This window comes from Thioclava sp. PTB-PU3-1 (genome assembly GCF_055666785.1).
Map to the genome: position 1 here is coordinate 217,946 of NZ_JBVNVL010000002.1, position 55,585 is coordinate 273,530.

51 protein-coding genes and 2 tRNA genes (2 of these 53 cut by a window edge) are annotated in these 55,585 nt (G+C 64.6%); 30 read left to right on the forward strand and 23 right to left on the reverse strand.

All coding sequences use genetic code 11. The features are described from left to right. On the forward strand, positions 1–744 hold the 3' portion of the coding sequence (locus tag ACZ7GB_RS06560) for a lysine--tRNA ligase (RefSeq protein ID WP_078600417.1). It extends 903 nt beyond the left edge of the window; only the last 744 of its 1,647 coding nucleotides appear in the window; the start codon falls outside the window, past its left edge; it ends in the stop codon at positions 742–744. Here the strand turns inward: ACZ7GB_RS06560 and ACZ7GB_RS06565 are convergent. Next, positions 741–1,595 (reverse strand): CHAD domain-containing protein, encoded by an 855-nt coding sequence (locus tag ACZ7GB_RS06565; protein WP_078548737.1) that lies wholly within the window; start codon positions 1,593–1,595, stop codon positions 741–743. The genes ACZ7GB_RS06560 and ACZ7GB_RS06565 overlap by 4 nt on opposite strands. Before the next feature lie 251 nt (positions 1,596–1,846). On the opposite strand from ACZ7GB_RS06565, the gene ACZ7GB_RS06570 reads away from it, so the two are divergent. Next, positions 1,847–4,138, forward strand: a complete 2,292-nt coding sequence (locus tag ACZ7GB_RS06570; protein WP_472158027.1) for a glycosyl hydrolase family 28-related protein — start codon at positions 1,847–1,849, stop codon at positions 4,136–4,138. An 84-nt stretch (positions 4,139–4,222) separates the two neighbouring features. On the opposite strand, the gene ACZ7GB_RS06575 is transcribed toward ACZ7GB_RS06570, so the two are convergent. Next, entirely contained in the window at positions 4,223–4,720 is a 498-nt protein-coding gene (locus ACZ7GB_RS06575; protein ID WP_472158028.1) for a HugZ family pyridoxamine 5'-phosphate oxidase, read from the reverse strand. Between the two features lie 423 nt (positions 4,721–5,143). Here ACZ7GB_RS06575 and acs point away from each other — a divergent pair, with 423 nt between their 5' ends. From acs to ACZ7GB_RS06615, 8 genes are all read left to right on the forward strand, one after another. Next, positions 5,144–7,111: an acetate--CoA ligase gene (gene acs / locus ACZ7GB_RS06580; protein ID WP_078569896.1), complete on the forward strand. Its 1,968-nt coding sequence runs from the start codon at positions 5,144–5,146 to the stop codon at positions 7,109–7,111. Further along, positions 7,111–7,803, forward strand: a complete 693-nt coding sequence (locus tag ACZ7GB_RS06585; RefSeq protein ID WP_472158029.1) for an adenylate kinase — start codon at positions 7,111–7,113, stop codon at positions 7,801–7,803. Before acs ends, ACZ7GB_RS06585 begins: the two co-directional genes overlap by 1 nt. A gap of 64 nt (positions 7,804–7,867) precedes the next feature. Continuing rightward, entirely contained in the window at positions 7,868–8,125 is a 258-nt protein-coding gene (locus ACZ7GB_RS06590; RefSeq protein WP_078548726.1) for a DUF4212 domain-containing protein, read from the forward strand. Between the two features lie 21 nt (positions 8,126–8,146). After that, positions 8,147–9,886: a sodium:solute symporter family protein gene (locus ACZ7GB_RS06595; protein ID WP_078548724.1), complete on the forward strand. Its 1,740-nt coding sequence runs from the start codon at positions 8,147–8,149 to the stop codon at positions 9,884–9,886. Positions 9,887–9,979: 93 nt separating this feature from the next. Further along, the gene (locus tag ACZ7GB_RS06600) at positions 9,980–11,809 is read left to right on the forward strand and encodes a DUF294 nucleotidyltransferase-like domain-containing protein (protein WP_078600409.1); all 1,830 of its coding nucleotides are present in this window, start codon (positions 9,980–9,982) and stop codon (positions 11,807–11,809) included. A 9-nt stretch (positions 11,810–11,818) separates the two neighbouring features. Continuing rightward, positions 11,819–12,355: a hypothetical protein gene (locus ACZ7GB_RS06605; protein ID WP_472158030.1), complete on the forward strand. Its 537-nt coding sequence runs from the start codon at positions 11,819–11,821 to the stop codon at positions 12,353–12,355. A gap of 4 nt (positions 12,356–12,359) precedes the next feature. Next, positions 12,360–12,749 (forward strand): response regulator transcription factor, encoded by a 390-nt coding sequence (locus ACZ7GB_RS06610; protein WP_078548717.1) that lies wholly within the window; start codon positions 12,360–12,362, stop codon positions 12,747–12,749. Next, entirely contained in the window at positions 12,749–14,845 is a 2,097-nt protein-coding gene (locus ACZ7GB_RS06615) for a 3'-5' exonuclease (RefSeq protein ID WP_078604750.1), read from the forward strand. The genes ACZ7GB_RS06610 and ACZ7GB_RS06615 overlap by 1 nt, the downstream gene beginning before the upstream one ends. 187 nt (positions 14,846–15,032) lie before the next feature. Here ACZ7GB_RS06615 and arsC read toward each other — a convergent pair whose 3' ends face one another. From arsC to ACZ7GB_RS06630, 3 genes are read right to left on the reverse strand one after another with little or no spacing between them, the layout of a single operon-like run. Continuing rightward, complete coding sequence (gene arsC, locus ACZ7GB_RS06620; protein ID WP_347431882.1) at positions 15,033–15,362, reverse strand: arsenate reductase (glutaredoxin); 330 nt, start codon at positions 15,360–15,362, stop codon at positions 15,033–15,035. Next, on the reverse strand, positions 15,353–16,405 hold the full coding sequence (locus ACZ7GB_RS06625) for a quinone-dependent dihydroorotate dehydrogenase (RefSeq protein WP_472158463.1): 1,053 nt from the start codon (positions 16,403–16,405) through the stop codon (positions 15,353–15,355). Before ACZ7GB_RS06625 ends, arsC begins: the two co-directional genes overlap by 10 nt. Positions 16,406–16,410: 5 nt before the next feature. Then, complete coding sequence (locus ACZ7GB_RS06630) at positions 16,411–16,749, reverse strand: DUF952 domain-containing protein (RefSeq protein ID WP_472158031.1); 339 nt, start codon at positions 16,747–16,749, stop codon at positions 16,411–16,413. A gap of 79 nt (positions 16,750–16,828) precedes the next feature. Here ACZ7GB_RS06630 and ACZ7GB_RS06635 point away from each other — a divergent pair, with 79 nt between their 5' ends. Both ACZ7GB_RS06635 and ACZ7GB_RS06640 read left to right on the forward strand, forming a co-directional pair. Next, positions 16,829–17,497: an SOS response-associated peptidase gene (locus ACZ7GB_RS06635; RefSeq protein ID WP_472158032.1), complete on the forward strand. Its 669-nt coding sequence runs from the start codon at positions 16,829–16,831 to the stop codon at positions 17,495–17,497. A gap of 36 nt (positions 17,498–17,533) precedes the next feature. Next, a tRNA-Gly gene (locus tag ACZ7GB_RS06640) sits at positions 17,534–17,607 on the forward strand. 107 nt (positions 17,608–17,714) lie between these two features. On the opposite strand, the gene hemP is transcribed toward ACZ7GB_RS06640, so the two are convergent. The 3 genes from hemP to ACZ7GB_RS06655 form a co-directional block, all read right to left on the reverse strand. Then, positions 17,715–17,864, reverse strand: a complete 150-nt coding sequence (gene hemP, locus ACZ7GB_RS06645; RefSeq protein ID WP_075774069.1) for a hemin uptake protein HemP — start codon at positions 17,862–17,864, stop codon at positions 17,715–17,717. After that, on the reverse strand, positions 17,861–18,028 hold the full coding sequence (locus ACZ7GB_RS06650) for a hypothetical protein (RefSeq protein WP_158522126.1): 168 nt from the start codon (positions 18,026–18,028) through the stop codon (positions 17,861–17,863). The genes hemP and ACZ7GB_RS06650 overlap by 4 nt, the downstream gene beginning before the upstream one ends. Before the next feature lie 175 nt (positions 18,029–18,203). Further along, a complete protein-coding gene (locus ACZ7GB_RS06655; RefSeq protein WP_472158033.1) occupies positions 18,204–19,088 on the reverse strand; it encodes a glycosyltransferase family 2 protein in 885 nt (294 codons plus the stop codon). Positions 19,089–19,239: 151 nt separating this feature from the next. On the opposite strand from ACZ7GB_RS06655, the gene miaB reads away from it, so the two are divergent. Then, positions 19,240–20,562 carry a tRNA (N6-isopentenyl adenosine(37)-C2)-methylthiotransferase MiaB gene (gene miaB / locus ACZ7GB_RS06660; protein ID WP_472158034.1) on the forward strand — a complete coding sequence of 441 codons (1,323 nt, stop codon included), beginning with the start codon at positions 19,240–19,242 and terminating at the stop codon, positions 20,560–20,562. Positions 20,563–20,639: 77 nt separating this feature from the next. On the opposite strand, the gene ACZ7GB_RS06665 is transcribed toward miaB, so the two are convergent. Next, a complete protein-coding gene (locus ACZ7GB_RS06665) occupies positions 20,640–21,008 on the reverse strand; it encodes a hypothetical protein (protein WP_078542121.1) in 369 nt (122 codons plus the stop codon). A gap of 511 nt (positions 21,009–21,519) precedes the next feature. Here ACZ7GB_RS06665 and ACZ7GB_RS06670 point away from each other — a divergent pair. Further along, positions 21,520–22,530, forward strand: a complete 1,011-nt coding sequence (locus ACZ7GB_RS06670) for a PhoH family protein (protein ID WP_078548700.1) — start codon at positions 21,520–21,522, stop codon at positions 22,528–22,530. 304 nt (positions 22,531–22,834) lie between these two features. Here ACZ7GB_RS06670 and ACZ7GB_RS06675 read toward each other — a convergent pair whose 3' ends face one another. Continuing rightward, the gene (locus ACZ7GB_RS06675) at positions 22,835–23,083 is read right to left on the reverse strand and encodes an accessory factor UbiK family protein (RefSeq protein ID WP_078520603.1); all 249 of its coding nucleotides are present in this window, start codon (positions 23,081–23,083) and stop codon (positions 22,835–22,837) included. A gap of 126 nt (positions 23,084–23,209) precedes the next feature. On the opposite strand from ACZ7GB_RS06675, the gene lgt reads away from it, so the two are divergent. The 4 genes from lgt to ACZ7GB_RS06695 all read left to right on the forward strand — a co-directional run bounded on the left by lgt (position 23,210) and on the right by ACZ7GB_RS06695 (position 27,420). Then, positions 23,210–24,112 (forward strand): prolipoprotein diacylglyceryl transferase, encoded by a 903-nt coding sequence (lgt, locus tag ACZ7GB_RS06680; RefSeq protein ID WP_472158464.1) that lies wholly within the window; start codon positions 23,210–23,212, stop codon positions 24,110–24,112. After that, complete coding sequence (locus tag ACZ7GB_RS06685) at positions 24,109–25,191, forward strand: class I SAM-dependent methyltransferase (protein ID WP_472158035.1); 1,083 nt, start codon at positions 24,109–24,111, stop codon at positions 25,189–25,191. The genes lgt and ACZ7GB_RS06685 overlap by 4 nt, the downstream gene beginning before the upstream one ends. A 25-nt stretch (positions 25,192–25,216) precedes the next feature. Continuing rightward, positions 25,217–25,969: a peptidoglycan editing factor PgeF gene (gene pgeF / locus ACZ7GB_RS06690; protein WP_078520602.1), complete on the forward strand. Its 753-nt coding sequence runs from the start codon at positions 25,217–25,219 to the stop codon at positions 25,967–25,969. Positions 25,970–26,625: 656 nt separating this feature from the next. Next, entirely contained in the window at positions 26,626–27,420 is a 795-nt protein-coding gene (locus ACZ7GB_RS06695) for a Hint domain-containing protein (RefSeq protein ID WP_472158036.1), read from the forward strand. Between the two features lie 125 nt (positions 27,421–27,545). On the opposite strand, the gene ACZ7GB_RS06700 is transcribed toward ACZ7GB_RS06695, so the two are convergent. After that, complete coding sequence (locus tag ACZ7GB_RS06700; RefSeq protein WP_472158037.1) at positions 27,546–29,363, reverse strand: M3 family oligoendopeptidase; 1,818 nt, start codon at positions 29,361–29,363, stop codon at positions 27,546–27,548. 218 nt (positions 29,364–29,581) lie between these two features. Between ACZ7GB_RS06700 and ACZ7GB_RS06705 the strand changes: the two genes are divergently transcribed. Genes ACZ7GB_RS06705 through ACZ7GB_RS06720 form a run of 4 tightly spaced genes read left to right on the forward strand, consistent with a single transcriptional unit; the run spans position 29,582 to position 33,528 of the window. Next, entirely contained in the window at positions 29,582–30,994 is a 1,413-nt protein-coding gene (locus tag ACZ7GB_RS06705; RefSeq protein WP_472158038.1) for a circularly permuted type 2 ATP-grasp protein, read from the forward strand. A gap of 4 nt (positions 30,995–30,998) precedes the next feature. Beyond that, positions 30,999–31,961 (forward strand): alpha-E domain-containing protein, encoded by a 963-nt coding sequence (locus ACZ7GB_RS06710; RefSeq protein ID WP_078520529.1) that lies wholly within the window; start codon positions 30,999–31,001, stop codon positions 31,959–31,961. Beyond that, a complete protein-coding gene (locus ACZ7GB_RS06715; protein ID WP_078542114.1) occupies positions 31,958–32,770 on the forward strand; it encodes a transglutaminase family protein in 813 nt (270 codons plus the stop codon). The genes ACZ7GB_RS06710 and ACZ7GB_RS06715 overlap by 4 nt, the downstream gene beginning before the upstream one ends. A gap of 32 nt (positions 32,771–32,802) precedes the next feature. After that, positions 32,803–33,528, forward strand: coding sequence for a proteasome-type protease (locus ACZ7GB_RS06720; RefSeq protein ID WP_078548680.1), 726 nt, complete (start codon positions 32,803–32,805; stop codon positions 33,526–33,528). On the opposite strand, the gene ACZ7GB_RS06725 is transcribed toward ACZ7GB_RS06720, so the two are convergent. Both ACZ7GB_RS06725 and ACZ7GB_RS06730 read right to left on the reverse strand, forming a co-directional pair. Beyond that, a complete protein-coding gene (locus tag ACZ7GB_RS06725; RefSeq protein ID WP_472158039.1) occupies positions 33,509–34,492 on the reverse strand; it encodes an alpha/beta fold hydrolase in 984 nt (327 codons plus the stop codon). The genes ACZ7GB_RS06720 and ACZ7GB_RS06725 overlap by 20 nt on opposite strands. Continuing rightward, positions 34,492–34,779 carry an SCP2 sterol-binding domain-containing protein gene (locus tag ACZ7GB_RS06730; protein WP_078542112.1) on the reverse strand — a complete coding sequence of 96 codons (288 nt, stop codon included), beginning with the start codon at positions 34,777–34,779 and terminating at the stop codon, positions 34,492–34,494. Before ACZ7GB_RS06730 ends, ACZ7GB_RS06725 begins: the two co-directional genes overlap by 1 nt. Positions 34,780–34,913: 134 nt before the next feature. Between ACZ7GB_RS06730 and ACZ7GB_RS06735 the strand changes: the two genes are divergently transcribed. The 5 genes from ACZ7GB_RS06735 to ACZ7GB_RS06755 all read left to right on the forward strand — a co-directional run bounded on the left by ACZ7GB_RS06735 (position 34,914) and on the right by ACZ7GB_RS06755 (position 39,838). Beyond that, positions 34,914–35,417 (forward strand): tetratricopeptide repeat protein, encoded by a 504-nt coding sequence (locus ACZ7GB_RS06735; RefSeq protein ID WP_246831963.1) that lies wholly within the window; start codon positions 34,914–34,916, stop codon positions 35,415–35,417. 19 nt (positions 35,418–35,436) lie between these two features. Continuing rightward, positions 35,437–38,268 carry a helicase-related protein gene (locus tag ACZ7GB_RS06740; RefSeq protein ID WP_472158040.1) on the forward strand — a complete coding sequence of 944 codons (2,832 nt, stop codon included), beginning with the start codon at positions 35,437–35,439 and terminating at the stop codon, positions 38,266–38,268. A gap of 9 nt (positions 38,269–38,277) precedes the next feature. Beyond that, positions 38,278–38,568, forward strand: a complete 291-nt coding sequence (locus ACZ7GB_RS06745) for an RNA-binding S4 domain-containing protein (protein ID WP_078569913.1) — start codon at positions 38,278–38,280, stop codon at positions 38,566–38,568. 101 nt (positions 38,569–38,669) lie between these two features. Then, on the forward strand, positions 38,670–39,008 hold the full coding sequence (gene fdxA / locus ACZ7GB_RS06750) for a ferredoxin FdxA (protein ID WP_078520521.1): 339 nt from the start codon (positions 38,670–38,672) through the stop codon (positions 39,006–39,008). Between the two features lie 320 nt (positions 39,009–39,328). Next, positions 39,329–39,838, forward strand: a complete 510-nt coding sequence (locus ACZ7GB_RS06755; protein ID WP_075774088.1) for a CarD family transcriptional regulator — start codon at positions 39,329–39,331, stop codon at positions 39,836–39,838. A gap of 78 nt (positions 39,839–39,916) precedes the next feature. Here ACZ7GB_RS06755 and ACZ7GB_RS06760 read toward each other — a convergent pair whose 3' ends face one another. From ACZ7GB_RS06760 to ACZ7GB_RS06775, 4 genes are all read right to left on the reverse strand, one after another. Then, positions 39,917–41,809 (reverse strand): monovalent cation:proton antiporter-2 (CPA2) family protein, encoded by a 1,893-nt coding sequence (locus ACZ7GB_RS06760; protein ID WP_274961836.1) that lies wholly within the window; start codon positions 41,807–41,809, stop codon positions 39,917–39,919. A gap of 121 nt (positions 41,810–41,930) precedes the next feature. Next, on the reverse strand, positions 41,931–45,227 hold the full coding sequence (locus ACZ7GB_RS06765) for a hypothetical protein (protein WP_472158041.1): 3,297 nt from the start codon (positions 45,225–45,227) through the stop codon (positions 41,931–41,933). Positions 45,228–45,447: 220 nt separating this feature from the next. Beyond that, complete coding sequence (locus tag ACZ7GB_RS06770; RefSeq protein WP_472158042.1) at positions 45,448–46,731, reverse strand: O-acetylhomoserine aminocarboxypropyltransferase/cysteine synthase family protein; 1,284 nt, start codon at positions 46,729–46,731, stop codon at positions 45,448–45,450. An 88-nt stretch (positions 46,732–46,819) separates the two neighbouring features. Next, the gene (locus ACZ7GB_RS06775; RefSeq protein WP_472158043.1) at positions 46,820–47,824 is read right to left on the reverse strand and encodes a hypothetical protein; all 1,005 of its coding nucleotides are present in this window, start codon (positions 47,822–47,824) and stop codon (positions 46,820–46,822) included. Positions 47,825–47,880: 56 nt separating this feature from the next. Between ACZ7GB_RS06775 and ACZ7GB_RS06780 the strand changes: the two genes are divergently transcribed. Next, a complete protein-coding gene (locus ACZ7GB_RS06780; protein ID WP_368730998.1) occupies positions 47,881–48,297 on the forward strand; it encodes a hypothetical protein in 417 nt (138 codons plus the stop codon). A 79-nt stretch (positions 48,298–48,376) separates the two neighbouring features. On the opposite strand, the gene ACZ7GB_RS06785 is transcribed toward ACZ7GB_RS06780, so the two are convergent. Beyond that, positions 48,377–48,460, reverse strand: a tRNA-Tyr gene (locus tag ACZ7GB_RS06785). A 128-nt stretch (positions 48,461–48,588) separates the two neighbouring features. Here ACZ7GB_RS06785 and rlmB point away from each other — a divergent pair. Together rlmB and ACZ7GB_RS06795 are read left to right on the forward strand one after the other, a co-directional pair. Next, a complete protein-coding gene (gene rlmB, locus ACZ7GB_RS06790; protein WP_472158044.1) occupies positions 48,589–49,362 on the forward strand; it encodes a 23S rRNA (guanosine(2251)-2'-O)-methyltransferase RlmB in 774 nt (257 codons plus the stop codon). A gap of 193 nt (positions 49,363–49,555) precedes the next feature. After that, positions 49,556–49,975 carry a CoA-binding protein gene (locus ACZ7GB_RS06795; protein ID WP_472158045.1) on the forward strand — a complete coding sequence of 140 codons (420 nt, stop codon included), beginning with the start codon at positions 49,556–49,558 and terminating at the stop codon, positions 49,973–49,975. Positions 49,976–50,053: 78 nt separating this feature from the next. On the opposite strand, the gene ACZ7GB_RS06800 is transcribed toward ACZ7GB_RS06795, so the two are convergent. The 5 genes from ACZ7GB_RS06800 to trpS all read right to left on the reverse strand — a co-directional run. Continuing rightward, positions 50,054–51,238: a DegT/DnrJ/EryC1/StrS family aminotransferase gene (locus ACZ7GB_RS06800; RefSeq protein WP_472158046.1), complete on the reverse strand. Its 1,185-nt coding sequence runs from the start codon at positions 51,236–51,238 to the stop codon at positions 50,054–50,056. A 102-nt stretch (positions 51,239–51,340) separates the two neighbouring features. Continuing rightward, positions 51,341–52,642 (reverse strand): NAD(P)/FAD-dependent oxidoreductase, encoded by a 1,302-nt coding sequence (locus tag ACZ7GB_RS06805; RefSeq protein WP_472158047.1) that lies wholly within the window; start codon positions 52,640–52,642, stop codon positions 51,341–51,343. A gap of 4 nt (positions 52,643–52,646) precedes the next feature. Next, on the reverse strand, positions 52,647–54,002 hold the full coding sequence (locus tag ACZ7GB_RS06810) for a glutamine synthetase family protein (protein WP_078542107.1): 1,356 nt from the start codon (positions 54,000–54,002) through the stop codon (positions 52,647–52,649). Between the two features lie 12 nt (positions 54,003–54,014). Further along, the gene (locus ACZ7GB_RS06815) at positions 54,015–54,713 is read right to left on the reverse strand and encodes a type 1 glutamine amidotransferase (RefSeq protein WP_472158048.1); all 699 of its coding nucleotides are present in this window, start codon (positions 54,711–54,713) and stop codon (positions 54,015–54,017) included. Between the two features lie 253 nt (positions 54,714–54,966). After that, on the reverse strand, positions 54,967–55,585 hold the 3' portion of the coding sequence (gene trpS / locus ACZ7GB_RS06820; protein ID WP_472158049.1) for a tryptophan--tRNA ligase. 422 nt of this gene lie beyond the right edge of the window; 619 of the gene's 1,041 nt are visible here — the last part of the coding sequence; the start codon falls outside the window, past its right edge; its stop codon occupies positions 54,967–54,969.

The window sequence follows — 55,585 nt, forward strand, 5'->3', positions numbered from 1 at the left end:
GACGAATGGCTGACCTATGCGGCGACGGAATCCTTGAGCTACTTCATGTATCTCAAGCCGAAGACCGCGAAGCGGATGCATTTCGACGTGATCCCGAAGGCGGTGGACGAATATCACCAGCAGCTGCGCGCCTATCCCGATCAGCCGATCGAGCAGCAGGTGAACAACCCGGTCTGGCACATTCACGGCGGCAATCCGCCCGAGAGCCGGATGGTGGTGCCTTTCGCGATGCTGCTCAATCTTGCGAGCGTCGCGGGCGCGACCGAGAAGGAAGGGCTGTGGGGCTTCATCAAGCGCTACGCGCCCGAGGCGAGCCCGGAAGGCAATCCCGATCTCGATCAGGCGGCAGGCTTCGCGCTGAAGTATTTCGAGGATTTCGTGAAGCCGACGCTGGTCTTCCGCGCGCCCGACGCCTCCGAACGTGCCGCGCTGGAAGATCTGGCCAAGGCGCTGAAATCCGAGGAAGCCGCGCTCGATCAGATCGCGCGCAAGAACGCGGCGGCAGGCAACGAAGAGCCGCTGCCGGAGGCCGATTTCCACAGCGACGAGTTCCTGCAGACGGTCGTTTTCGCGGTGGGCAAGAACCACGAATTCGCGAACCTGCGCGATTGGTTCAAGGCGCTCTACGAGGTGCTTCTGGGCCAGAGCCAAGGGCCGCGTTTCGGCGGGTTCATCGCGCTTTACGGTGTCGATGAGACCGTCGCGCTGATCGAGCGGGCGCTGGCGGGCGAACTGGTCGACTAAGCTTTCCAGAGATCGAACCAAGCCCCCCAGCGGTCGCAAAGCGGCTCGGGGGGCTCGGCGAATATCCTGGCGCCGAGGGTGAAGGCTTCGGCCTCCAGTCGGGCGGATTCGGTGCGGATCAGTGCAAGCAAAGCCTCGGCCCTTTCGGGGTCGAGATGCTCTGGCACTTTCATCTCGAGCACATGCAGGTCGTGATGGTCGCCGATCAACTCCCCCAAAGTGTCGAGTGCGTCTTCGCGCGGATGCAGCATTTCTGGCCAGATCGGGGCGAGCAGGCGGGTGTGATACCAGTGCTGCTTCACCCGCGTCCGCCAATGGTGCAGGTCTAAGCCAGCGCGTGATTCCTGCGCGCTTTTCAGACGCTTGCGGCAATCTTTCAACGTTGCGTGCAATCCGGCCTCATAGGCGGGCCAGCCCTTTTCGGTGACGTCCCAATCCTTCGCGCGTTTGCGGATTTCCGTGACGCGTTTCGCGAATGTCGAGATGTCGCCTTCCTTCGGGGGCTGGGTCGCGGGCAGCGCGTCAAGCATTGCACGGGCGGCAGACGCACCGTCGAGATCAGGCCCTTCGCGCCCGAGCCGGATAAGCGAGGCGCGCATCACCTCGTCGTCGCGCAGGCCAGAAATGCCCCGGGCGGCTTCGGCCAAAGCATCGTTCTCCTTGTGAAAATCGGAGAAATGCGGCGCGACGAGGCGGATCAGGCCGCGGGTCTTCTTGATCGCTTTGCGAAGGGAGTGAACCGACGGGTCGGGCTTGCCGGCCAGTTTAACGGCTGTCCCAAGCTCGCTGCGCGCGATGCGGCGCAGGGCTTTCGTCGGGGTCTTGTCGTCGGGGGATATGGCGTAAACCATCTGCGGCTCCTCTTGGCTGCACACCCGATGTGGCGCGAGGATATGTCAGGCGCATGACGCTGTCACCTGCGAAGCGGGAGGGCCCCGGGAGCGTAGGTCGGGCTGGAGGCTGCGAACGGCCCTCTCAGGTCTTCTTTAACCTTTCCTTCTAGCTCTGTTCGGGCCGAAGCGCGGGCGCTTTCGGTCGGTCCCGGCGCGCAATTGGTACGGCAAGGGGCGCGCGGGTGGGAACATGGACAAGAGGATTGCAGATGAACGTCGCGATTACCGAAGGGCTGGTGCTGACCCCGCCCGCATTCGCCGAAGGGCTGGATCAATGGTCGAGCGAGGATGGCACGCCGGGCTCCACGACCTTTGAGAGCACGGGCAATGCCGTGCTGGTTCCAGCGGATGCGGATTTCAGCGGTTGTCTGGAGATGCTCAAGACCCAGACAGTGCAGAAGCTGCGCTACATGGGCGACACGCCGATCCTGCCGGGCACCTATCTGCGCATCCGGGCGCGGGTGAAGGCGGTCAGCGGCAACCTGCCGGAGGTGCGTGTCGCGGGCTATGCGGTGACGGGATCAGGCAGCCATGTGAGCGGCGTGGTCGAGGTCGGCCCGACAGTCGCGCTGCAAAGCTATGGCGCGGTGGTCGAAGTGTCGGCGATCGTCGGGACCGGCTCGCGCGACGGTGTCGATATGCCGTGGGGGCTGGATGCGGTCTATGGGCATTTCGGGCTGGACCTGACCGGCGCGAATGGCGGCGTGGTACGCATCGACGATATCGAGATCGAGGACGTGACCGAGGCTTTCCTGCGCGACCTGATGGGCTGGGTCGATGTGCGCGATTACGGCGCGGTGGGCGACGGGACGACCGACAATGTCGCGGCGTTCAACGCCGCCGATCAGGCGGCGAACGGGCGCAAGGTTCTCGTCTCGGAAGGCGTTTATTATCTGGGCAGTACGATCTCTATCTCGTCGCCGGTCGAGTTCGTGGGCACGCTGGTGATGCCGGCCGCGGCGAAACTGGCGCTGATGTCGTCCTTCGACTTTCCGACCTATGCGGCGGCTTTCGGCGATGAGTTGGCGGGCTTCAAGAGGGCGCTGCAGGCGCTGTTCGGCTATACCGATCACAACGTGCTCGACCTGAAAGGGCGCCGCGTCGAAGTGACCGAGCCGATCCGCATCGAGGAGATCGCGCCGGACCTTACGAGCTTTTCCAACCGCCGGGTTCTGCAGAACGGGCAGATCAACGTGATCGCGGGCTCTGCCTGGGACGATGAGGTGGTGACGTCGCAGGCGACCTATTCGGTGAGCCAGTCGATGCAGCTGACCTCGGTCGCGAATATCGCGAATATCCCGGTGGGCGCGCGGATTGCCGGCACCGGGGTCGGGCGCGAGGTCTATGTGAAGTCGAAGAATATCGGGGCGCAGACCCTGTATCTCTCGCAGCCGCTTTACGGTGGATCGGGTACGCGCACCTACACGTTTACGCGGCACCAGTATGTGCTGGATTTTTCCGGGATGGAGAAGCTCGACCGGTTCAACATCGCCAATGTGGAGTTTCTCTGTAATGGGGCGGCGAGCTGCGTGATGCTGGCGCCCGACGGGCAGATGTTCCAGATCCGCGACAGCTATGTGGTGCGGCCCAAGGATCGCGCGATCACCTCGATCGGGCGGGGGTGTCAGGATCTTCTGATCGACGGCTGTCAGTTCCTGTCGGACGAGATGCTGGTGCCCGCGCAGGATCGAAAGTCGATGGTGCTGAACGTGAATGCCAATGACTCGAAGATCCGCGACTCGCGCTTCGTGCGCTTCGGGACGAGTTTCGTGCTGAATGGCTCGGGGCATCTGATCGTCGGCAATCACTGGTTTCAGGGCGACGAGGAAAGCAATGGCGTGCGCGTGGCGGGGCTGGTCTTTACCCAGACCAATGTGCAGTCGGCGGTGACCGGCAATTACATCGACAACTCGGTGATCGAGTGGACCAACGAGCATGACGCAGAGCCGGATTTCGCGAGTGAATACAGCTTTGGTGGGCTGACGGTGACGGGCAATACCTGCGTATGCATCAATGTCGCGCCGTGGTTCACCTGGCTGTCGATCAAACCCTACGGGCCGGGGCATTTCATCCAGGGGCTGAGCGTGACGAACAACGTGTTCAAGTCGCTCAACGGCAGTGTCGACCGGATCGAGAAGATCGACACGAGTTTCGCGGATATTGACCGCTCGCGGGTGCGCAACGTGGTGTTCGAGGCGAATATGTTCAACGCGATCAACGACATCTCGCAGAACCCGGTGATGGTCGAGGTGAACCAGTCCACGGCGCAATCGGTCTGGACGGTGGATGCGAGCGAGTATCTGCCCTTCGGGGGCTGGGCGCGCAACGTGCAGAGCCTGATCGCCGAGGGCATGGTGCGCGACGGCGCGGGGGCGCGGATCGACGCGATGCCCTATGTCGCGGTGGAGCAGGGCGCGGCCAAGAACCAGATTACGGTGAACTGGCCGGAGGCGGCGAAGGGGCGGCTGCAGGTCACGCTGCGGATGGATAACCCGATCTGACGGGATGCAAAGGCGGGGCCGATCCGGGCCGGGGCGGGCGGATCGGCAAGGCGGCGCGTGGGGCGGAGGTCCTGCGCGCCGTTTTCATGTCAGATCTGCGGGCGTCAGTCGAAAGGCGCGCCCGAAGCCGCCATTGAGGCTGGCCGAGATCGGGCGGAGATCGAAGAAGAAGAAATCGGGCAGGTCGATATAGAGCTTCGATTTCGGATGATCGGAGAGCCAGCGGTCGCGCATCGCCGGGAAGGCGGGATCGTCGCGGTGGATGGCATGCGCCTCGACCTGCAGCGAGAGGCGGGGATGGGTGAGCGGGTCGCCTTTCGCGCCGGGCTCGCCGAGCAATAGCCCGGCCCGGTGGTCTTGCAGCAGGGCGGTCGTGTGTACTGCGAGGCTGGAAACGAAGGTTAAGAGCTCTCCCTGAGGGCCGGGGCCAAGGGCGACGCGCGTTACGACCGGCGCGCCAGTATCCGGGTCGAGCGTGCCAAGCGCGCCGAACCGGGCTTCACGGATCAGGCTTTGCGCCAAGGCGCAGGCCTCATCATCCGTGGGACGGATCGGGTTGGTCGGCGGGGTCGGCTGTGGCATGGGAGGCTCCTTCAAGGCGGCGCGATGGTAGGGCGCGGGCCTGCGGGCGACAATCGTCGAAGTTATCCACAGGATGCCGTAACGGAAGGTCGCGAGCCGAATCATTCTGAGTGTCCGATTCGCCTCGTCGCAGCTGCGGCATGATTTTAACCGTGCGGTCGATTTTCAAATTCAGTTGGATCCGAGCGGAAACGCTACAGGCAAGCACTTGAATTGGCTCGCCTATTTTCTGCCTCATTTCCGTGCATTTACAGCGTTAGCGCAATCGGTGTCAAAAAATTTACAGAAATATGTAGCGTATAAAGGGGGTTACATGAATCTTAACCTTTGAGTTACAGTGGCGCGGGGTAGAGGGCCTGCACTATCACGCGGGCGACATGCGGACACGCCGTGCCGCAATGCGAAATTGCTGGGAGGAAGCTCATGACTGCGCAAGACAAGGTGACTCAGGTTCCAGAGGTCAAAGAGGTCCCGCCGGGCTTCGAGAACGCCCATGCCGACGCCGCGAAATATCGCGAGATGTATCAGGAATCGATCACCGATCCGGAGAAGTTCTGGGGCCGCGAGGGCAAGCGCCTCGACTGGATCACGCCGTATACCAAGGTGAAGAACACCGATTTCACCTTCGGCCATGTCGATATCAAATGGTTCGAGGACGGCGTGCTGAACGCCAGCGTGAACTGTATCGACCGTCACCTCGCCACGCGCGGCGACCAGACCGCGATCATCTTCGAGCCCGACGATCCGGAAACCCCGGCGCAGCACATCACCTATAAGGAGCTGTCCGAGAAGGTGAACCGCTTCGCCAACGTGCTTTCGAGCCAGGGCGTGATGCGCGGCGACCGCGTCGTGATCTATCTGCCGATGATCCCGGAAGCGGCTTACGCGATGCTCGCCTGTGCGCGCATCGGCGCGATCCACTCGATCGTCTTCGCGGGCTTCTCGCCCGACGCACTCGCCAACCGTGTCAACGACTCGGGCGCCAAGGTCGTCATCACCGCCGACACCGCCCCGCGCGGTGGCCGTCGCACGCCGCTCAAGGCGAATGCCGACGCGGCGCTGCTGCACTGCTCGGACAAGGTGCGCTGCCTCGTCGTGAAGCATACCGGCGACCAGACCTCGTGGATCGACGGTCGCGATGTCGACGTGAAGGCGATGATGGAGAACGTCTCGCCCGAATGTCCGCCGCGTCCGATGAATGCGGAAGATCCGCTGTTCATCCTTTACACCTCCGGCTCGACCGGCAAGCCGAAGGGCGTGGTGCATACCACCGGCGGCTATCTCGTCTACGCCGCGATGACGATGCAATACACGTTCGACTACCATGATGGCGACGTGTTCTGGTGCACCGCCGATGTGGGCTGGGTCACCGGTCACAGCTACATCGTCTACGGGCCGCTCGCGAATGGCGCGACCACGATCATGTTCGAAGGCGTGCCGACCTATCCGGATGCGGGCCGCTTCTGGGCCGTCTGCGAAAAGCACAAGGTCAACCAGTTCTACACCGCGCCCACGGCGATCCGCTCGCTGATGGGGCAGGGGCCGGAATGGGTCGAGAAATACGATCTGTCCGATCTCAAGGTGCTGGGCTCGGTCGGCGAGCCGATCAACCCCGAAGCCTGGGCCTGGTACGACAAATACGTCGGAAAGGGCAAATGCCCGATCGTCGACACGTTCTGGCAGACCGAGACCGGCGGCCACATGCTGACCCCGCTTCCGGGCGCCACGCCCACGAAGCCCGGCTCGGCGACCCGTCCGTTCTTCGGCGTGAAGCCGGTCGTGCTCGATCCGCAGACCGCGGTGAAGCAGGACGAGACCGAGACCGAAGGCGTGCTCTGCATCTCGGACAGCTGGCCGGGCCAGATGCGCACCATCTGGGGCGACCACGAGCGTTTCCAGGAGACCTATTTCAGCCAGTACAAGGGCTATTACTTCACCGGTGACGGCTGCCGCCGCGACAGCGACGGGTACTACTGGATCACCGGCCGCGTCGATGACGTGATCAACGTCTCGGGTCACCGCATGGGCACGGCGGAAGTCGAATCCGCGCTGGTCGCGCATCAGGCCGTGGCAGAGGCTGCCGTGGTCGGCTACCCGCACGAGCTGAAGGGGCAGGGCATCTACGCCTATGTCACGCTGATGAACGATGTCGAACCCTCCGACGAGCTGCGCAAGGAGCTCGAGAAGTGGGTGCGCACCGAGATCGGTCCGATCGCGAAACCGGACATCATCCAATGGGCGCCGGGCCTACCGAAGACCCGTTCGGGCAAGATCATGCGCCGCATCCTGCGCAAGATCGCCGAGAACGATTTCGGGTCGCTCGGGGACACCTCGACGCTGGCCGATCCGTCGGTCGTCGATGATCTGATCGAAAATCGCGGGAACAAATGATGTCGGACAGCACGACCATGACGCAGACCAAGCCTGCCGTTCTGATCCTTCTCGGCCCTCCGGGCGCGGGCAAGGGCACGCAGGCGCGGATGCTCGAAGAGACCTTCGGCCTCGTGCAGCTCTCGACGGGCGATCTTCTGCGGGCCGCGGTGTCTCAGGGCACCGAGGCCGGTCTCGCCGCGAAAGCGGTGATGGAGGAGGGCGGTCTCGTCTCGGACGAGATCGTTCTGGCGATCCTGCAAGATCGCATGGCTGAACCGGATGTTGCGAAAGGGGTGATCCTCGACGGGTTCCCGCGCACCGCCGGTCAGGCTGCGGCGCTCGACGGTCTTCTGGAGGAGAATGGCCAGTCGGTGACCGCAGCGATCAGCCTGGAGGTCGACGACGAGGCGATGATCGCCCGCGTCGCCGGCCGATACACCTGCGCCAAATGCGGCGAAGGCTATCACGACGAGTTCAAGCAGCCCGAAGTTGCGGGTGTTTGCGACAAATGCGGCGGCACGGAATTCAAACGCCGGGCCGACGACAATGCCGAGACGGCGCGCGCGAGGCTAGAGGCCTACCACGCGCAAACGGCACCGCTGATCGCCCATTACAAGGCGCTCGGTGTTCTCGAGGAGATCAACGCGATGGGCTCCATCGACGAGATCGCCTCGGGCCTTGGGTCGATCGTAAAGCGCGTCTCGGCCTGATTTTTGGGGAGGGGCGGGCCCATGAGGGGCCCGTCTGGAGAGAAACTAAAAGGGAGTTAGTCTCATGGCGGACAAATCCTCGTCCAACGCCTATTGGAAGGCGAATATCCGGACCATCCAGATCTCTCTGGTGATCTGGTTCATCGTGTCCTTCGGCTTCGGTATCGTGCTGCGCCCGATGCTGGCAGGCATCAAAATTGGTGGCACTGATCTCGGCTTCTGGTTCGCCCAGCAAGGCTCGATCCTCGTGTTCCTGGTGCTCATCTTCACCTATGCGTGGCGGATGAACAAACTGGACCGCGAGCACGGCGTCGAAGAATAATCTCAGGGAGGAGAGAGGGACATGGATCAGTTTACCCTCAACCTGCTGGTGGTCGGCGCGACTTTCGTGCTCTACATCGGCATCGCGATCTGGGCCCGTGCGGGTTCCACGTCGGAATTCTACGCCGCCGGTCGCGGCGTTCACCCGGTCGTCAACGGTATGGCTACGGGCGCTGACTGGATGTCGGCCGCGTCGTTCATCTCGATGGCGGGCATCATCGCCTTCGGCGGTTACGACACTTCGGCCTACCTGATGGGCTGGACCGGTGGCTACGTGCTGCTGGCCATGCTGCTTGCGCCCTATCTGCGCAAGTTCGGCAAGTTCACCGTGCCGGAATTCATCGGCGACCGTTTCTACTCGCAAACCGCGCGCACCGTGGCCGTGGTCTGCCTCATCGTTGCGTCGATCACCTACGTTATCGGTCAGATGACCGGCGTGGGCGTTGCGTTCTCGCGCTTCCTCGAAGTGGACAACACCACCGGCCTCTTCATCGGCGCGGCGATCGTGTTCCTCTACGCGGTTCTCGGCGGCATGAAGGGCATCACCTACACGCAGGTTGCGCAATACGTCGTGCTGATCATCGCCTACACCATCCCGGCGATCTTCATCTCGCTGCAGCTGACCGGCAACCCGATCCCGGGTCTGGGTCTGTTCTCGAACGACGTCAACACCGGTGCGCCGATCCTGACCACGCTGAACGGTCTGGTCTCCGATCTGGGCTTCGCGTCCTACACCGGCCAGCATGACACTACGCTGAACATGTTCCTGTTCACCATGACGCTGATGGTCGGCACCGCCGGTCTGCCGCACGTCATCGTGCGCTTCTTCACCGTTCCGAAGGTCGCCGATGCGCGCTCCTCGGCGGGTTGGGCGCTGGTGTTCATCGCGCTCCTCTACCTCACCGCTCCGGCTGTGGGTGCGATGGCGCGTCTGAACCTGATCTCGACCTTCTACCCGAACGGCGTCGGTCAGCCGGCCGTGGAGATGACCGCGATCGAGAACGATCAGAACCTCTCCTGGGTGCGCAACTGGGCCCAGACCGGTCTTCTGACCTTCGACGACAAGAACGGCGACGGCCGCATCGAGTACAATGCGGGCGACACAAACGAACTGAGCGTGAACCGCGACATCATCACGCTTGCCAACCCCGAGATCGCCAACCTGCCGGGTTGGGTGATCGCGCTGGTGGCTGCTGGTGGTCTGGCTGCGGCTCTGTCGACGGCTGCCGGTCTTCTGATGGCAATCTCGTCGGCGGTCTCGCATGACCTGATCAAGTCGCAGATCAACCCGGGCATCTCGGAAAAAGGCGAGCTTCTGGCCGCCCGTATCTCGATGGCCGTGGCGATCGTCATCGCGACCTATCTGGGTCTGAACCCGCCCGGCTTCGCGGCACAGACGGTGGCTCTGGCCTTCGGTCTGGCAGCGTCGTCGATCTTCCCGGCGCTGATGATGGGCATCTTCACTAAGCGCATCAACAACACCGGTGCGGTTGCAGGTATGCTCACGGGTCTCGCGACCACGCTGATCTACATCTTCCTGCACAAGGGCTGGTTCTTCATCCCGGACACCAACACGTTCACGGATGCGAACCCGATGATCCTCTCGATCAAGTCGACCTCCTTCGGGGTTATCGGCGCGGTCCTGAACTTCATCGTGGCCTATGTCGTGTCGAACGCGACCAAGGAGACCCCGGAAGATATCCAGGAGCTCGTCGAGTCGATCCGCGTGCCGAAAGGCGCCGGTGCGGCAGTCGACCACTAAGACAGCGGCGCGGGACGGGGTTCGCCTCGTCCCGACCTCTGAAGCTTCGGCAGGCGCCCCTCGGGGCGCCGCCACCACCCAAAGGAAAAGATCATGGCCGCCGATCTGACCCCGATCCTCGCATTTCTCGAAGGCGTCCACCCTTACGACAATCTGTCGCGCAACGAGCTGGAGCATGTCGCCAGTTCCTTCCGCCGCAGAGAATTGCCCGCGGGCGAGACCGTCTATTCCTACCGCGAGCCGCTCAAGGGCATCTACCTGATCAAGCGCGGAGCGGTCGAAGTCACCGATCAGAACGGGGCGCTGGTCTCGATCCTCGGCGCACGCAACACCTTTGGCGAGCGCGGGCTGATGCGCGACGGTCTGGCCGCGACCACCGCGCGCACGACCGCCGAGACCGTGCTGCTGGAACTGCCGGTCGAAGAGTTCCGCGAGCTGTCGCAAAACGCCCCCGCCTTCGCGCGCTTCTTCAACCGCGTGCGCGGCGGCGAGACCCGCACCAATTCCATCGCCACGATGAAGATCGCCGATCTTCTGGCACAGGAGCCGATGGGCTGCGCGCCCGAGACCACCGTGACCGAGGCTGCGCGGCAGATGCGCGATGCGCATATTTCCTCGCTCGGCGTGACCGATCCCGAGGGCGGGCTCGTTGGCATCGTCACGGTGCGCGACCTGTCGAACAAGGTTCTGGCCGAAGGCCGCGCGCCCGATACGCCCGTGGGCGAGGTGATGACCCCCGATCCGGTGACCTTGACCCCCGAGGGGCTGGGCACGGACCTTCTGCATGTCATGCTGGAAAAGCGCGTCGGCCACCTGCCGATCACCGATCGCGGGCGCTTCGTGGGCATGATCACCCAGACCGATCTGACCCGCTTTCAGGCGGTCAGCTCGGCCGTGCTGATCCGCGATGTGGCGGGCGCCGAGACCGTGCCGGAGATGGCCGCCGTCACCGCGCGCATCCCGCAGCTTCTGGTGCAACTCGTGGGCGGGCATCACGCGCATGAGGTCATCACCCGGCTGATCACCGATATCGCAGATGCGGTTACGCGCCGCCTGCTGAAGATGGCCGAGGAGGCGCTGGGGCCGCCGCCTGTGCCCTATCTGTGGCTCGCCTGCGGCTCGCAGGGGCGGCAGGAGCAGACCGGGGTGTCCGATCAGGACAATTGCCTGATCCTCGACGACGCCGTGACCGAAGCGGATATGGAATATTTCCGCCAGCTCGCGAAGATCGTCTCGGACGGGCTGGACGCCTGCGGCTACGTTTATTGCCCCGGCGACATGATGGCGACGAACCCGCGCTGGTGTCAGCCGGTCCGCGTCTGGCGCGACTATTTCCGCGGCTGGATCGCCAAGCCCAACCCCGAGGCGCAGATGCTCGCCTCGGTGATGTTCGATCTGCGCGCGATCGGCGGCAACGGGGCGGGGCTGTTCCAGCAGTTGCAGGAAGAGACCTTGGCGAAGGCGTCGAAGAACTCGATCTTCGTGGCCCATATGATCGCCAACAGCCTCAAGCATCACCCGCCGCTCGGCCTGATCCGGGGCTTCGCCACGATCCGCTCGGGCGAGCATCGCAACCATATCGACATGAAGCATAATGGCGTGGTCCCGGTGACCGATCTGGCCCGCGTCTATGCGCTTCAGGGGCGCCTGCCCGAAGTGAACACCCGCGCCCGTCTGATCGAGGCCGAACATGCCGGCGTGCTGAGCCATTCCGGCGCGCGCGATCTGGTCGAGGCCTATGATCTGATCGCGTCTATGCGGCTGGAGAACCAGGCGCATCTGGCGCGCTCGGGGCGCAAGCCCGACAATTATCTTGCACCCTCGGACCTGTCCGATTTCGAACGCTCGCATCTGCGCGACGCCTTCGTGGTGGTGCGCACCATGCAATCGGCCGCCGGTCACGGCAAAGGCGCGATGAGCTGAGGAGAGCTTATGACGAACGACTTCATCTCGACCCTTGCTGCGGGCCTGCTGGCCGCCCTCGTGGTCTTCCTGCTCTCGCATCTGAGCAAGAGGTTCCGCGGCGAGAAGCTGCCGAAGTGGACGATGCCCGCAGCCATCGGGGCGGCGCTGATCGGCTATACGGTCTGGAGCGAGTATTCGTGGTTTCCCAATATGCGGTCCGAGATGCCCGATACGGTCGTCGTGCTGCAGCCGATCGACGAGAGCGTGCCGTGGCGGCCCTGGACCTATCTGGTGCCGATGGTCACGCGTTTCATGGCGGTCGATGCGGGCAAGGTGGAGCATCCCGTCGCGGGCAAGCCGGAGCTGGCCGAGACGGATCTGCTGCTGATCGGACGCTGGCAGAATTTGCAGACGGTGCCGACGGTCTATGACTGCAAGACCGACAGCCGCGCCGATCTGGTGAACGGGGCCACGCTGACGAAAGACGGAGAGCTGTCGGGCGGCGGCTGGCTGAAACTCACGCCCGACGACCCGGGGCTGAAAGCGGTATGCGCAGGAGGATGAGACCATGCCGGGGGGGAGGAAACATCGCGTCCTGATCGTGGAGGATGAGGACAATATCGCCATCGCGCTCGACTATCTGATGAGCCGCGAGGGGTTCGACCATGACCGGATCGACACCGGGCGCGGCGCGCTGGAGAAAATCCGCGAGACCCGCCCCGATCTGGTGCTCCTTGACGTGATGCTGCCCGAGGTCTCGGGCTACGAGATCTGCGAAGGCGTGCGCGCCGACAAGGGCCTCGGCGATGTGAAGATCCTGATGATGACCGCGCGCGGCTCCGCGATGGAGCGCCGCAAGGGCCTCGCGCTCGGTGCTGACGGGTTCATCGCCAAACCCTTCGAGCTGCGCGAGTTGCGCGAGGAGGTCCACCGCATTCTCGACGGGGAGACGGCCTGATGGATCTCACCCGGCTTTCCCTGCGCACCCGGGTGTTTCTGTTCTTCGCCGCCTTGGCGCTCGGCAATCTGGTGGCGCTGGTGGCGGGGCTGTGGTTCGGCTTCACCCGGCTTGGCGACCCTGAGCTTCTGAATGCGATGGTGATCGGCGGCGCGGTTGCGGGCTTCGTGATCCTCGGGCTGATCGCGTGGATCTGGTTTCTCTTCGACGAGAACGTGGCCAAGCCGATCGAGCGGCTCTCGGGGATGCTGCGCGCCCGCACCACGGCCGAGATCGAGGGCGATATGGACGCCGATATCGCGCGTTATCTGGGCGATCTGGCGCCTGCCGCCGCCTCGGTTACGCGCCACCTGTCGGAGACCCGCAACGCCCTGACCGAAGCCGTGCAGCGCGAGACCACGCGGCTCGCGCAGGAAAAGGAACGGCTCGAGGCGCTCTTGTCGGATGTGCCGGTGGGCGTGCTGCTTTGCACCGCCGATCATCAGTTGGCCTTCTATAACGGGCAGGCGGTGGAACTCATGGGCTCTGCCCATGCGCCGGGGCTGGATCGGCGCGTCTTCGACTATCTCAACCAGCCGCCGATTGCCCATGCCTATGACCGGCTTCTGGCCACCGAAGACCCGGATGCGGCCTCGGATCTGCTGTGTTCGACGAAGGCGGAGGGCCGGGTGCTCGCCGCCCGGATGCGGCTTTTGTCGGAGGGCGAGGATCACCATCTGAGCGCGCGCCCGGGCTATGTGCTGACGCTGCGCGATGTCTCGGGCGACATGGCCTCTCATGCGCAGCGCGAGCAGTTGATGGACGAGCTGTTCGACCGCATCCGCCGCCCTGCCGCAGCCCTGCAATCGCTGATCGGGGTGCTGACCGCCGATGACGGCCCCGCGCCGGGCCCCGAGCGCGACCGCGTCCGTGAGGCCGCCAATTCCGAGGCCCATCACCTCTCCGCCGCGATCCACGAATTCTTCGAGCGCCACGAGGCGAACCGCGCCGATTGGTGGCCGCTCGCGATGATCCGCGCCTCCGATCTGGGTCAGGCGGTGGCCGCGCGGGTGACCGCCGAGGGCGGGGCGATCCTGCCGGTCACCGCGGGGCTGATGCTACGCTGCGAGGGCTTCGAGATGGTGGCCCTGCTGGCGGGGCTGGTGCGCCGCCTGACCGACCGGCGCGATTTCCGGCTGGAGATCACCGAGGACGGCCCCGGAGCGCTGATCGCGCTGGAATGGGAAGGCGCGCCGGTCCCGATCTCCGAGCTGGAGCGCTGGCTCGATCAGCCGCTCGATGTCGGGCTGGAGGATGTCACCGGGCATCGCGTGCTGACCACCCATGCCGCCGAAATCTGGCCCGAGAAGCTGGGCGACACGCGTGCGCGGCTCTGCATCCCGCTGCGCGAAGCGCGCCATGTCACCAAGCGCCCGAAGCCGGTGCCGCGCGCGGTGGTCTATGATTTCGACCTGCTCTCGCGCGAGCGCGTGGCCGAAATCGCCGACACGCCGCTGACCGATCTGACCTATGTCGTCTTCGACACCGAGACCACGGGCCTGCTGCCCACCGAGGGCGACGAGATCGTGCAGATTGCCGCCGTGCGCATCGTCAACGGTCGGCGGATCGATACCGAGGTCTTCGACACGCTCGTCGATCCCAAGCGCTCGATCCCGCCCGGCTCGACCGAGGTGCATGGCATCTCGAACGCGATGGTCGAAGGCGCGCCGGACATTGCGCAGGTGGGGCGCGATTTCCACCGCTTCGCCGAGGGTGCGGTGCTGATCGCGCATAACGCGCCTTTCGACATGGAATTCCTGCATCGCAAGGAGGTGGCGATCGGCGAACGGTTCGATCACCCGATCCTCGACACGGTGCTGCTGTCGGCGGTGGTGTTCGGGCAATCCGAGAGCCACACGCTCGACGCGCTGACCCATCGCCTCGGCATCACCATCCCCGAGGAAGCGCGCCACACCGCGATCGGCGATACGGTCGCGACGGCGGATGCGTTCCTGAAGATGCTCCCGGCGCTGCAGGCGCGGGGCTTGCGGACCTTCGGCGAATTGGTGGCCGAGCTGCGCAAACACGGGCGGCTGATCAAGGATCTGAACGGGTAGGGGCGCTGCCCCCCCCCCCGTCGCCGTAGGGCGACAAGACTTAAGGAAGAGGGGGCTCTGCCCCCATCTCCTCCGGAGATTCCCCCGGGATATTCGGGCCAAGGCGAAGAGGCTGTTTTGCTTCTCCTTGATTGAAATATCCCGGGGTGAATTCGGCGGAGCCGAAGAGGGGCAGCGCCCCTCAGTCTTAAAGGATTTCGAGAACCGTCTCGGGTGGGCGCCCGATGCGGGCCGCCGTTTCCGTCAGCACGAGCGGGCGTTCGATCAGCTTCGGATTGGCGCTCAGCGCCGAGAGGATTTCATTCTCATCGGCGTCTTTCGTAAGGTCGGTGTCCTTCCAGCGGATCATCGCGGCGGCGGGCTGGCCGAGTTTCATCAGCGCGTCCTGCAGCTCGGCCATGGTCGGCGGCTCTTTCTGGTAGTCGCGCACCTCAGGGGCGATCCCGCGGGTTTCGAGCAGCCTCAAGGTCTCGCGCGATTTCGAGCAGCGCGGATTGTGCCAGATCGTTACAGCCATTTGTCCCTCCCGGTGCCGATTGCCTCGGAAACGCTGGCGAAGCCGTCGCGTTCCAGAAGCCGATCGAGGCCGCGCGCGATGTCGGCGGCGAGCGAGAGGCCCGCGAAGACCATCGCGGTATAGAGCTGCACCGCCGAGGCGCCTGCGCGGATTTTCTCGTAGGCCTGTTCGGCAGAGCCCACGCCGCCCACGCCGATCAGCGGCAGCGCGCCTGCGGTATGCTGCGAAAGCTGCGCCAGAACGCGGGTCGATTTCTCGAACAGAGGCGCGCCGGAGAGGCCGCCCTGATCGGAGGGGTTGGGCGAGGTCAGGCCCTCGCGCGAAAGCGTCGTATTGGTCGCGATGATCCCGTCGATCCCGCTTTCCAGCGCGACCTCGGCGATCTCGGCCAGTTCCTCGGCGCTCAGATCGGGAGCGATTTTCAGAAAGACCGGAATGCGGCGCGCAAGTGTGTCGCGGGTCTCGATCACGCCTGCCAGCAGCGCCGACAGCGCGGCTTTGCCCTGTAGGTCGCGCAGCTTCTCGGTGTTGGGCGAGGAGACGTTGACCGTCGCGAAATCGAGATGCGGTCCGGCATGGGCCAGCACCGTCGCGAAATCTTTCGCGCGGTCGGCGGCATCCTTGTTGGCGCCCAGATTGAGGCCCACCGGAATACCTTGCGGACGCTTTGCCAGCCGCTCGGTGATCGGCTCCATGCCCTGATTGTTGAAGCCGAAGCGATTGATCGCGGCGCGGTCGGCGGGCAGACGCCAGAGGCGGGGCGGCAGGTTGCCTTCCTGCGGGCGGGGCGTCGCGGCACCCACTTCGATGAAGCCGAAACCCGCGCGCATCAGTTGCGGCACGGCCTCTGCGTTCTTGTCGAAGCCAGCCGCAAGGCCAACTGGGTTCAGAAGCGACATCCCCGCCAGATCGGTCTTCAGCCGCGGCGAGCTGATCGGGCCGGGCAGGGGCGCGAGCCCCATCCGCAATGCGCGCAGCGACAGGCCATGCGCCTTTTCCGGGTCGATCTTGTGAAAAACCGCGAGGCCCGCGCGCTCGATCAGGGTGGTCACGACATTTCCTTCGGGAAGATATGGCCCGCAGCCCCCAGGGGCAGGGCGTGGTCCCAGACGACTTCGCTGAGATGCAGCGGGCGGTAGAGATGCGGGAAGAGCTGATCGCGGCGCGAGGGTTCCCATTTCAGATCGGCACCCATCGCGGAGGAGTCGAAGGCGACAAGCACCAGATCGGATTCGCCGGCGAAATGTTTCGCAGCCGTTTCGACGACCTGATCGGCGGTGGAGAAATGGATGTAGCCGTCCGCGAGGTCGACCGGCGCGCCGAGCGTGTGCCCGGCTTCGCGAAATGCATCCCATTCGGGGCGGCGGAGGATTTTGTAAATCAACATGGCTTTCCCTTGCCCGAAAAAGCGCCGTACGGTCAAGCGTGGGGCTTGTGCCGCGCGCGTGGCGGCATAGCTTTGTGCCATGTGCGGACGTATGGCCAACACTCTTCCCGTCGATGCGATGGCGCGTCTGTTCAAGGCGGTGCCGGGCAATGACGTGCCGGGTGGCGAGCGGTTCAACATCTGCCCGACCCAGAGCCTGCCGGTCTGCATCTCCGGCGAGGGGCAGCGGCAGTTGCGGGCGATGCGCTGGGGCTTCATCCCGCATTGGTACAAGACGCCGACGGATGGGCCTTTGCTGATCAACGCGCGGTCCGAGACAGTGGCGGAGAAACCTGCCTTCCGAGAAGCGATCCGGTCGCGGCGCTGCCTGATCCCGGCGGACGGGTTTTATGAATGGCATCGCGAGGGCGAGGCGAAGCTGCCTTTCTATGTCTCGCGCAAGGACGGCGCGCCGATGGTATTCGGCGGGCTCTGGCAGGACTGGGAGAAGGGCGGCGAGTTGTTGACCACCTGCGCCATCGTGACCTTGCCAGCGGGGCCGACGCTCGCCCCGATCCATCACCGCGAGCCGCTGGTTCTCGAGCAAGCCGATTGGGCGAAATGGCTGGGCGAGGAAGGCCATGGCGCGGCGACCCTGATGCAGCTGAGGCCCGAGGGCATCCTGCAGGCGTGGCGCGTGGGCCAAGAGGTCAATTCGAACCGCGCCTCCGGGCCGGGTTTGCGCGAACCTCTTGCCGATCCCGCTTGAATGGTGCGGCGTGGACCGCTAAGGAGAGGCCAGAGCGCGGGTGTAGCTCAATGGTAGAGCCGCAGCCTTCCAAGCTGAAGACGTGGGTTCGATTCCCATCACCCGCTCCATCTCCCCCGGATCACTGTGATAGGCGTCTTTGAGACAGAAAAAACCGCCCGAGGGACGATCGGGCGGCTTCAGACGTTCGGGATCTGTGGATGGCGCAGGACTGCGCTCATTTGGTCAGGATCAGCTTGCCTGCCTTGGTGATGCGCAGCGTATAGACCTGACCGTCCAGCACGATATGGGCGAGGTTGCCCTTGCCGGTCAGCACCTCTGCGTCATGGACGGGCAGGGCGTTGGCGAAGCTTTCATTGATGCTCATCTGCGGCCTCCCTCGATCCGGTCGAGCGTCGCTTCGAGCGCGCTCTGGCCCGGGGGGAAGCCACTGCACAGCGCCTCGACGATGTCGCGCAGGCTCAGCGGCGGATCGATATCAACATGCGTGTCGGCCCGGTATCGGGGGCCGGGGGAAGAGGGGCGTTTCATCTCCGGTCTCCATCTCGCGAAAACGGCTCGTCGGGGATCGACTGGCTGATGGAAATAACCTGAGTGAAATGATCGGAATTGTAAAGGCGATTCTTTTACTAAGGAATTGCACAGATGATCGTGCGCCTGCGCAGACATAGTTCGGGAACCGAAGGGGCTCGGTTGGCGGGGCGGATCAGAACCACTGGCCGGGTTCGATGAGGCCCAGATCCATGAGCTGCTGGCTCGACCAGTTGAAGCGTTCGGAATTGACCCAGGTGAAGCTGTGCACATCGTAGGTCGACCCGGGATTGAACTTCAGCGCTTTCGCGACCCGGAACGAGGCGGTGGCACAGGTCAGGTTATGGTGCCACGGGCAGGAATAGGTGTTGTATTCCTCGTCGTTGAACGTGTGATCGGGGCGCAGTTTCAGGCCGGATTTGGCGCGAAACAGGGCGATCCGGTCGATCTTGCGGCGCTGGGCGGGGACATGCTCCTCGAAGCGCCAGCGCAGCCCGCCGAAGAAATCCAGCTGCCGCTCTTTCGGGTGGTCGTGGTTCTCGGGATCGAGCCGGGCGAGCGCGTAATAGCCCGCCTTGTCGAACATCGCGTTCTCGGTATCGACGCCGTTCGGATGCGCCTCCAGATCGCCGGTATAGAGGTCGATCACATAGCTCAGCATCGAGGCGCGGCGTTCTTCGGTGTGAAAGCTCAGAACCTCGCCGATCGAGCGGCTCTCGCAGAAGGGAAAGAACAGGTATTCCGCGTTGAAGCAGTAATAGAGCCAGGTGCCCGGGGGGACTGCGGCGACGATCGGGTTGATTGCGAGGGGCGCTGCGTCGCGGCGGTTCAGCTCGAAATCGATGCGGTAGATTTTCGTCGGGCTGTCGGCGGCCAGGTCGTCCGGCAGGTCCATCGCGGCATGCCCCAGAACCAGCAGCACCGGAAACCCGAGGTCGATATGGTGGCGGATCGTGCTCTCCAGCTCGACCCCGTCCTCGGCTAGGATCACGCCGACCGGGCCTTTGGACAGAGCCGCGCTCTGGCGGGTGAGAAAATCGATCAGCGAGGAATATTTCATGCCCGATGCAGCCCTTTCGCGGGGTCTTCGGGCGCAGGATCGGGGAAGGCCCGCATGAAATCAAGCCTTTACGGCCCGCCCCAAGCGCGACCTTGCGGGAAAGGGTGATTTGGCTGTATCAGGCCCGCTGGAAAGACGCGCGAGGATTGGCATGAGCGACGCTCCGAAAAAGCTGCATATCAAAACCTATGGCTGTCAGATGAATGTCTATGACAGTGAGCGCATGGCCGAGGCCATGGGCGCCAAGGGCTATGAGCTGACCGACGATGTGGGCGCAGCGGATATGGTGCTGCTCAACACCTGCCATATCCGCGAGAAGGCGGCCGAGAAGGTCTATTCCGATCTGGGGCGCCTGCGTCCGTTCAAGGAGGCCAAGCCCGACCTGAAGATCGGCGTCGCGGGCTGTGTCGCGCAGGCCGAGGGCGACGAGATCCTGCGGCGCTCGGATCTGGTGGATCTGGTCGTGGGCTCGCAAAGCTATCACAAGCTGCCCGAACTGGTCGCGCGGACCGATAATGGCGCGCGCCCTGTCGAGACCGAGTTCCCGCTGGAAGACAAGTTCGACCATCTGCCCGCGCGGCCCGTGCAGACGCGCCCGACGGCGTTCCTGACGGTGCAGGAGGGCTGCGACAAGTTCTGCGCCTTCTGCGTGGTGCCGTACACGCGCGGGGCCGAGATTTCGCGCCCGGCCGACAAGATTTTGCGCGAGGCGCAAGCGCTGGTGGAGAAGGGCGTGCGCGAGATCACGCTGCTGGGTCAGAACGTCAACGCCTATCACGGCGAGGGTGAGGGCGGTGACTGGTCGCTCGCGCGGCTTGCCCGGTCGCTTGCCAAGATCGATGGGCTGGAGCGTATCCGCTACACCACCTCGCACCCGAATGACATGGAAGACGATCTGATCGCGGCCCATGGCGACGAGCCGAAGCTGATGCCCTATCTGCATCTGCCGGTGCAATCAGGCTCGGACAAGATCCTCAAGGCGATGAACCGCAAACATACGGCGGAGAGCTATCTCCGCCTGATCGAGCGCATCCGCGCCGCGCGCCCCGACATCGTGATCTCGGGCGATTTCATCGTGGGCTTCCCCGGCGAGACCGATCAGGATTTCGAGGACACGATGGCGCTGATCCGCGAGGTCAATTACGGCATGGCCTATTCGTTCAAATACTCGCCGCGCCCGGGCACGCCCGCGGCTGGCGCGAAAGGCGCGGTGCCGGCAGATGTCGCAGATGCGCGGCTGCAAGAGCTTCAGGCGCTTCTGACCTCGCAACAGCGGGCCTGTCAGGAAAGCATGATCGGGCGCGAAGTGAACGTGCTTTTTGAGAAGCCCGGGCGGCTGGACGGCCAGTGGGTCGGCAAATCCGATTACCTGCAGGCGGTCCATGTCTCGGGCGAGGGGCTTGGCCCCGGCGTTCTGGCGAAGGTGCGGATCACCGGCACGGCGCCGAATTCGCTGGCGGGCGAGTTGATCTGAGCTCTCGCCGCGTTGACGCCTCAAATGAAAAGGGCCGCGTGATCCGCGGCCCTTTTTGATTTGGTAACCCTGACCGATCAGTTCGGGCCGGGCGGGTCGTTCGCGATCGCTTTCAGAAGCTCTCTACGCAGACCTTCCGGGTTGCCCACGAGGCTCTCGTTCTTGCAGATCTGAGTCGCGAGGCCGTTCGCATCGCCGTAATCGTAGCCGAAAGCCACCAGATCATCGACGAAGCTGCCCTGCGGGTGATCCCAGATCGTCTCGCGCCACGGGCCACGGAAGCAGTCGATATGAATCTGTTGCTTGCGGGTCGGTCCGCAGACGGTCTGGTTGTTAACGTGATCGCGCCCGACCGGGCCGGTGTAGCAGCTCGTACCGGCCTGTGCGGCGCCAGCGAACGCCATACCGGTGAGCAACGCGGCGGCGGTGATTGCAATGGTCTTCATCTCTCGAGACTCTCCTGATCGGGCAGCGGAATAACATGCGGCGCTCAAGATCCCTCCGACCCGAGCGCCGTCAGGGTGCAGTTTGCCCTGAATAAACCTAAATTGGCGAGAGATTGTCGATATTTGCCGGGTTTGTGAGAACAATAGCCGAAAAAGACAGCGGGTGTTCCGATTGTTGCGACAGTGTTCGCGCTAGGGTTGTGGGGTCTTTGGCTTTTGCAGCCTGTTTCTGAGCCGCGGAGGTCCTTTCTCACAGCCAGCGATTCGGGAGTCATGACGCGGCGCGGCGAAGCGGTGGCATCCTCGGTCAGCGTATCGCCGCGCATCCCCTTGCGAAACCGGATTCGCCTAATAAATAGGCAATGCCGCCAAGCGGAACCGCGCCTGCGTTTTTTGGTTTCAGTTTGATGAAATTTGCTGCCGCGCCTAGGAGGGCGGGAAACCAGTGCTTGCGTGAATCCCCCGAGGCAGGCACCATATCTTTACCAAACCAGCTAAGGAGACTCTGTATTTGGGCTTCAGCGCGATCACACCCCCGCCTCGCTCTCAGGATGCTCACGAGACGCTTCTTGAGTTCCCCAACAACCGGCTGCTGATCGATCTTTGCGGTGAATTCGACCGCAATCTGGCCCAGATAGAGCACAAGCTTCAGGTTCATATCCTGCGGCGCGGCAACCAACTGGCCGTGGTGGGCGAGCCCGAAGCGCAATCGCAAGCCGCCGCCGTGCTGCATCAGCTGTATCAACGCCTTGAACAGAACAAGCCGATCGACGCCGAAGAGGTGGATGCGGCGCTGCGCATGGCCGACCTGGGCGGCACCGGGACTACGGTCGACGAGCAGCTCGAAATGTTCGAGGCGGGCAAGTTCGAGATCCGCACCCGCAAGAAGCAGGTCGAGCCGCGTACCGAGGCGCAGAAGGCCTATGTGAAGCATCTCTTCGAGCACGAGCTGGCCTTCGGGATCGGGCCTGCGGGCACCGGCAAGACCTATCTCGCGGTGGCTGTGGGTGTGACCATGCTGATCGGTGGTCATGTGGACAAGATCATCCTGTCGCGTCCGGCCGTCGAGGCGGGCGAGCGTCTGGGCTTCCTGCCCGGCGACATGAAAGACAAAGTCGATCCCTACATGCAGCCGCTCTATGACGCGCTGAACGACTTCCTGCCGGCCAAGCAGCTCGCAAAACTGCTGGAGGAGAAGCGGATCGAGATCGCGCCGCTCGCCTTCATGCGCGGCCGCACGCTGTCGAACGCCTTCGTGGTGCTCGATGAGGCGCAGAACGCCTCGACCATGCAGATGAAGATGTTCCTGACCCGTCTGGGCCAAGGCTCGCGGATGGTGATCACCGGCGACCGCTCTCAGGTGGACCTGCCGCGCGGGATGCCCTCGGGCCTTCAGGATGCAGAGCGCATCCTCGGCCATGTCGAGGGGATCAGCTTCAACTACTTCACCGCGAAAGACGTGGTGCGTCACCCGATGGTCGCGAAGATCATCGACGCCTATGACAAGGCGGAAGGCGAGTAAGGCCGCGAGGCTTTCGACGGAGTTTCAATCTGCCCGCGCCTCGGCGCGGGCATTTTGGTTTGCCGGTGGGAGCACGGAAGGGACGCGCCCGAGCCTTGGGTGGGCGCTTCGATCCGCTCGTGGTTTAGCGGTTTATCCTCGCAAGCCCGTAAGTCATCTGTGCCCGCGACGACATCGCCAATGCGCCCTCCCGGGGGAGGGGCGGGCGCGGCCCGGGGCTGGTCGCCCCGTGCTAAGAGGGCGGCTTTAACAAAAAACGCCCGGCCATTCGGACCGGGCGTTTTCAAATTCCATCGCGAAGAGCTCAGCTCTCGGACTTGCCTTCGAGCGCCTCGATGCGGGCCTTCAGCGCTTCGTTTTCCTCGCGCGCTTTCTGTGCCATCGCACGCACCGCGTCGAACTCCTCGCGGGTCACGAGGTCGCGGTCGGCCAGCCAGCGGTCCATCCAGCTTTTCATCGCCGTCTCGGCCTCGTCCTTCGCGCCTTGGGCCACGCCCATCGCGTTGGTCATCAGCTTGGACATTTCGTCGAACATCTTGTTGGGCGGCTGCATCGGCATCCCCTTGCGGTCAATTTTTGCTTCCCTGTCTATATGGGCCGCGGCGGTCCCGCTGGCAAGGTTGACTTCCCGGCCCGCGCAGGGCTTTCTCGCGGCGATTTCTGACAGGAGACCGCCTTGCTGCCTCTCGCCATTCCCTTCCCCGATTTCGATCCGGTCGCCATCACGATCCCCGGTCTCGGCCTGCCGATCCGCTGGTATGCGCTGGCCTATATCGCGGGGCTGATCGCGGGCTGGCAGATCATCGTGGCGCTTATGAAGCGCGATACGCTCTGGCCGGACAATCGCTCGCCGATGGAGCACGGCAAGGTCGAGGACCTGCTGACGGCGGTGATCATCGGCGTGGTGCTGGGCGGGCGGCTTGGCTTCATCCTGTTCTATGAACCGGCTTGGTATCTGGCGCATCCGCTCGAAATCGTGAAGGTCTGGCAGGGCGGCATGTCCTTCCACGGGGGCTTTCTGGGCACGCTGCTCGCGGGCTGGTGGTTCGCGCGCCGCCATGACGTGCCCAAGCTGCAACTGGCCGATGCGATGGCGCTGGTCGCGCCGATCGGGCTGTTCCTCGGGCGGATCGCGAATTTCATCAAGCCGGAGCTTTGGGGGCGGCCCACGGATGTGCCGTGGGGCGTGATCTTCCCCGGTGAGCTGGCGCAGACCTGCCTCGGGATCGCGGGGCAGGTGGATGGCACCTGCGCGCGCCATCCCTCGCAGCTCTACGAGGCGGGGCTGGAGGGGCTGCTGCTGGGCCTGATCCTCTGGAGCATGGTGTGGTTCGGTCGCTCGCTGAAGCGCCCGGGCCTGAGCCTCGGCGTGTTCCTGATGGGCTATGGCGCCGCGCGCGCATTCGTCGAGCTGTTCCGGCAGGGTGATCCGCAATTCGTGACCCTCGGCAATCCCTATGGCCACGTGATCCGCTTCACCGATGGCTGGGGTCTGACGATGGGGCAGGTGCTGTCGCTGCCGATGATCGCGGTGGGGCTGTATTTCGTGATCCGCGCGTTGCGCGCGCCGAAAGCCTCGTGACCCCGCTCGGCGACATCCTTGCCGCGCAGATCGCGGCAGAAGGGCCGATGCGGCTCGACCGCTATATGAGCGCCTGCCTGCTGCATCCCGAGCATGGCTATTACGCCACCCGTGATCCGTTCGGGCGGGCTGGCGATTTCATCACCGCGCCGGAGATTTCCCAGATGTTCGGCGAGATGCTGGGCCTGTGTCTGGCGCAGGCGTGGCTCGATCAGGGTCGGCCCGCGCCCTTCGTGCTGGCCGAGGCCGGGCCGGGGCGTGGCACGCTGATGGCCGATATGCTGCGCGCGATGAAGGCGGTGCCGGGGATGATGGAGGCCGCACAGGTCCATCTGATTGAGGCCTCGCCCACCTTGCGCGAGATCCAGCGCGAGGCGCTCGCGCCGCATCACGTCACGTGGCACGAGACGATCGACGGCCTGCCCGAGAGGCCGATTTTTTTCGTTGCGAACGAGTTTCTCGACGCGTTGCCGATCCGGCAGTTCCAGCGGGACGGCGACGGCTGGGCCGAGCGGCAGGTGGGGCTGTCCGACGACGGCAATCTGACGCCCGGCCTTGCGCCGCCGTCGCGCCTCGAGGCGCTGGAAGGGCGCATCGCCGACACCGTGCCGGGCGATGTGGTCGAAACCTGTGCGGCTGCTGTGAACTTCACCGAGACGCTGGCGCGCCGGATCGCGCGCCAAGGCGGCGCGGCGCTGCTGATCGACTATGGCAACTGGCATTCCAAGGGCGACACGTTTCAGGCACTCAGGGCGCATGAGCCCGTCGATCCTTTCGCACAGCCCGGCGAGGCGGACCTGACCGCCCATGTCGATTTCGAGCCTCTGGCGCAGGCCGCGCAAGACGCGGGGGCCGTCGTCTCGGGCATGACCGCGCAGGGCGTTCTGCTGGAGCGGCTCGGCATCACGGCACGGGCGCAGCGCCTCGCGCAGGCGTTATCGGGGGCCGCGCGCGAGACCCATATCGCCGCGCATCGCCGCTTGACCCACCCCGAGGAAATGGGTCACCTGTTCCAAGCTCTGGCCCTCGTCGCACCGAACGCGCCGCTGCCGCCGGGGTTCGATCCGAAGACCGTCTGAGCTATTGAGGAACGCGATGTCGACGATGCTCGAAATTCTGACCTCACCCGCCTTGGGAACCGTGAAGCACGGGTTCTTCACACGCAAAGGCGGCGCGTCCTCGGGTATTTTCGCGGGGCTCAATTGCGGTCCCGGCTCGTCGGATCAAAGCGAGGCGGTGCGCACCAATCGCGCCCGTGCGGCCGATGCGATGGGCGTGGAGCTGAACGCGCTGCAAGGCGTCAATCAGGTGCATTCGCCCGATGTCGCGGTGATCGAGGAGATCACCGATCCGCCGCCGCGCGCCGATGCGGCCGTGACCAAGGTGCCGGGCATCGCGATCTCGATCCTGACCGCCGACTGCCAGCCGGTGCTGTTCTCCGACCCGAAAGCGGGCGTGATCGGCGCGGCTCATGCGGGCTGGCGCGGCGCGATGGAGGGTGTGCTGGAGAACACGCTCGACGCGATGGAGCGCTTGGGTGCGCATCGCGAGAACATCACCGCGGTGATCGGGCCGTGCATCTCGGTCCATTCCTACGAGGTCGGCGAAGACTTCATGGAGCAGTTCCTGATGGAGGACATGGACTACAGCCGGTTCTTCTCGCCCGGCCCCTCGGGCAAGCCGCATTTCGATCTGCCGAGCTTCTCGCTGCACCGGCTGCGCGAGGCGGGTGTCGGCGAGGCGGAATGGATGCGCCGCTGCACCTATCAGGAGCCCGAGCGCTTCTATTCCTATCGCCGCACGACCCATGCGGGCGAGGCCGATTACGGGCGTCTGCTCTCGGCGATCCGGCTCTGATCCGGACGCGCGGGCAGCGCGCTACGCTGGGCTGGCGGAGTCGCTGAAACAATCGACCTTGCCGCATTCCTTCGTTTCCTTGCGCGAAAAAATCCAACTCCCGCCCCATGCTGGCCCCATTGCGCGGGCAGAACAGTCCCGAACCGGATCGAAAACGATCTCGAGACGAGGGGACAAAGATATGAACAAATCTCAACCGACCCGCCGCTGGATGAAAGCTGCCGTGGCCTCCGCTCGCGACTGCGACACGCGGATGCCCTGGGCACGCAAGGCGCGCCCTTCGCAGGCCGGCCGCCCTGTGGCGTCTGCAACGCGCCGGGTCAGCGCCGCACAGTGACCTCCCTTCTCGCGCGGCGATCGTAATTGGTCATGCTGATCGCAATGCGAGACCTGGCCGGGCGCTGCCACGCCCGGCCATTTTCATCACCCGTCTCCAGTGTCTCTGGGGGCGGGTGATTCGTTTCGAATGTGGTGAGACTGTGGCCGTTTGTGCGCGGTGGAGAAACGTGCCGTAAGGGCAGGGGCTGACTGCTTGGCGATCGCGAGACAATCGCGTCAATAATTTGACGGCCTCGCACGTTTTAGCCATGTTGTGAGCGTCTCTCTGCAACCGGTGGGGGCCGATGCAGCCGTGAGAAGACCGAAAGGCCTATCGCATGAATCTACCCCACCGGACGGCAGCTGCCGCGCTACGTCCCACCGAAACCGAACCGCCTCTGCCGCGCCCTTTGCGTGCGAGTCCGAATGCGCCGAAACGCGCCCTGCGCGCCTCTGCGATGACCCGCCGCTATGCCGCGTGGTGGCTGGAGGCGAACGGCTTCATCGAAGAAACATCCCGCGTCGCCCCGGCGATTCCGCTGTTCGAGGAAGCGTTCTCCGCCTTGGCGCGCGGTGCCGTGATCGCGACCGAGGAAGGCCCGGTCTCGGTTGAGGATCTGGTGCCCGGGATGCGGGTTCTGACCGCCGACGAGCGCGTCGAGACCGTCACCTGGAAAGGCTCGATGACGATGTTCCCGGCGGCGAAGGACGTGGCCGCGCGGATGATCCGCGTGACTGCCGAAGCCTTCGGACACGGCCGCCCGTCGCAGGATCTGGTGCTGGGTCCGCATGCGCGGATCTGCCTGCGCGATGCCCGGCTGCGCGGGCGTCTGGGCATCGAGGCGGCCTATGCGCCGATCGCGGCCTTCGTCGATGGGGTGAGTGTCATCGAGGTCACGCCGATCTCGCCGGTCTCCGCCTATCATCTGGTGCTCGAGCAGCACGGCTCACTCAAGGTCGGCGGCATGGAGGTCGAGAGCTTCCATCCCGGCGAAGGGTTCGAGCGGATGATCGACCCGCGGATGGCCGAGCTTTTCCTCGCGCTGTTTCCGCAGATGGACAAACTGCGCGAGTTCGGCCCGCTCGCCGCGCCGCGACTGACCCGGTTCGAGGTCGAAGAAATGCTAATCTGATCGGGGCCTTCAGGGGTAAAGGTTCCGGTTGGAGTTGACAGTGCTTGTGGGGAGCCGGTCACGGAAACGCCGCGCGTTGAGAACCTCGCGCGGCGTTTTTTCGTTTTCAGAACGGGGCGGGAGGATTACTCCTCCATCGCCTCCAACTCGTCGATGAAACCTTCGATCATCGACAGGCCCTTGTCCCAGAAGGCCGGGTCGGACGCGTCGAGGCCGAAGGGCGCGAGCAGCTCCTTGTGGTGCATCGAGCCACCCGCTTCCAGCATCGCGAAATACTTGTCCTGGAAGCCCTCGGGCGCGGCCTCGTAGGCGGCGTAGAGCGCGTTCACCAGACCGTCGCCGAAGGCGTAGGCATAGACGTAGAAGGGCGAGTGGACGAAGTGCGGGATGTAGGACCAGAAGGTCTCATAGCCGTCCATGAACTCGAATGCCGGGCCGAGGCTTTCGCCCTGCACCGACATCCACAGCGCGTTGATATCCTCGGGCGTCAGCTCCCCTTCGGCGCGGGCTGCATGCAGCTTGCACTCGAAATCGTAGAAGGCGATCTGACGGACGACCGTGTTGATCATGTCCTCGACCTTGCCGGCCAGAAGCGTCTTGCGCTCTTCCTTGGTTTTCGCGGCAGCCAGCAGCTTGCGGAAGGTCAGCATCTCGCCGAAGACCGAGGCCGTTTCGGCCAGCGTCAGCGGCGTGTTGGCCAGCATCTCGCCCTGTTTCGCGGCCAGCACCTGGTGGACGCCGTGGCCTAGCTCATGCGCCAGCGTCATCACGTCGCGCGGTTTGCCGAGGTAGTTCAGCATCACGTAGGGGTGGACGGTGGTCACGGTCGGATGCGCGAAGGCGCCCGGTGCCTTGCCCGGCTTCACGCCCGCATCGATCCAGCCTTTGTCGAAGAAGGGCTGTGCGATGTCGGCCATGCGCGGATCGAAGCCGGAATAGGCGTCGAGCACGGTGTCCTTCGCCTCGTCCCACATGATGTCGCGCGGGGCCTCGGTGGGGAGCGGCGCGTTGCGGTCCCAGATCTGCAGCGTGTCGAGGCCGAGCCATTTTGCCTTCAGCTTGTAGTAGCGATGCGACAGGCGCGGGTAGGCTGCGACCACGGCGTCGCGCAGCGCCTGCACGACTTCCGGCTCCACGTCGTTCGACAGGTGGCGACCGGTCTGCGGCGTCGGCATCTTGCGCCAGCGATCCTCGATTTCCTTTTCCTTCGCCAGCGTATTGTGGATGCGCGAGAAGGTGCGGATGTTCTCGCCGAACACATTCGCCAGCTCTTTCGCCGCCGCTTCGCGCTTTTCGCGATTGTGGTCGGAGAGAAGGGTGGTGGTGGCCTCGAGGCTCAGCTTTTCGCCCTGCACCTCGAATTCCAGCGCGGCGGTGGTCTCGTCGAAGAGACGGTTCCACGCGGCGGCGCCGACGACCGACTGGTCGTGCAGGAATTTCTCCAGCTCGTCGGAGAGCTGATAGGGCTTCATCGCGCGCATCCGGTCGAACACCGGCTTGTAGCGGGCGACCTTCGAATCGGCGAAGACGCCCTCGTAGGTCTCGTCCGGGATGCGGTTGAATTCGAGGCTGAAGAAGACGAGCGGCGTGGTGTAGGTGGTGATCTTGTCCTGCGCGTCGGACAGCAGCTTCACCCGCGCCGGGTCGGTCGTGTTCTGGTAATAGCGCAGGCCCGTATAGGACATCACGCGGCCCGCTTTCTCGTCGATTTCCTCGTAGCGCTTGATGCAGTTGGCCATGCCCGCGGCATCAAGATCGGCCAGTTTGCCTTCATAATCGGCGGCGAACTCGGCGCAGGCTTTTTCCAGCCATGCCATGTCCTTGGTCAGTTCCGGCGCGTCGGGAGCGGGGTAGAGATCGCTCAGATCCCATTCGGGCAGATCGCCGAACGCCCCTGCATTTGAATTCGCATCGAAAACGGGGCGGCGGGGTGTGAGCGTCATGAGGTTCCTCGTGTCTGATCGGTTGCTTTCCAGATAGGGGCAGGGGCGCCGCCCTGACAAGGGCGCGGGGTCGCTCGGCGCCGCACAATTTTTCAGCAGATGCTATGAAATGAACTTTTCCCTGACGCGGCGCGTTGCATAACATTGGCCATCGCCTTTTACTCGCGAGGTACAGGGCCTAGACATAAATAAAAGACTAGGGGGACTTAACCGGCGCGATGACAGAGTATTTCAACGAGATGTTCGACGGCGGCCAAGTGCGTCAGCCCTATAGTGGACTCGACGGCTGGATGCGCGAAATGCCGTCCGAGTTGCGCGCGATGAAGCAAGCCGAGGCGGAGGCGCTGTTTCGCAGGATCGGCATCACTTTCGCCGTCTATGGCGAGGGCGGCGATCCGGACCGTCTGATTCCCTTCGACATGTTCCCGCGCGTCTTCACCCAACCCGAATGGCGCAAGCTGGAGCGTGGCATCAAGCAGCGCGCCCGGGCGCTCAACGCCTTTCTCCTCGACGTCTACGGGCGCGGCGAGATCGTGCGGGCGGGGCGAATCCCCGCGCGGCTGGTCTATCAGAACGACGCTTACGAACGCGCGGTGTCGGGCTTCATCCCTCCGCGTGGCATCTACAGCCATATCGTTGGGGTCGATCTCGTGCGCACCGGACCCGATCAGTTCTACGTGCTCGAAGATAACTGCCGCACCCCGTCGGGCGTCTCCTACATGCTGGAGAATCGCGAGATCATGATGCGGATGTTCCCGCAGCTGTTCCGCGAGAACCGGATCGAGCCGGTGGATGGCTATTCGGATGCGTTGCGCCGCACCTTGGCCTCGGTCGCGCCGACGAAATGCGAGGGCGAGCCGACGGTCGCGATCCTCACGCCGGGCCATTTCAACTCGGCCTATTACGAGCATTCCTTCCTCGCCGACCTGATGGGCGTCGAGCTGGTGGAAGGGCCGGACCTGTTCTGCGAGGGCGGCTTCTGCTGGATGCGCACGACGGAAGGCCCGAAGAAGCTCGACGTGATCTATCGCCGGATCGACGACGCATTCCTCGACCCGCTCTGCTTCCGCCCGGATTCGATGCTGGGCATTCCGGGGCTGATGGATGTCTACCGCTCGGGCGGCGTTTCGATCTGCTCGGCGCCCGGGGCCGGCGTGGCCGACGACAAGGCGATCTACACCTTCGTGCCGGAAATGGTGCGCTTCTATCTGGGCGAAGAGCCGCTTCTGGAAAACGTGCCGACCTGGCAATGCGCCAAGAAGGACGACTGCAAATACGTTCTCGAAAACCTCTCCGAATTGGTGGTGAAGGAAGTTCACGGCTCGGGCGGTTACGGGATGCTCGTCGGTCCGAAATCGACCAAGGAGCAGATCGAGAGTTTCCGCCACAAGATCGAGGACAATCCCGAGAACTACATCGCCCAGCCGACGCTGGCGCTGTCGACCACGCCGACTTTCGTGGAAGAGGGTGTAGCCCCGCGCCATGTCGATCTGCGGCCCTATTGCCTCGTCGGCGAGAAGGTCGAGCTGGTCCCCGGCGGGCTGACCCGCGTCGCGCTGACCGAAGGGTCGCTCGTCGTGAACTCCTCGCAGGGCGGGGGCGTGAAAGACACCTGGGTTTTGGCGGAGTGATCGGATGCTGAGTAGAACCGCTGAAAACCTGTTCTGGGTCGCGCGCTACATGGAGCGCGCGGAGACGATGGCACGGCTTCTGGAGGTCGGCGCGCGGATCGCGCTGACGCCCTCGACCGGGCATGGCTACCGCTCGGAATGGGAGAGCCTCCTGCAAGCCTCGGGCACCGCCGACGGTTTTTCCGAGAAATACGGCGACCCGGTGCAGCGCAATATAGAGAGCTACCTGTTCTTCGACCGCGACAACCCGTCCTCGGTGGTGTCCTGCATCGAGCGGGCACGGGAAAACGCCCGCATCGTGCGCACGGCGATCACCGGTCAGGTCTGGGACACGCTCAACACCGCGTTTCAGGAAATCCGCCAGATCGAGCGTCAGCCGCGCTCTGAATGGGAGATTACCGAGCTGTGCGAATGGGTGGCCCGACAATCGGCGCTGCTGCGCGGGGCGATGGACGGCACGATGCTGCGCAATGACGGGTTCTTCTTCATGAACCTCGGCTATGCGCTGGAGCGGGCGGACAACACTGCGCGTCTGATCGACGTGAAGTACTTCGTGCTGCTGCCCTCGGTGGAGATGGTGGGCTCCGGCCTCGACAACTACCAATGGCAGGTGCTGCTGCGCGCGCTGCAATCCTACCGGGCCTTCCACTGGGCCTATGGCGGCGAGCTGACGGCGTCGAAGATCATGCATTTCCTGATCCTCAACCCGGCCAGTCCGCGCTCGCTGATTTCGGCCACGCGCAAGGCGATGCACCATCTCGACAATCTCGAAAGCTTCTACGAGGTCGAGCCGGGCACCGGCCTGCCGCAGATGCGCGCCAAGGCGATCATGACCGAGCTGAACCAGACGCAGGTCGCCGAAATTATCGACGAAGGCCTGCATGAGTTCCTCACCCGCTTCATCGGCGAGGTCGGGCAGCTTACCGCGCTCGTTCAGCAAACCTACTTGTCGGGAGATGCGCGATGATCCTCACCGTCAACCATGTCACCACTTATGATTACGACGCGCCGATGGGCGCTGCGGTGCAATCTTTGCGCATGTTCCCCTCGCGCTTCGAGGGCCAGCGTGTGATCGAATGGGACGTCTCGGTCGAAGGCGGTCTCCGGGGTGGATCGTTCCGCGACGGCGCGGGCGACCGGGTCGAGGGCTGGTCGATCCGTCCGCCGGTCGACGAGGTCGCGATCACCGTGAAAGGCCAGGTCGAGACCTTCGACACCTCGGGCGTGCTGCGCGGTCACCGCGAGCTGGTGCATCCGATGGCGTACTTGCGCGAGACCGTCGCGACCTGGATCGACGACAGTCTGGCGGCACTGGCGGAAGAGGCCGTTGCAGGGGCCACGGAAGATCTCAACCGGGCGCATCGCCTGAGCGCTGCGATCTCCGAGGCGATCGCCTACAAGCCGGGTGCCACCCATTCGCACACCACCGCCGCCGAGGCGCTGGCGCAGGGCGAGGGGGTCTGTCAGGACCACGCCCACGCGCTGGTCGCTGTCGCCCGCTGCGTCGATCTGCCCGCGCGCTATGTCTCGGGCTACCTCTTCGCGACCGATGACGGCACACCCCACGAGGCCGCCCATGCCTGGGGCGAGATTTGGGTCGCAGGGATCGGCTGGATCGGCTTCGACCCGGCGAACAAATGCTGCCCCGACGAGCGCTATATCCGCCTCGGCTCCGGGCTCGATGCGCGCGAAGCCGCGCCGATCCGTGGCATCACCCAAGGCTCGGGTGAGGAGCGACTGCACGTCACAGTTGCCTTGGACCAAGTCCAGCAATAGATTGCGCGCTTGTCAGGGATCAGGGAACGAACATGACCTATTGCGTAGGCCTCTTGCTGAACGAGGGGATGGTGCTGCTGTCGGACACGCGGACCAACGGCGGGCTCGACAACATCGCGACCTATCGCAAGATGTTCACCTTCGAGGAACCCGGCGAACGGGTCATCGCGATCATGACCGCGGGCTCGCTCTCGGTGACGCAAACGACGCTGGCGCGGTTGCGCGAAGCGGCGGATGCGAGCGACGCGACGGGCGACAGCTCGATCATGGAAGCGCCTACCATGCTGAAAGTGGCCGAGATTATCGGCAACACGATGGCGGGCGTGCGCAAGGACATCACGAGCCGGATGGATGCCGAGCGGGTCTCGACCTCGGCCTCGATGATCGTCGCGGGCCAGCGCGCGGGCGGCGAGATGCGGATGTTCCTGATCTACCCGGAAGGCAACTTCATCGAAGCCACCGAGGACACGCCCTTCCTGCAGATCGGCGAGCATAAATACGGCAAGCCGATCCTCGATCGCGTGGTGCGTCCCGAGACCAACCTGATCGACGCTCAGAAGGCGGTGCTTCTGTCGATGGATTCGACGCTGCGCTCGAATCTCTCGGTGGGGATGCCGCTCGATCTGGCGGTGATCAAGAAGGACGATTGCCGGATTTCCAGCCAGCGCCGCATCGAGGCGGGCGACAGCGATTTCGCGGAAATGTCGGAAGCCTGGTCGAACGCGCTGCGCGACAGCTTCACGCAGATTCAGCTTTGACCGGCTCGCGGGCCTCCAGCCCGCCCGCCGCGTCGAACAGTGCGGCGCAGCCGTCGTAGAAGCGTTTCCGCGTCGCGGGAACTTCCATCATCAATTCGTGCTCGGCGCCGGGGATCACGTCCAGCTTGCCTTTCGGCCAGCGCCCCATCCGCTCATGGACTGCGGGCGTGTGCACGATCTTCTCCACCCCGCCCAGACCGCAATAGCAGGGCAGGTCGGGGGAGGGCAGGGCTGCCAGCGCCTCGCATTCCAGCAGGCTCTCGGCGACCCAGTGGATCGTCGGGCCGGCCAGCGTCAGTTCGGGATGTTTTGCGGCCTGCTCGACCAGCCAGGCCCACATCTCGGGGTCGCGGGTCAGGCGGTTCGCCTCGAAACTGTCGCGATAAACGTAAGTGGTGCCGTTCATGCCGGGCGGAAAGTTGTTCGCAAGGAAACCTTCGCCGAGCAGGTTCGCCAACACGATCCGGAACGGGTGCAGCAGGGCCGAGGTGGCGATCCCCCACATCGGTGCGGAGAAAGCAACCGCGTTGAAGCGATGGTGTTCGTGCATCACCGCGCGCAGCGCGATCGCGCCGCCCATCGAGTGACCCACGATGTAACAGGGTTGCGGCAGGCCCAGCTCGTCCGCGGCGGCGATCACCGCATGCAGATCCCACTGGTAGTCCTGCAAGCCGCCGACATGGCCCTTTTCGGGTGCGTCAGGCAAAAGCCGGTCGGCCAAGCCTTGCCCGCGCCAGTCGATGGCGAGCATGGCATAGCCCCGGGCCGCGAATTCCGCGGCCGCAGGGCCGTATTTCTCGACATATTCGGTGCGCCCGCATCCCAGAAAGACCGTGCCGCGTGGTTGGGGCGGGGCAGGCCAATGTGCGAACCGTATCCGCACACCGTCTTCCGCCGTCAGCCAGTAGGCCGCGCCACCCTCGGGGCCGCGCGCGATCTCTTCGAAAAGCGGGGCGCGTTCCATCAGGCGAGTGCCGCACCCAGCTGCATGGCGAGGCCCATCGAGCCGTCGACCGAAAGCTTGCCGGACATGAAGGCCGCGGTGGGGTTCACATCGCCGTTGAGCATGCCTTCGAAAGTTTCGCGGTCGGCGGTCAGAACCACCTCTGCGTCGTCGTCGCCTTCACGCACGCCGTTCTCGTCGGCAATGATCGAGCCTTCGTCCTCGATCACGAATTTTGCAGTCGAAGAAAACCCATCGGGCAGTTTCGCCCGCAGCGCCTCAACGGCCTTGTCGATAACCTCGCTCATCGCGTCCTCCAAATTTGATGGCCGGGCTCTCGCATTCTCCGGCAATTGCATTACAGTCATGATTTATGTGGCAGCGATTTGACAGATACAAATGTGTCGTCACGGCATTTTGCTTTTCGGCGATGCTGGGAACAATGGCGGCATTCCCCGCCAGCGCCGAAACCGCGGGGCTCGAGCCCTATTTCAAAGAGTTGGCCGATCCGAACGATCCGGGCTGGTCGCGGGCCGAGGCGGACATCCGCAGAGCGTGGTCGCGCTCGGGGTCTGCGGCGATGGATTTGCTGTTCAAGCGCGGCGAGGACGCACTGGACGCGGGCGATACCGAGGCCGCGATCGAACATTTCACGGCGCTGACTGACCATGCCCCCGATTTTGCAGCTGGCTGGAACGGGCGGGCGACGGCCTATTTCATGGCCGGGCTATACGGGCCCTCGGCCGTGGATATCGCGCACACCCTGAAGCTGGAGCCGCGTCACTGGGGCGCGCTTGCCGGGTTGGGGGCGATCCTCGAAGAGATGGGTGACAACAAGCGTGCGCTTGAGGCCTATCAGAAGTCTTTTGCCTTGAATCCGCATCAACAGGATGTGAAAGACGCCATTGCGCGCCTCGACGAGGCGCATCAGGGCACGGCTCTCTAAGGGCTGGAACGGAGCTGCGATGCAAGGCGGGCGGATCACGGCCGTTCTGGGGCCGACCAATACCGGCAAAACCCATTACGCAATCGAGAGGATGCTGGCGCATCGGACCGGCGTCATCGGACTGCCGCTGCGTTTGCTCGCGCGCGAGGTCTATGACCGGATCGTCGCGCAGCGTGGGCCCTCTGTCGTGGCGCTCGTCACCGGCGAAGAGCGCATCGTGCCCGAACGCACGCAATATTGGGTCTGCACGGTCGAGGCGATGCCGACGGGGATCGGCGCGGATTTCCTTGCCATTGACGAGATACAGCTCTGTGGCGATCCCGAGCGGGGCCATGTCTTCACCGATCGGCTGCTGCATGCGCGCGGTCTGCACGAGACGCTGTTTCTCGGCTCCGAGACGATGCGCGGGGCAATCGCCGCGCTGGTGCCGAAGGTGCAATTCACCAAGCGCGAGCGGTTCTCGGAACTGACCTATTCCGGGTCGAAGAAAATCTCCCGGATGAAGCCGCGCTCGGCCATCGTCGGGTTTTCGGTCGAGAATACCTATGCGATCGCGGAGCTGATCCGCCGTCAGAAGGGCGGCTGCGCGGTGGTGATGGGGGCGCTTTCGCCTCGCACCCGCAACGCGCAGGTCGAGATGTATCAAAATGGCGACGTGGATTATCTGGTCGCCACCGATGCGATCGGGATGGGGCTCAACCTCGATATCGACCATGTCGCGTTCTCGGCCACCTCGAAATTCGATGGGCGGCGGATGCGTCCGCTTTTCCCGCATGAGCTGGCGCAGATCGCGGGCCGCGCAGGTCGTCACACCACTGACGGCACGTTCGGCGTGACGGGCGAGGCGCGCCCGCTGCAGCCCGAGGTGATCGAAGCGGTCGAGAACCATCGTTTCGCGCCGCTGCAACGGCTGCAATGGCGCAATGCGCGGCTGGAATTCGGCACCGTGGACCGGCTGATCCAGTCGCTCGACGCGCGGCCAGAGGGCGAATGGCTGACCAAGGGGCGCGAGGCCGACGATGCGCGCGCGCTCAAGGTGCTGGCTGACGATCCGGCGATCCGCGACCGCATCACCAGCCCAAAGGATGTGCAACTCCTCTGGGATGTCTGCCGAATCCCCGATTTTCGTTCGATTTCCGAGGCCGAACATGCAACGCTTCTGGCGCGCATCTTCGAGTTCCTGCAATCGGGCAAGGGCGTGCCCTCGGACTGGCTTGCACGTCAGATCGAGCGTATCGACAGGACGGGCGGCGATATCGACACGCTCTCGCGTCGTCTCGCCTTCATCCGCACATGGACCTATGTTGCGCAACGCAAAGGGTGGGTCGATGATGAAAGCCATTGGCGCGAGGCGACCCGCGCTGTAGAAGACCGCCTGTCGGACGCGCTGCATGGCGCGCTGACGCAAAGATTTGTGGACCGGCGCACCTCTGTGTTGATGCGCCGGCTCAAGCAGAAGGAGACCCTCGTGGCCGAGGTGAACGACAAGGGCGAAGTGACGGTTGAAGGCGAATTCGCGGGCCGTTTGGAAGGATTCCGGTTCAAGCAGGACGAGACCGGCTCGCCCGACGAGGCGAAGATGCTTGCCCGCGCGGCCTACGAGGCGCTTGCGCCCGAGTTCAGCCTGCGCGCGGACCGCTTCTACAACGCCCCCGATACGGAGATGGATTTCACCGAGCAGGGCGGCCTGATGTGGGGCGATACCGCTGTCGGCAAGCTGGTGAAGGGGCCCGATCTCCTCAAGCCGACCGTGCAGGCTTTCGTCGATGACGAGGCGGGTGCGGATGTGGCCGAGAAGGTCACGCGCCGTCTGCAGCATTTCATCGACCGCAAGGTCGCAGCCCTGTTCGAGCCGCTTCTGGCGATGAGTCGTGACGAAGAACTGACGGGTCTCGCCCGTGGCTTCGCGTTCCGCATGGTGGAATCGCTGGGCATCATCCCGCGCGAACAGGTCGCCGCCGAGGTGAAGGATCTCGATCAGGACGCGCGCGGCTCGCTGCGCAAGCACGGCGTGCGCTTCGGCCAATACACGATCTTCATGCCCGCGCTTCTCAAGCCCGCGCCGACGCGGCTGCGGCTGGTGCTGGCCTCGCTGTGGTCGGGTGCGGATGAATTCCCCGAAAGCCCGCCTCCGGGCCTCGTGACGATCCCGAATATCGACGCGTTCGATGCCGAGACCTACCGCCTGTCGGGCTACCGTCCCTCGGGCGCGCGGGCGATCCGCATCGACATGCTCGAACGTCTCGCCGATCTGCTGCGCACGCAGGACAGCCGCGGCGGGTTCGAAGCCAATCCGGACATGCTCTCGATCACCGGCATGACGCTGGACCAGTTCGCCGATCTGATGGGCGGCATGGGCTACAAGGCCGAGAAAGGCGAGCGCGCGAAGGTGAAAGCCGCCGATCTCGAGAAGGCCGAAGAGCAAGCCGGTGCCGAGGCGCTCAAGACCGAGCAGGCCGACGAGGCGAAAGCCGAGGCTGGCGGCGGCGAGCAGCCTGCCGAGACCCATCCCGAGGCCGAGGCTGCGGCCGAGGCTGGCGGCGACATGGTGGCAGCCGGTGACGTGGCTAGCGACGAGGTCGAGGTGTTCTACACCTTCACCTGGGCGCCGCGTCCGCGTGGCAATCGTCCGCCGCGCCGCGAACAGGGGCAGGGCGGCAAGCCCGGTGGCGAACGTGGCGAGCGCAAGGGCGGCGGCAAGCCGCATGGCAAGCGCGACGGTCACAAGGGCAAGAAGGGTGGCAAGCCGCAAGGCGCGCGCAACTTCGAGGCCCGTCCGCCGAAGAAGGACAAGCCGGTCGATCCGGACAACCCCTTCGCGGTTCTGGCTGCCCTCAAGGACAAGAAGTAACGACCCGCCATGGCTGACGCGCCCGAGCGCATCCGCATCGACAAATGGCTCTGGCAGGCGCGGTTCTGTAAGACCCGCGGCCTCGCGCAGGAGCTGGTGCAGGGTGGCAAGACGCGAGTCAACGGTCAGCGCATCGACAAGCCCGGCCGGGCGATCGGGCCGGGCGATGTGCTGACGCTCAGACTTGGAAAAGGGCAGGACGCGCGGATCTGCGTTTTGCGGGTGCTGGACTGCGGCACCCGGCGCGGTCCGGCGGTCGAGGCGCAGACGCTTTATGCATTGCTCGAACCGGAAGGCTAAGCTGTGCGGAATGCCGCAGCGAAAAGCTCGGGCTCTCTCTTGAAAGAGGTGGCATCCCCCGCTAGGACGGGTCAGGAAGCTGTTCAATCGGGGTTTCACCAATGACCTACGTCGTCATCGATAACTGCATCAACTGCAAATATACCGACTGCGTCGAGGTCTGCCCGGTGGATTGCTTCTACGAGGGGGAGAACACGTTGGTGATCCATCCTGACGAATGCATCGATTGCGGCGTCTGCGAGCCGGAATGCCCCGCCGATGCGATCCGTCCGGATACCGAGCCGGGAATGGAATCCTGGGTCGAACTCAACCGGAAATATTCCGAACTCTGGCCGGTGATCACCCAGAAGAAAGATCCGATGCCGGATGCCGAGAAGCACGACGGCGAGAGTGGCAAGCTGGAGAAGTATTTCTCCGAGGCGCCCGGCGAAGGCGACTGACGGGTCGGTGATTCTGACCAATGTGCCCGATTCTGAGCGAATTGGGGCGGTTTACGCTGCGGCAAAGTGTCAAAATGCGCCGCATAACCCACTGAAATCGTGTGATATTACACATGCGCGACAGTAACGCGCTTTGAAATGCACGCGTTTTTTGCTATATTACTGTTACAAAATGAGTTCGACCCCACCTTTTGCGTCGCCTGCTCGCCCGCAAAAGAGATCTCGTGACTGACTGACGAACGCGGAGCTATTCAGCCCCGTGGGCGTCGTATGCTCGCTGGATACCGGGGTTCGTGACCGGCTGCAAGGAAACGAACCGCATGACCAAGACCAAGAAGACCGAATTCCGCCCCAATGATTTCGTCGTCTACCCGGCGCATGGTGTGGGGAAAATCATGTCCATTGAAGAACAGGAAATCGCCGGGCTCAAGCTCGAGCTTTTCGTGATCTCCTTCGAGAAGGACAAGATGACCCTGCGTGTGCCGACGCACAAGGCGACCGAAGTCGGGATGCGCAGCCTCTCCTCGCCTGACATGGTGACCAAAGCGCTTGAGACCCTCAAGGGCAAGGCGAAGGTCAAGCGGGCGATGTGGTCGCGCCGCGCGCAGGAATACGAACAGAAGATCAACTCGGGCGACCTGCTCGCGATTGCTGAAGTGGTGCGCGACCTGCACCGCAGCGACGATCAGCGCGAGCAGTCCTACTCGGAGCGTCAGCTCTATGAAGCTGCACTCGAGCGTCTGACCCGCGAAGTCGCTGCCGTTTCGGGCACCGACGAAGAGCGTGCCGCGAAAACCGTCGACGAGGTTCTGGTCGGCCGCGCCGCCTGATCCCGACAATAGCGGAACTTTTCCAACGCGAGGCTTGCGGGCCTCGCGTTTTTTCATGTGCGCAGGGCAGGGGGAGGCTCAGGCTTCGGGGCCCGTCTTCTCGCTGCCCGGTGCCTCGCGGTCGCTCTCGTCGCGCTCGCCGCGGCGGCGGAACTGCTCCATCATCGCGGCTTCCAGCTCGGCGTTGAGCTCCTTCGTGCGCGCGATGTAATCGGGATTCTGCTCCACCGGGACGCCCGGCTTCCAGACCTGCGCCAGATCGCGCACCGCGGCCCGGTCGAGCTTGAAGAACAGCTTCTCAAGCTCCGAGGCCTCGAAGGCCGAGAGCCCCGCATTCTCCAGCACGTAGCGCCCGGCGCGCAGCGAGCTGTCGAACATCTCGCGCACGATGTCATTCGCGCCCGCTCGATACAGGTCGAACACATGCGTCCGGTCGCGGGCGCGCGCGACGATATGCAGATCGGGCCGGATCCGGCGCGCGTAGGCGACCAGTTTCGTGGTGTTCTCGCGCCCGTCCAGCGCTACCACCAGCACACGCGCCTGATTGATCCCGGCCGCGGCGAGCAGATCGGGCCGCGTCGGGTCCCCGAAATAGCCCTTGAAGCCGAAGGTCCGCATCAGCTGGATCGTCTTGAGGTCGGCGTCCAGAACCGTCGTGCGCATTCCCGACATCGTCACTAGACGGTTCACCACCTGACCGAAGCGACCAACGCCCGCGATGATGATCGGCTGCTGCTCGTCGATCGCGTCCGGGTCCGGGCCGGGGGGCTTGCGCAGCCGCAACCCGATCTGCTCGTGCAGGATGAACAGCAAGGGCGTGATCAGCATCGACAGCGCGATCACCACCAGAAGCTTCTCGGCCAGCGCGTTGGGCAGGATCCGTTGCCCGACCGCGAAGGAGACCAGTACGAAGCCGAATTCCCCCGCCTGTGCGAGGCTCAGGGTGAACAGCGAGCGATCCGGCCCGCGGATCTTGAACAGCACCGAGAGGCCATAGAGCACCGCCGATTTCAGCGCGACCAGCAGGAAGACCAGCGCGAAGATATTGGCGGGCTGCGCGGTGATGACGTCGAAATTGATGCCCGCGCCCACGGTGATGAAGAACAGCCCCATCAGAAGCCCTTTGAAGGGCTCGATGTCGGATTCCATCTCGTGCTTGAACTCGCTATCGGCCAGAACGACCCCGGCGAGGAAGGTGCCGAGCGCGGGCGAGAGGCCCACGAGGTTCATCAGGCTCGCAATGCCCACCACGATCAGCAGGGCCATCGCGGTATTCACCTCGCGCAGCCGCGCGCCTTGCACGAAGCGGAAGAGCGGGCGCACGAGGTAGTGCCCCATCAGCACGGTGAGGGCGACGGCGGCCAGCGTGATCACGGTGACACCCCAGGCGGGCAGCGAGTCGATAAGGCGAGCCACGACGTGATCGCCATGCCCCGCCTTGGCCACCGCGCGCGCGCCGGGCAGCGCCAGAAGCGGCATCAGCGCCAGCATCGGGATCACCGCGATATCCTGCGTCAGCAGCACCGCAAACGATGACCGCCCGCCCGCTGTCTGCATCAACCGCTTTTCATTCAGCGTCTGCAGCACGATCGCGGTCGAGGACAGCGACAGCGTCATCCCGATCGCCAGCGAGACGCGGAAATCCTCGCCCATCGCCATGACGATCACGGTGACGAGGATCATCGTAACCAGCACCTGCAACCCGCCAAGGCCGATCAGCTTGTCGCGCATTGCCCAAAGCGCGCGCGGCTCCAGTTCCAGCCCGATCAGGAACAGCATCATCACCACGCCGAATTCCGCGAAGTGCTGGAGGTCGGTCATTTCCGCGCCGGAGAGTCCCGTGGCGGGGCCGATCAGGATGCCCGCGATCAGATAGCCCAGCACCGAGCCGAGGCCCGCACGCGTGGCCAGCGGCACCGCGATGACCATCGCGAGCAGGTAGAACGTGGCTTGGAACAGAAAGCTTTCCATTGGCGGCTTGCATCCTTGGGCGGGTGCGCGAGGGAGGCGCGCGACGCGGCTATTCCCCAGCGTAGTCCGGCGCGGGCCGTGCGCAAGAGCGCAGGGGGAAGAATGGTTGCGCCGGGCGCGGTTAGCCGCCTTGCAGCAGCTTCAGCGTCAGGTTGCGCGACCCTTTCTTGTAGGTCAGCGCGTTGGAGCCGATCTGCGTCACGCGCCCGCCATCCAGCCGGTCACCCACGCCCACTTTCACGAAGCGCCCATTCGAGAGCCGCACCAGTGCGCGCCGGTTCGAGGACGAGCCGTAAAGCCCGATCAGGTTGATCTTGCGCAGGTTGATCACGTTCTCTTCGGTCGCCTGACGGGCGACGGAGGCCGAGGTCGGCAGGCGCGGCGGTGCGGCGGTGGGCTCGGGCTCGTCGAGATCGGCGGGCCTCGGGTCGGGCACGGGAGTGGCGACCGGGGCGCGCGCAGCCGCTGCGGCGACCGACGGGGCGGGCTCGGCGGCTATCGCGGCGGCCAGCGCCTTCTCGACCGAGCGCGAGAAGTTGCGCGGTTTGGTCGGCGGGGGAGCGGAGCGCGCCACGGCCAGAGCGGTCGCGCCCGCGAAGGGATCGGTGTTCTCTGCGACGGCGTCGTCTTGCGCCTGCACCGCTGCGGAGACAGCTTCCTGGATCGAGGTCGGGCGACGCTCGGGGCGCAGCGCGGCGAGTTCGGGGTTCGCGACCGCGGCCGATTCCGAAGCGGGCGCCTGCGTCGAGGCGAGCTCGGTCACAGCGTCGGGCCGGGCCGTCGGGCGCGTCGTCTGGAGTTCGGGGTTGGGCTGCAGCGCCGGGTCGAGCGCGCCTTGATCGTTCGGATCGGCCTGCGCGGCGGGAGCGGTCTGCTCCGGTGCGGGCGCGGCACCGGTAAGGTCCTCGGGGCGGCTGGCCGGGCGGAAGCCCGAGAGCGACGGGATCGCGCCCAGCGTGCCTTCCGGCGTGACCGGTTGCGTCGCGGCATAGGCCTGCGCGACCGCTTCGGGGCGGGAGCCCGGTGTGACGTCGGGCTCGCCCGCGAACAGCGTGAAGCCGCCCGGCATCTCGACCCCGTCTTCCGTCGGCGTGACGGGCGGGGTGTCCGGCGTCAGCGTCTCGGCGCTTGGCGGATCGAGCGGCGTCGCGGTGAAGGCTGGCAGGTCGGAGGGCTGCGTCTCGGTCGTCGCAGTTTGCGCGTCGCTCGCCGGGGGCTCGGTTGTGTCGCTCTGCGGGGCGTCGCTGGTTGCCGTTTCGCTGATAGCGGCGTTCGCTTGGGTGTCCACGGTGCGGTCTGCCGCCTCTGCCTGCGAAACCGGTGCGGTGTCAGCGGTCGTGTCTGCTGCGGTGTCGGGAGTGTCCGGCTGCGTATCTGCGGGCTGGTCTGCCATGCCCGTGTCGGCTGGCTGCGCATCGGTGGGCTGCTCGGTTGCCGCCGTCTCGGTGCCGGTCTCGGCGGGCGTCGCCTCATCCGCCGGGGCGGTGTCGTCGGTCGCGGACGTGGCGGCCTCGTCGCTCTGTGCCGCCGGTGCGGGCTGCTCATCGGCAGGGGCGAGCGCCGCGACCTGATCGCTCTCGAGGGCAGGCTGTTCGGGTGCCGCGTCGGCTTGCGCCTGCGAGTCCGGCTCCGCGGCTTCGGGAGCTGCGGTCGTGTCGGGCGTGGCCGGTGCGAGTGCGGTCTGCTCGGGTGCGTCATTCGCATCCGGGGCAGGCGCTTCGGCGATTGCGTCCGCCGGTGCATCGACGGGAGCGGGGTCATCGAGCAGGGTGGTCCAGAGCGCGATGATCGCCAGAACCAGCACCAGCGCACCGGTGAGCATCAGCCCGAGATGGCGCGGCTTGCCGCCGGTCGTGGGGCGCTTGGTGCCGCCGAAAACCGTCTTGTCCTGCGAGGTCTCGACGATGGGTGCCGGGGTCGCGGTGCTCGGATCCGGCCCGTCCTTTGCCTCCTTGCGCAACAGCGAGGTCGAAGGTTTCGCGCCAAGCGCGCCCGCGCCGCCGGTGCCCTTGCGTGCGGCGGTGCCCACAGCTTTGGTCCCTTTCGCTCCGGTTTTCGGAGCCGTTTTCGGCTCAAAACGCGGATCGGGCTCGTCGAAATCGAGGGTCGGTGCCGTGATCTTGGCGCTGCCCGAGGCGATCTCGCTGCGATCGGGCTGAGGGTGGAGCCGGGTGGCTCCGCCGAGCCGGGGGGGCGTCTCGTTCACGGTCACGGTTGTCGTGTGATCCCGGCGCGAAGCGAAAGCGGCGGCGATTACGCTGGCGTCGGATTTCGGCAGATCGTCGTCGTCATCCTCGAATGTATCGTGGCCTTCGTCCTCCGAGTTAGAGCTCGCCTCCTCGGGCTTTGCGTCGGGTTCTGCGGCGTCGGGCAAGGCCGGGGTGGCGGCAAGGCCAGCAGCGGCCAGCGACGCGTCCGAAGGCTCAACGGCAGCGTCGTCGGCATCAATGGCCGTTTCGTTCGGCTCGGCCTCGGCGAGCTCGACCGCCTCCGTCGCCTCGGTTTCCTCGGAGGCGACTTCGCCTGCCGCGACCGCTTCGGCTGCCTTGGCGGCGGGGCTTTCCGCGCCGGGTGTGTCTTCGCTCGGGGCCTCGGGCGCACCTGTATCTTGCGCGTCCGTTTCAGCCTCAGAGGCTGCGAGCAGATCGGAGAATTCGCCCGGCTCTTCCGGCAGCGTGGCCTCGGGCTCTTCCGCCGAAGCCACCTCCGTCGGTTGGTCCAAGGCACTCAATTCAGCCAGTTCGGTTTCCGAGACCGCGCTATCGTCGGCAAGATCCGTGATGTCGCTTTGCGTGTCGGCTGCGTCCGCCTCAGCGGGAGAGGTCTCCGGCATCACGGTTTCCGCCGACGCCTCGGTCGCCTCCTCGGAGAGATCGACGGCCACGATCAATGCGGATTTGTCGGGCTCGATATGCGCGCCTTCGGGGATGTGCTGCGCGACCGAGGAGGTCAGGCCGAAATGCGGCTCGCCGGGGAAATCGCCGGGCTCGGGGGCGGCGACGAAGCTGACCGGATTGAAACCGTTTTCCTGCGCGAAGCTTTCGGCTTCTTTCAGCGTCTCGCGCGCGATCACGGCGACCTGCACGGTCTGGCCGGGGCCTGCGAAATCATAGACCAGCTCGCTGACCGGGTAGGGCGTCATGCCCTCCAGCGCCGTCTCGATCTGGGTCTTGCGCTGCGCGGGGCTGGGGCCCGGCGCATAGATCGCGGTGTAGAGGATCTGCGAATCCGGCAGCACGAGCTTCGAGGTGAAGCCACGCGGCGCCTGCGCCCGTGCCTTGTCGCGGAGGGCCGCGACCTCGGCCATCGGGTCATCGCCTTCGAGCGCGGCCTCGCCCAGAAGCGTCCAGCCCTCTTTCGCGCGGTGCACCAGAGCGATGCCATCATGCGAGAGGATCAATGCAAAATCGGGTTTCATGGGTACTGCGCGCGCCTCGGAGCGGTCCGGTCCAACTCTTCACATCTTCGTAAAGGAGATTCGATCTTCTGAAAAGCGTCGCGACCGGGGCGGAGCGGGCAATTGCCGGTTTTCCACTGTTTCGACGGCGCAGCCGCAGGCAGCGCCGGAAGAAATGTTCGAAATGCAATGAGAAGTGGTTTGAATGGCGCGCCGGTATCGCGGCGCGCCATGTTTGTTTTCAGCTGGTTGCGGCGCTCAGCGCCTGATCGAGATCGGCGATCAGATCGTCGACATTCTCGATGCCGATCGACAGGCGCACCACGTTCGGCGCGGCCCCTGCGGCGATTTGCTGCGCTTCGGTCAGCTGGCGGTGCGTGGTCGAGGCCGAGTGGATGATCAGCGAGCGCGCATCGCCCAGGTTCGCGACATGGCTGAACAGCTTGAGGTTGTTCACCAGCTTCACACAGGCGTCGTAGCCGCCCTTCACCGCGACGGTGAACAGCCCGCCTGCGCCCTTCGGCGAGATGGTCTTCATCCGCTCATGCCACGGCGAGCTTTCCAGCCCGGCATAGGTCACGTAGTCGATGCGCGGATCCTTCTCGAGCCATTCGGCCACAGCCTTGGCATTGGCGTTGTGCTTGTCCATCCGCAGGCTCAGCGTCTCGATCCCCATCAGCGTGTAATGCGCGCCTTGCGGGTTCATCGTCATGCCGAGATCGCGCAGCCCCACCGCGATCGAGTGGAAGGTGAAGGCCATCGGCCCCAGCGCCTCGTGGAATTTCAGCCCGTGATAGGCGGGTTCGGGTTCGCTCAGCGAGGGGAACTTTCCGCTCGCCGACCAGTCGAACTTGCCGCTATCGACGACGCAGCCGCCGGTGACGGTGCCGTTGCCGGTCATGTATTTCGTCAGCGAGTGCACGACGAGCGTCGCGCCATGCTCGATCGGGCGGCACAGGTAGGGGGTGGCCAGCGTGTTGTCGACGATCAGTGGCAGGCCGACCTTGTCGGCGACTTTCGCCACCGCCGGAAGGTCGGTGATGTAGCCGCCCGGGTTCGAGATCGACTCGCAGAAGATCGCGCGGGTGTTCTCGTCCACCGCCGCTTCCAGCGCTTCGAGATCGTCGAAATCGACGAATGTGCAGGACCAGCCGAAGCGTTTGATCGTGTGGCTGAACTGGGTGATCGAGCCGCCATAGAGCCGCGTCGAGGCCACGATGTTCAGCCCCGGTCCCATCAGCGGGAAGAGCGCCATGATCTGCGCCGCATGACCCGAGGAACAGGTGACCCCGCCCGCAGCACCTTCCAGCGCCGCGACCCGCTCGGCCAGTTTCATCACCGTCGGGTTGGTCAGGCGCGAATAGATGAAGCCCACTTCTTCGAGGTTGAACAGCCGCGCCGCGTGGTCGGCGTCTTTGAAGGCGTAGGATGTGGTCTGGTAAATCGGCACCTGCACCGCGCCGGTCGCGGGATCGGGCTCGGCGGCGGCGTGAATTTGCAGGGTGTCGAAAGCGTAGTCGGACATGGTCTGGGGCTCCTCTTCTCTTGCCGAGACGTTAGCTGCGCGAAAGAGAGCCGACAAACACATTCGTTTTCGGTAATGAGAGCGCGGCTCAGCGCATCCAGAGCTTCGCGCGCTTGATCCGGTTGCGCAGCGCCTTCTCGTGGCGGGGCATCCCTTCTTCGGCGATGATCGCGCGCAGTTTGCGGCCCTTGCCCTGATAGATCAGCTTCTTCGCAGGCTCGTAGGCCTTCAGCACCTTCTTGATCTTGTTCGGGGCGGTCAGCTCTTCGACCGTGTCGATCACGGTGTCGCTTTCGCGCGCGAACATCAGCGGCAAGGCGCGGTAATGGCAGCTGATCTCGCCGTCGAGCCCGTCGAGCTCCGGCCCTGGACGCCCGCCGCCGAAGCTATGGATCACCAGCGGCAGCGCCACCTGATCGAGCCACGGGTCGAGCGACTGGCACGCGAGCTCATCCGGGGCATCGTCGCGGATCTCGCTTGCATAGCGCAGGAAGCGCGCGCCGAATTCGACCGGGTCGGCGCCGAAAAACCAACCCGCGTTGAAATACAGGTAGCGCCGCCAGTATTCGTCCGGCTGGCTCAGATCGAGCGTCTCGTCGAACCCGTCGAGCCCGAACTTGTCGTAGAGCGATTTCCAGATGCCCCCGTAGCCGGGACCGTAAAGCGGCGGCTCGGGCCATGTGCCGATGCGCCGCATCGAGGCCGAGGGGCGGTCGAAATCGAAGCCCACCTGCGACAGCGGTCCGGTGAAGACCGTATCGGTGTCGAAGAAGACGAAGGGGTCGCTCTCGGGCAGGGCGGCCAGCGCCTCGATCTTGTTGCCATAGGGATAGGACTGACCGAAGAGTTTCGACTCGAAGGGCACGATCTCGGCGCCCGCGTCTTCTAGCAGCGCGCGCACCGGGCCTGAAATCCGCGTCTCGTCGGACCAGCGCGGCCCGGGCTGCGGTTCGGCTATCAGCAGGCGCCCTTTGAACTCCGGATTGGCCGCGCGAAAGCTCAGCGCGAAAAGAATTGCCTCGAATTCCAGCCGTCCCGCCTGTGCAACACAGAAGATGTTATAGGGTTGTGAAGTCCGGGGGGTCGCCGCCATACTGCCGCCTGTCGGAGGGTTTGGTGCAGTATAGCGAGAAAGTTCAGGGGTAAAAGGTGATACGGATAAGCAAGTTAACTGCGTTGGCGCTGTGTGGCCTCGTGTCGAGCGGCCCGGCGAGCGCGCAGAATTTCACCACCGCCGCCGAAGTACGCCCGATTCTCGGCATGACTCGCGATTCCTGGGTCGCGATCCGTGAATATGGCGGGAAGGATCTGGTCTATTTCACCCATCTTCTGGCGTGGCGCTGCGGGCTGAGCGAAATTCGCTATGGCTTCAATGGCGCGCCGCCGACCAAGTCGTTCAAGATGGAGAAATGCCACGAAGGCACAGCCCAGCCCAACGCGATCTCGGGCGATAATGTCTATGTCAGCCAGCCGCAGGGCTCGGTCTCCGAGGTGCGGGTGAAGCTGATCTATGATGACGGCAGCTCGGAAGAGGCGCGGTTCAACCGCAAGGCGGTGCTGCAGTAAACGACGCAGCGAATGCGCGTTATTCAACGCAGCGGCCCCCGTGGGAGCCGCGTGTCACCAGTTCCTTAAGAGGGGGAAGTGGTGGGTGACCCTGGAATCGAACCAGGCGTGGGTCGCCCCGGCGGAGTTACAGTCCGCTGCCGCACCTTGCAGCACGTCACCCGACGCTGGGCGGGAGATACAAAAGGGGGCGGGAGGCGTCAAGAGAGAGTTTGCCGAAAAATTGCCCTCCGGATCAGAGCTTGCCAAACGAGGCCATTCCGCGCAGGTAGGGGCCAAAGGAGACCCGCGATGAAAAAGCCAGTCTGGGTGATCGAAAAGGAACGTGCCAAGCGCGCTGCGGCCGCCGAGACCGTGTGGCTCTTCGGCCTGCATGCGGTGCGCGACGCGCTGCAAAACCCGATGCGCGAGCGGCTTCGGCTGGTTTGCTCCAAGAACGCCGCCGACAAGCTGGCCGAGGCGATCGCGGTGTCCGGCATGGAGCCCGAGATCGTCGATGTGCGCAAGTTCGACAAACTCGTGCCGATCTCGACCGATTCCGTCCACCAGGGGGCGGCGCTCGAGGTGAAGCCGCTCGATTGGGGCGCGCTGAAGGATGTCTGCTACGATGCGCGCCGCGTGGTGCTGCTCGACCGGGTGACCGATCCCCATAACGTGGGCGCGATCCTGCGCTCGGCCGAGGTCTTCGGCGCGGCCGCCGTGATCGCGCCGCATCGCCATTCCGCGCCCGAGACCGGTGCGCTTGCGAAAACCGCCTCCGGTGCGCTGGAGCGTCAGCCCTATCTGCGGGTGAAGAACCTCTCCGACGCGATGGAGGAGCTGCGCGGTATGGGCTTCCGGCTGATCGGGCTTGCGGGTGAAGCCAAGATGTCGCTCGAAGACGGGCTGTCCGAGGCGGGGATGGAGCCGGTTGCACTGGTTCTGGGTGCCGAAGGGCCGGGCCTGCGCGAGAAAACGCGCGAGACCTGCGACCGTCTGGTGCGAATCCCCTTCGCGGGTGAATTCGGGTCGCTCAACGTCTCGAATGCCGCCGCAGTGTCTCTTTACGCATCCGCAAGCCGCTGACGGTCACAAAATCGCGATTATGAGGGTATGGACCTTAAAACCAGTGAGATGCGTTCCTATCTCACTGTCAGAGGCGCAGCTTCGGAACCGCCGCGCCTCTAGTTCACTGTCCCTCGTTCCGCCACTATTGCGCCCAGCCTTTAAGGCTTGGGCGCATTTTTCTTAGAGGGCTGCGACAAAGTAGAGGTTTCAGATGCAAGACGAGATTCGCGACATTCTGGGCAATGCGAAGGTGATCGCCGTGGTCGGCATGTCCCACAAGCCGGAGCGCCCCTCCTATGGGGTCGCGCAGTTCCTGCAGTCCAAAGGCTACCGCGTGATTCCGGTCAATCCCGGCCTCGCCGGGCAGGAACTGCTGGGCGAGACGGTCTATGCCGATCTCGGCGCGATCCCCGACAAGATTGCTGTGGATATGGTCGACGTGTTCCGTCGCTCCGAGGCAGTGCCCGAGGTCGTGGACGACGCGCTTGCGCATCTGCCGCATCTCAAGACGATCTGGATGCAGCTTGGCGTGTCCCATGACGCGGCGGCCGAGAAAGCGCGCGGGCAGGGCGTGAACGTCGTGATGAACCGCTGCCCGAAGATCGACTATCCGCGCGTGATGGCGGGTTGAGAAGGGGGCTCTGCCCCCTCGGCCTGATGGCCTCACCCCCGGGATATTATCCAAGAGCGAAGAGGGGGGCAGCGCCCCTCAGCCCTTAACGGCTTTGACCGCCTCCAGGATCGCATCGGCGATGTAATCCAGATCGGGCTGCTTGAGCCGTGCCGGCAGGCGGGTATCGCAGGCGCGCATCAGCATGGCGCGGGTTTTCGGAAGCTCCGGCACGTCGCCGAGGAACTGCCAGTTCCAGAAGGCGCGCGCATTGTCTTGGCTGAGGCCAAAGACCTGCACGCTGACACCGCGGGCCTTGGCCTCCGATTGCAGCTTGCGAGCCTCGTCGTCGGACCAATCGCCTGCGAGGTTGAACTGCAGCGAATCCGGGGCGCGGGTTTCGGGGCCGAGCGGCGGCGGCACGTCGAGCCAGTCGCTCGTGTTCAGCCGTTCGGCGACATAGTCGTGGTTTGCGCGGCCATCATTCACGCGGCGCTCCACTTCCGCGATCTGCGGGCGGATGACGGCGGCGGAGAGGTTCTGCATCCGGCAATTGTACAGCGGCAGCTTGTTTTGCCAGTGATGGAAGCTGTTCTGCAGGCCGGGATGCTTCTTCCAGTTATGCTCGTAGGCGCCCGACATGATCACCGCGCGGGCGGCGAGTTCCGGATCGTCGGTCAGCAGGATGCCGCCTTCGCCCGCGTTGATCAGCTTGTAGGACTGGAAGGAGAGGCAGCCGATCTTGCCGATCGTGCCGATCTTCCTGCCGTTCCAGAGCGTGCCGAGCGAATGCGCGGCGTCTTCGATCACCGGCACGTCCTTCTCGGCGGCCAGTTCCAAGATCGCGTCCATGTCGGAGGTGTGGCCGCGCATATGCGAGATCATCACCGCGTCGATGCTGTCGTCGAACTTCGCGCGGAAATCGTCGAGGTCGATGCGGAAATTGGAGCCGACTTCGACCAGAACCGGCACGCAATCGGCATGGACGATGGCGGACGGGACGGCGGCGAAGGTGAAGGCCGGAACCAGCACGCGTGCCCCGCGCGGCAGGTCGAGCGCCTTCATCGACAGGAACAGCGCCTGCGAGCACGACGACACGGCGACCGCGTATTTCACGCCCATGAATTCGGCGAATTCGGCTTCCAGCTTGGCGACCGGCGCGTCTGCAGAGGTGTAGCGGAACAGGTCCCCGCTGGTCAGGAGGCGTTCGATCTCGGCTCGGGCGGCCTCGGGGATGGCCTCGGCGTCGTAGCAATTCGGGGCGGTCTGTCCGTCACGCGGCATGGCAAGATATCCTGAAACTGACTTTCAGGTTTTCTTTACACGAATGCCGCTTTTTGCGCCAATGAAGAATTCATGACCAAATTTGAGGCGGCGGCGGCTTGCCTAGATCCCCAGCTTGTCGCGCATCGAGAACCACGTCATCGCGGCGACTAGAAGCGGGCTGCGCAGGAGCGAGCCTCCCGGGAAGCCCGGCACTTTCAGCCCGGCCATCAGGTCGAAGCGCTCGGCTTGGCCCGCCACCGCCTCGGCCATGATCTTGCCCGCCATCGTGCCCATCGCCACGCCATGGCCCGAGAAACCGCTGGCCGAGAGCGCGTTTTTCAAAGGCCGCGCGAAATAGGGCATCCGGGTGCGGGTGATCGCGAGCGTTCCGCCCCAAGCGTAGTCGATCTTCACATCCGCAAGGGAAGGGTAGACCTCCAGCATCGGCTTGCGCACGGTCTGCACGATGTCGGGGAACTTGTAGCCATAGCTCTCGCCGCCACCGAACAGCAGGCGGTTATCGTCAGAGAGCCGCCAGTAGTTCACCACGAATTTCGTGTCCGCGACGGCGATATTCTCGCGCAGCACTTCGGCGACGCGCGGCCCCAGCGGCTCTGTCGCGACGATGAAATTGTTGATCGGCATCACATGCGAGGCCACACGCGGCGCGAGGTTTCCCAGATAGCCGTTGGCCGCGAGGATCAGGTGATCGGCATCGATATGGCCGTGTTCGGTCTGCACGCGCACCGGCTCGCCGGGGCGGATGTGATGGACGAGCGAGCCCTCGTGGATCGTCACGCCCGCCTTCTCGCAGGCGAGCGCCAAGGCTTGGGCGAAGTTCAGCGGATGCAGATGCCCCGCGCCCCGATCGATATCGCCACCTTGGTAAGCCTCCGAGGGCAGGATCGCGTGCAGCGCATCGCGCGAGAGCGGCTCCACCTGATCGTAGCCGTAATCGCGGGCCAGCTTCTCCGCCATGTGATGGGAATGCGCGACCTCGGATTGCGTCCGGCAGGCATGGGCGATGCCGGGATAGAAGGTGACCGGCATCTCGTAGCGCGCGATCAGGTCGCGGATCAGCGCCTTCGCGTCTTCGCCGATATCCCAAAGCCTGCGCGCCATCTCGGGGCCGTGGGCTTTCTCCAGATCGTCCTGCTCCAGCCGCTGGCCCGAGCCGACCTGCCCGCCATTTCGTCCCGACGCCCCGAAACCCACGCGATGGGCCTCCAGCAGCCGCACCGAATAGCCCTTCTCCGCCAGATGCAGCGCCGCCGAGAGGCCGGTAAAGCCGCCGCCCACGACGCAGACATCCGCCCGGTGGCGGCCCTTCAATTCGGGCCAGCGCCGGTCGGTCAGCGCGGTCGCTGCGTAATAGCTCGGCGCGTGCTCACCCTTGCGGTCATTGGCGAAGAGCAGGTTCATCGCATCACACGTTCATCAGCAGATGCTCGCGCTCCCAGGGCGAGATCACCTGCAGGAATTCCTTGTATTCGTTGCGCTTGACCGCCTCGTAGACGGCGCAGAATTCCGGCCCCAGCACGTCGCGGATCGGCGCGCTCTCCGAGAACAGATCGAGCGCATCGCCCAGGTTCACCGGCACGTCCTCCGCGGACATGTAGGCATCGCCCAAGCATTCGGGCTTCGGCATCTGCTTTTCCTTGAGGCCCAGATAGGCGCAGGCGAGCGAGGCGGCGAGCCCGAGATAGGGGTTGCAATCCATCCCCGCCAGACGGTTCTCGATCCGTCGCGCCGCCGGGCCCGAGATCGGCACCCGCAGGCCCGTCGTGCGGTTGTCGCGACCCCATTCGAGATTTATGGGCGCTGCGAAATCCGGCACATAGCGGCGGTAGCTGTTCACGTAAGGCGCCAGCAGCGCGATCACCGCGGGCAGGTGCGTCTGAAGCCCCGCGATGCAATGCAGGAAGGCTTCCGTCTCGCCGCCATTCTCGTCCGAGAAGATGTTCTGGCCGGTCTTGGTGTCGATCACCGATTGGTGGATATGCATGGCCGAGCCCGGCTCGCCCTCGATCGGTTTCGCCATGAAGGTGGCGAAGCAATCCTGACGCAGGGCGGCCTCGCGGATCAGCCGCTTGAAGTAGAAAATCTGATCGGCCAGTTCGACCGGGTCGCCATGCGCGAGGTTGATCTCGATCTGACCGGCGCCGCCCTCTTGCAGGATGCCGTCGATCTCGAAGCCCTGCAGCTCGGCGAAATCGTAGATGTCGTCGATGACCTTGCCGTATTCATCGACCGCCGACATCGAATAGGCCTGTTTTGCCGCCGCCCGACGACCCGACCGCCCCATCGGCGGGATGATCGGCTGGTTCGGGTCCACGTTGCGTGCGACGAGGAAGAATTCCATCTCGGGGGCGACGACCGGCACCCAGCCCTCTGCCTCATAGAGCGCGAGCACGCGTTTGAGGACGTTGCGCGGTGCGATCGGCACCGGATTGCCCTGCTGATCCTCGACGTCATGGATGATCTGCAAGGTCCAGTCCGCCGTCCACGGCGCGGCCGTCGCGGTCGAGAAATCGGGCGTCAGGATCATGTCTGGCTCGGTGAAAGCGCCCGAGGGGTTGTCGGTCCACTCGCCGGTGATCGTCTGCAGGAAGATCGAGTTCGGCAGGAAGAAGCGATCCTGAAACTTGAATTTAGACGCGGGCATCGCCTTGCCGCGTGCGACCCCTGCGATATCGGCGACAATGCACTCCACCTCGTCGAGACGCCGACCTTCGATGTAATCGCGTGCGGCTTGCGGGATACGGTCGGTCCAGTCCTTCATGTCGCTCATCGGTCAGCTTTCCGGGTGCGCGGGCACCCTTGTCTTGAGGAAGAAATCGGCGATGCGCTCGGCGATCCGGGACGCGCCGTTGGGCTGTCCCAGCCGCGTGCGGGCAGCCTGCATCAGGTCATCGGGCACGACGCCGCGCCCGCGTGTATCCATCAGCCCTTCGACGAATGCGTCGGGAAATTCGGGGTGGGGCTGGACGGTGAAGATCGTGTCGCCATAGGCGAGCGCGGGGTAGGCGCAGAAATCATTGCCCGCGATCGGGGTCGCGCCCGGCGGCAGCTCGGTCACCTGATCCTGATGCCACGCGTTGAGCGCGATCACCTCGCCACCGAAATCGTAATCCTGCGGGCCCACGGCCCAGCCGCCGGAGAATTTCTCGACCTTTCCGCCAAGCGCCTGGGCGATGATCTGGTGGCCGAAGCAGATACCCACCATCGGGACATTCTCGGCATGGGCGTCGCGAATGAACGTCTCAAGCGGCTTGATAAAGGGATGATCCTCATAGGCGCCGTGGCGCGAGCCGGTGACCAGCCAGCCGTCGCAGTCATGCACGTCTTTCGGGAAGTGCATATGCTCGACGTCGTAGCGTTTGAATTCGAGGCCGCGCCCGGCGAGCAGCGCTTCGAACATGTCAGGATAGTCGCCCGCCTTGTCGCGCAGAACGTCGGGGGATTGGCCGGTTTGGAGGATGCCGATACGCATGGGAGGTCCGCTCGTAAGCTCTTGTTGCCGAAGCGTAGTGCGGGGCGTGAGCGGCGGCAAGGGGGCTCCGCCCCCGGCGCGTGCCGCGCCTCCCCCGGGATATTTCTGCCAAGAGGAAGATGCGTTTCGGCTTGGTTGAAATATCCCGGGGGGAGGGCGAAAGCCCGAGGGGGCAGAGCCCCCTCGCCCTTAAGTCTTGTCGCCCTACGGCGACGGGGGGGCAGAGCCCCCTCTTGCTTTGGTTTTACCGCGCTTAGCGCGAGCGGATCATCCCCATGATCTCGAGCGTCTTGCCCAGGATCGGCTGCGCGATCTCGTCGGCCCGGTTCGCGCCGTCGCCCAAGATATTGTCGATCTCGGAGGGATCGTTCATCAGCCGGGTCATCTCGTCCGAGATCGGAGCAAGCTTCGCGACCGCCAGTTCCGCCAGCGCCGGTTTGAACTTGCCGAAGCCTTCGCCGCCATATTCGCCCAGCACCTGCGTCGGCGTCATGTCGGCCAGCGCGGCGTAGATGTTCACAAGGTTGCGCGCCTCGGCCCGGTCCTTGAGTCCGTCGAGGTCCGAGGGCAGTGGCTCGGGGTCGGTCACGGCCTTGCGGATCTTCTTGGCGATCGTGTCGGCATCATCGGTCAGGTTGATGCGGCTCGCATCCGACGGGTCGGATTTCGACATCTTCTTGGTGCCGTCGCGCAGGGACATAACGCGGGTGGCGGCGCCTTCGATCAGAGGCTCGGGGGCGGGGAAGAAATCGGTCTCGTAGTCGTGGTTGAACTTGGCCGCGATGTCGCGGGTCAGCTCCACATGCTGCTTTTGATCCTCGCCCACCGGGACCATCGTCGCATGATAGAGAAGGATATCGGCGGCCATCAGC

Bases quoted from the DNA above. Each gene is read 5' to 3' on its own strand.
- ACZ7GB_RS06565 (WP_078548737.1), bottom strand. From the start codon at position 1,595: ATGGTTTACGCCATATCCCCCGACGACAAGACCCCGACGAAAGCCCTG.
- ACZ7GB_RS06570 (WP_472158027.1), top strand. From the start codon at position 1,847: ATGAACGTCGCGATTACCGAAGGGCTGGTGCTGACCCCGCCCGCATTC.
- ACZ7GB_RS06575 (WP_472158028.1), bottom strand. From the start codon at position 4,720: ATGCCACAGCCGACCCCGCCGACCAACCCGATCCGTCCCACGGATGAT.
- acs (WP_078569896.1), top strand. From the start codon at position 5,144: ATGACTGCGCAAGACAAGGTGACTCAGGTTCCAGAGGTCAAAGAGGTC.
- ACZ7GB_RS06585 (WP_472158029.1), top strand. From the start codon at position 7,111: ATGTCGGACAGCACGACCATGACGCAGACCAAGCCTGCCGTTCTGATC.
- ACZ7GB_RS06590 (WP_078548726.1), top strand. From the start codon at position 7,868: ATGGCGGACAAATCCTCGTCCAACGCCTATTGGAAGGCGAATATCCGG.
- ACZ7GB_RS06595 (WP_078548724.1), top strand. From the start codon at position 8,147: ATGGATCAGTTTACCCTCAACCTGCTGGTGGTCGGCGCGACTTTCGTG.
- ACZ7GB_RS06600 (WP_078600409.1), top strand. From the start codon at position 9,980: ATGGCCGCCGATCTGACCCCGATCCTCGCATTTCTCGAAGGCGTCCAC.
- ACZ7GB_RS06605 (WP_472158030.1), top strand. From the start codon at position 11,819: ATGACGAACGACTTCATCTCGACCCTTGCTGCGGGCCTGCTGGCCGCC.
- ACZ7GB_RS06610 (WP_078548717.1), top strand. From the start codon at position 12,360: ATGCCGGGGGGGAGGAAACATCGCGTCCTGATCGTGGAGGATGAGGAC.
- ACZ7GB_RS06615 (WP_078604750.1), top strand. From the start codon at position 12,749: ATGGATCTCACCCGGCTTTCCCTGCGCACCCGGGTGTTTCTGTTCTTC.
- arsC (WP_347431882.1), bottom strand. From the start codon at position 15,362: ATGGCTGTAACGATCTGGCACAATCCGCGCTGCTCGAAATCGCGCGAG.
- ACZ7GB_RS06630 (WP_472158031.1), bottom strand. From the start codon at position 16,749: ATGTTGATTTACAAAATCCTCCGCCGCCCCGAATGGGATGCATTTCGC.
- ACZ7GB_RS06635 (WP_472158032.1), top strand. From the start codon at position 16,829: ATGTGCGGACGTATGGCCAACACTCTTCCCGTCGATGCGATGGCGCGT.
- hemP (WP_075774069.1), bottom strand. From the start codon at position 17,864: ATGAGCATCAATGAAAGCTTCGCCAACGCCCTGCCCGTCCATGACGCA.
- ACZ7GB_RS06650 (WP_158522126.1), bottom strand. From the start codon at position 18,028: ATGAAACGCCCCTCTTCCCCCGGCCCCCGATACCGGGCCGACACGCAT.
- ACZ7GB_RS06655 (WP_472158033.1), bottom strand. From the start codon at position 19,088: ATGAAATATTCCTCGCTGATCGATTTTCTCACCCGCCAGAGCGCGGCT.
- miaB (WP_472158034.1), top strand. From the start codon at position 19,240: ATGAGCGACGCTCCGAAAAAGCTGCATATCAAAACCTATGGCTGTCAG.
- ACZ7GB_RS06665 (WP_078542121.1), bottom strand. From the start codon at position 21,008: ATGAAGACCATTGCAATCACCGCCGCCGCGTTGCTCACCGGTATGGCG.
- ACZ7GB_RS06675 (WP_078520603.1), bottom strand. From the start codon at position 23,083: ATGCAGCCGCCCAACAAGATGTTCGACGAAATGTCCAAGCTGATGACC.
- pgeF (WP_078520602.1), top strand. From the start codon at position 25,217: ATGCTCGAAATTCTGACCTCACCCGCCTTGGGAACCGTGAAGCACGGG.
- ACZ7GB_RS06695 (WP_472158036.1), top strand. From the start codon at position 26,626: ATGAATCTACCCCACCGGACGGCAGCTGCCGCGCTACGTCCCACCGAA.
- ACZ7GB_RS06700 (WP_472158037.1), bottom strand. From the start codon at position 29,363: ATGACGCTCACACCCCGCCGCCCCGTTTTCGATGCGAATTCAAATGCA.
- ACZ7GB_RS06705 (WP_472158038.1), top strand. From the start codon at position 29,582: ATGACAGAGTATTTCAACGAGATGTTCGACGGCGGCCAAGTGCGTCAG.
- ACZ7GB_RS06710 (WP_078520529.1), top strand. From the start codon at position 30,999: ATGCTGAGTAGAACCGCTGAAAACCTGTTCTGGGTCGCGCGCTACATG.
- ACZ7GB_RS06715 (WP_078542114.1), top strand. From the start codon at position 31,958: ATGATCCTCACCGTCAACCATGTCACCACTTATGATTACGACGCGCCG.
- ACZ7GB_RS06720 (WP_078548680.1), top strand. From the start codon at position 32,803: ATGACCTATTGCGTAGGCCTCTTGCTGAACGAGGGGATGGTGCTGCTG.
- ACZ7GB_RS06725 (WP_472158039.1), bottom strand. From the start codon at position 34,492: ATGGAACGCGCCCCGCTTTTCGAAGAGATCGCGCGCGGCCCCGAGGGT.
- ACZ7GB_RS06730 (WP_078542112.1), bottom strand. From the start codon at position 34,779: ATGAGCGAGGTTATCGACAAGGCCGTTGAGGCGCTGCGGGCGAAACTG.
- ACZ7GB_RS06735 (WP_246831963.1), top strand. From the start codon at position 34,914: ATGGCGGCATTCCCCGCCAGCGCCGAAACCGCGGGGCTCGAGCCCTAT.
- ACZ7GB_RS06740 (WP_472158040.1), top strand. From the start codon at position 35,437: ATGCAAGGCGGGCGGATCACGGCCGTTCTGGGGCCGACCAATACCGGC.
- ACZ7GB_RS06745 (WP_078569913.1), top strand. From the start codon at position 38,278: ATGGCTGACGCGCCCGAGCGCATCCGCATCGACAAATGGCTCTGGCAG.
- fdxA (WP_078520521.1), top strand. From the start codon at position 38,670: ATGACCTACGTCGTCATCGATAACTGCATCAACTGCAAATATACCGAC.
- ACZ7GB_RS06755 (WP_075774088.1), top strand. From the start codon at position 39,329: ATGACCAAGACCAAGAAGACCGAATTCCGCCCCAATGATTTCGTCGTC.
- ACZ7GB_RS06760 (WP_274961836.1), bottom strand. From the start codon at position 41,809: ATGGAAAGCTTTCTGTTCCAAGCCACGTTCTACCTGCTCGCGATGGTC.
- ACZ7GB_RS06765 (WP_472158041.1), bottom strand. From the start codon at position 45,227: ATGAAACCCGATTTTGCATTGATCCTCTCGCATGATGGCATCGCTCTG.
- ACZ7GB_RS06770 (WP_472158042.1), bottom strand. From the start codon at position 46,731: ATGTCCGACTACGCTTTCGACACCCTGCAAATTCACGCCGCCGCCGAG.
- ACZ7GB_RS06775 (WP_472158043.1), bottom strand. From the start codon at position 47,824: ATGGCGGCGACCCCCCGGACTTCACAACCCTATAACATCTTCTGTGTT.
- rlmB (WP_472158044.1), top strand. From the start codon at position 48,589: ATGAAAAAGCCAGTCTGGGTGATCGAAAAGGAACGTGCCAAGCGCGCT.
- ACZ7GB_RS06795 (WP_472158045.1), top strand. From the start codon at position 49,556: ATGCAAGACGAGATTCGCGACATTCTGGGCAATGCGAAGGTGATCGCC.
- ACZ7GB_RS06800 (WP_472158046.1), bottom strand. From the start codon at position 51,238: ATGCCGCGTGACGGACAGACCGCCCCGAATTGCTACGACGCCGAGGCC.
- ACZ7GB_RS06805 (WP_472158047.1), bottom strand. From the start codon at position 52,642: ATGAACCTGCTCTTCGCCAATGACCGCAAGGGTGAGCACGCGCCGAGC.
- ACZ7GB_RS06810 (WP_078542107.1), bottom strand. From the start codon at position 54,002: ATGAAGGACTGGACCGACCGTATCCCGCAAGCCGCACGCGATTACATC.
- ACZ7GB_RS06815 (WP_472158048.1), bottom strand. From the start codon at position 54,713: ATGCGTATCGGCATCCTCCAAACCGGCCAATCCCCCGACGTTCTGCGC.